The sequence below is a fragment of the Pseudochrobactrum sp. B5 genome (genome assembly GCF_001939785.1).
In the GTDB taxonomy this organism is placed as follows: domain Bacteria; phylum Pseudomonadota; class Alphaproteobacteria; order Rhizobiales; family Rhizobiaceae; genus Pseudochrobactrum; species Pseudochrobactrum saccharolyticum.
In genome coordinates, this window is sequence record NZ_MOYL01000005.1 from 173,014 (window position 1) to 230,684 (window position 57,671).

Here is a 57,671-nt window from a genome sequence, read left to right on the forward strand (position 1 = left end):
ACAGCCAGCAGACGATCAACTTCAGCCAGTGCAGTTTTGCACTGTTCAGTCACGCTCGCATTTTCTGTGCCAACCTGACCGGCCAGATAAACAGTGTTGCCATGGACAACCGCACCGCTCATACGCTTGCCGGATTCGAAACGCTTAACAGACATAGTTCTTCCTCTCATTGTAAATTCGATAAAGCCTTATAAGCATCAAAGCGCGCCAAGACTATTTGTCAGGGTCAAGAAAACGGAAAACAGCACATATTTTTTCGGAATAATGTGAGCAATCCTTATGCTGACTGAATATTCCGCTCCATTCTTGACTCAAAACCTGCCTGCATCTATAAGCCGCCCCACGTTCAGATATTTTTTGCAAGGTCGTTCATCGACCGCGTCTGAACCAGCTCCTGTTAAAAAACAGATTTAAGAAGGGCCGCACACCGCGGTATTAAACAAATGAAGCGCACATATCAGCCATCTAAACTCGTCCGCAAGCGTCGTCACGGTTTCCGTTCGCGCATGGCTACTCCAGGCGGTCGTAAAGTTATTGCAGCCCGCCGCGCACGCGGTCGCGGCAAGCTTTCTGCATAATTGTTGCTCCGCGTAGAGCGGTGACACAACAAGCAAATAAGCAGACCAAAACACTCCGCCTTCGCAAGAGAGCGGAGTTTTTGGCTGTTCGTAGCGGGGAAAAGCGTCGCGGCAAATATTTCCTTCTGGAAGTAAAACAGCGCGATGAAGCAACCAGCAAACAGGCAAAAACCGGTGAAAACCCGCGTGTCGGCTTCACCGTTACCAAGAAAAACGGCAATGCGGTTATCCGCAACAGAATCCGCCGCCGCCTGAAAGCCGCCGCTGCACTCAATGAGGCCGCAATGGCTCCGCAAACTGATTATGTTATTGTTGCACGCAGGGAAGCGTTAAACGCCCCCTTCAGCGCACTGACCAGAGAGCTCTCAAAGCGGTTTAAATGACCGTTTCTCAAAATAGGCCTGAATTATATTGTCTCAGCGTTCGCTTTTCTGAATGGCTCGTATTATAAGGCAGGCACTTAACTCTGACAGGTATGGGGCATATTCTGCACAGCGCTCTGTCAGCCAGCATATTATACGCTAGGACAGCGCAGCGATTTTGCGCACTTAGCTGTAATGAACTGACAGGAACCAGGACCCGTCAATGGAAAAAAATCGTAACTTCTTTCTCACCATTGGCCTGTCGATTCTGATTCTCACGCTCTGGCAGGTATTCTATCTGGGGCCAAAGACTGAGGCTCAGAGAGAACAGGCACGGATTGAAGCGCAGAATACTCAGAATGCGCAGGCAACATCCGCCAATGGTGCAACATCTGCCAATATCCCGCAGGGCAATGCGCCTCAGGCTGGTATTCCGGGTCAGACAGCAGAGGCTCAGGGAGCAAAACCTGTTACCCGTGAAGCCGCGCTGACTCAGAGCAAGCGTATCAGCATTGATACACCGCGCGTCAGCGGCTCGATCAATACTGTCGGCGCCCGTCTCGATGATCTTTTCCTGAAGGATTATCGCGAAACCGTTGATCCGAAATCCCCTGAAATTGAACTGCTTGCACCATCAGGCGTGAAAAAGGGCTATTTCGCTGAACTCGGCTTCTCCGGCAATGATGCAATCGGCACCGTTCCGGGTCCTGCAACCGAGTGGAATATTGAAGGCAATGACAAGCTCACCCCTTCAACACCGGTAACCCTGACCTATGCCAATGAAAAAGGCATCCAGTTCAAGCGCGTGATCTCCGTGGACGAGAACTATATGTTCGCCGTTGAGGATACGATCACCAACCCGACTGATGCTGCCGTTTCGCTCAGCTCCTATGGCCGCGTAACCCGTTTTGAAAAGCCTGAACATGCCAGCGGTACTTATGTATTGCATGAAGGTCTGATCGGCGTTGTCGGCGATCAGGGTCTGCAGGAAATTTCCTATTCCAAGATCGAAGACAACAAGAACATGCCGCTTGCCAAAGCAACAGGCGGCTGGCTTGGCATTACCGACAAATATTGGGCTGCGACACTGATTCCGCCGCAGAACGAAAGCTTTGAAGCACGCTTCTCTTACTTCACTGACGGCACACCGCGTTATCAGGCTGACTTCCTCAGCGCGCCTGTAACCATTGCCGCCGGTCAGAACGCTGTCATCAAGAACCATGTTTTTGCCGGTGCAAAAGAAGTTGCCAAGATCAAAGAATATGAAGAAAAGCTCGGCATCAAGCAGTTCGAACTGCTGATCGACTGGGGCTGGTTCTACTTCATCACCAAGCCGATGTTCTACCTCATCGACTGGATCTATAAATTCTCCGGCAATTTCGGTGTTGCTATTCTGGTGGTTACCGTTCTGCTGAAAGCCCTGTTCTTCCCGCTGGCCAACAAGTCCTACAAGTCGATGGCCCGCATGAAGATGATGCAGCCTGCGATGCTGGAAATCCGTGAGAAATATGCGGATGACAAAGTTAAGCAGCAGCAGGAAATGATGCAGCTTTACAAGCGCGAGAAGATCAACCCGCTGGCCGGGTGCTGGCCGGTGCTGGTGCAGATTCCTGTATTCTTTGCGCTCTATAAGGTTCTCTATGTCACCATCGAAATGCGTCATGCGCCGTTCTTTGGCTGGATTCATGACCTTGCTGCGCCGGATCCGACATCGCTGTTCAACCTGTTTGGCCTGCTGCCTTGGGATGTTCCTGCATTCCTGATGATCGGTGTATGGCCGCTGATTATGGGTGTCACCATGTTCCTGCAGATGCGCATGAACCCGACCCCGCCGGATCCGACACAGGCTGCAATCTTCACATGGATGCCGATTATCTTCACATTCATGCTGGCTGCATTCCCTGCAGGTCTGGTTATCTACTGGGCATGGAACAACACATTGTCCATTCTCCAGCAGGGCATGATCATGAAACGTCAGGGTGCCAAGATCGAACTTTTTGACAACCTGAAAGGCATGTTCAAAAAGAAAGAACCTGCGGCACCGGCGAAAACCGATAAGCCTGCCAAGAAATAAAACAAACAGAAAAGCCCCCTTTACGGGGGCTTTTTTATATCTGAAGCGCATTGACGGTTGACAAAAGCCACTGAAAGCTCAATGCCATAAAGAACAGTGTTATGTTGCAATGACACGGATATAAGCCACAGGAAGAATTGAGTGACCGAAGCAGAACTGGCCGTCGCAAAAGAAGCAGAGAAATATGCAGCACTTGTTGCCGAGGGTAAGGCTCTCTTCAACAAGCGATGGATTTTTATCCGCGGCGTGCCGTCAATGAAATTTCTGCCGCCGGAAGGCCCTGTTGAAATCGCTTTCGCCGGTCGCTCCAATGTCGGCAAATCCTCGCTGATTAATGCGATTGTCGGCCAGAATGGCTTGGCACGCACATCCAACACGCCGGGTCGTACGCAAGAGCTCAACTATTTCGTGCCGGATGGTTATTCCGGTGAAAATGGTGACTTGCCGCCATTGGCACTCGTTGATATGCCGGGCTATGGTTTTGCTGAAGCGCCGAAATCCATGGTCGATGCATGGACACGACTGGTTTTTGATTATCTGCGCGGCCGCACCACACTGAAGCGTGTTTATGTGCTGATTGATGCCCGTCACGGCATTAAAAAGAATGATGCGGATGTGCTGGATCTATTGGATAAAGCCGCTGTCTCCTATCAGATCATTCTCACAAAAATCGACAAGATCAAGGAAGCAGGCGTCCCGCGCCTGATGGCGGAAACACAGAAAGCGATTGCGCGCCGTCCGGCCGCTTTCCCGCAGATTCTCGCCACATCCTCCGAAAAAGCCATCGGCTTTGATGCAGTGCGCGCTGCGATTGCCCTGCTGACCAAGGAATAGGAACCACGCAAGGTGGTTTCTTTATCACTCACATAACCCTTCATGCCGTGGAGTGCTCCATGACCGCGACAAGCCCTGAAATCCAAGCACAACTCCTCTCAGCCGCCCTGCCCTTCATGCAGCGCTATGAGAATAAAACTGTCGTCGTCAAATATGGCGGTCATGCCATGGGCGATGCGGCATTGGGCAAGGCCTTTGCCCGCGATATTGCGCTGCTCAAACAATCCGGCATCAACCCGATTGTTGTTCATGGCGGCGGTCCGCAGATTGCTGCAATGCTTGGCAAGCTTGGCATTGAATCCCGCTTTGAAGGCGGTTTGCGCGTTACCGATGAAAAGACGGTTGAAGTGGTTGAGATGGTTCTCGCCGGTTCAATCAACAAAGAAATCGTGGCGATGATTAATGCCGAAGGCGAATGGGCAATCGGCCTGTGCGGCAAAGACGGCAATATGGTTTTTGCTGAAAAAGCGCACAAGACCTATCGTGATCCGGATTCCAATATTGAGCGCGTGCTGGATCTGGGCTTTGTCGGCGAGCCGGTTGAGGTTGATCGCACCCTGCTCGATCTGCTTGCACGCTCCGCCGTTATTCCGGTAATTGCGCCGGTTGCACCGGGTCGTGACGGCAATACCTATAATATCAATGCAGACACCTTTGCCGGTGCGATTGCGGGTGCGCTGAGCGCAACACGTCTGCTGTTCCTCACCGATGTGCCGGGCGTTCTGGATAAGAACAAAAACCTGATCAAGGAATTGTCGGCTGCAGATGCACTGGCACTGATTGAAGACGGCACCATTTCCGGCGGCATGATCCCGAAAGTGGAAACCTGTATTGATGCAATCCGCCGTGGTGTGGAAGGTGTGGTTATCCTCAATGGCAAAACCCCGCATTCCGTATTGCTGGAATTGTTTACGGAGCACGGTGCCGGCACACTTATTGTGCCGTAACTAACAATGCACACTTATTGTGCCATGAACTAAAGAGCACGCTTATCGTGTCGTAAACTAAAAGACCTTATAAAAAAATCCCGCAAATTGCGGGATTTTTCTTTGATCATTTCCAGCAAAAGTGGGAACCGGTTTTGCGTAGGATAATGCGTGAAAAAAATGTCTTATTGCCATAATAATAAGAACAGAATGCCGGTAACAATCAGGATACATCCGGCCACTTCCATACGGTTGATCCGTTCTTTGAAAATGAACACTGCCGAGATGAAGGTAAAAACCAGCTCAATCTGCCCAAGCGCACGCACATAAGCCACCTGCTGCAAGGCCATGGCTGTAAACCAGCCCATAGATCCCAGCACGCTGGACAGGCCAACCAGCGATGATGAGCGCCATGATTTCAGCACCAGAACAATTTCATTCTTGTCCTTAATCAGCATCCAGACCAGCATGAAAGCTGTCTGGAATGTCGTCACACAGGCCAAAGTTACCGCTGCCTGCATAATCGGGTTCGGGCCATCCAGCGAAAGCGCTGCGGAGCGATAAGCCACGGCGGAAATACCGAACACACCACCCGAAGCAATACCGATCAAAGCTGTACGGCTGACCAGAGCTTTAAACAAATTGCCCCAGCTCAGCGGCATACGTGCGACTGAAATCAGCATTACGCCCAGCACACCGACAATAATTGCCAGAACGGCACCAGTTGTCAGGCGTTCTCCCAGCAGGATCAGACCAAAGATTGCCGCCTGCACGGGCTCGGTTTTGGAATAGGCCGTGCCCACTGCAAAGTTGCGCAGGGTAAACAAATAAACCAGCATGATAGTGGCGAAGATCTGTGCCAGCCCGCCGACAACACTCCAGAACAGGAATGCGCCGTTAAGTTGCGGCAAAGCAAAGCCCGCAAAGAAATGCAGTCCCAGCACATAAAGAATGGCAACAGGAAAACCATAACCAAAACGCACAAAACTGGCGCCTCTGGTGCCGAGCTTGCCTTGCAGTTTCTTTTGCAGTGTCGTGCGCACATTCTGCATAAAGGCAGCGGCAATTGTAATCGGTATCCAGAGTTCCATGATTATGCAGTGCTTTTCTGTTTTGTAGAAATATATCAGGCTCTGTTTGCCCTGCCCCGCCGCTAATTACAAGCCACCCGCTTTATACCAAGGCGATAAGATGCTGGCGCATCACGCCTTGAAAAAGTTCAATCGCCACTCGGGCTTAACCCAAACCCCATGAGTGATACTCATGGGGTTTGGGTATTAGCGCTTAAGTGCCACAATAAATAAAGGCTGATCTTTACAAAACTTCGTGGCATAACACCTGCATGACCAATTTACCTGAACCGCGCCACTTCGCCCATGTCACTGACTGGGTGTTTGATATGGATAATACGCTCTATCCGCACGACACTAATCTGTTCTCGCAGATTGATGTGCGGATGACATCTTATGTCTCGGAACTGTTGCAGCTGCCACGCGATGAGGCGCGCAAGGTTCAGAAGCGGTTCTATCAGGAATATGGCACCACCCTGAAAGGGCTGATGGAATGTCACAAAATTGACCCTGACGACTTTCTCGCCAAAGTGCATGATATTGATTACACGTGGTTGAAACCCGACCCGCTTCTGGGTGAAGCCATTGCCCGCCTGCCCGGCCGCAAATTCATCTATACCAATGGCGATCGCAAACATGCAGAAAATGCGGCAGCACAGCTTGGTATTCTCGACCGTTTCGATGATATTTTCGACATTGTTGCCGCACAGCTGGTGCCCAAGCCGGAGCGTGCACCTTATGAGCTGTTTTACAAACAATGCGGAATTAATCCGCAAAAAGCAGCAATGTTTGAAGATCTGGCACGCAATCTCACAGTGCCAAAATCCACCGGCATGCGCACAGTTCTGATTGTGCCAAATAATTTTGAACCGGATTTCAGTGAGATTTGGGAAAGCGACCCCGCCTTTACTGACAGCGTGGATTTTGTCACGGATAATCTGACAGAGTTTCTGACTGCGCTGCACCCGTAAATGCATCAACCCGTGCACAGCAAACGCCGTTTCACTTCACTGGAAGCTGTGATCGATGCAGCCGCGCACCGGCTGCTCGATCAGTTACCACAACATGGTCTCTCCGGTGCACTGGTTGAGTTTCTGGTTTTCGGGCTGAAACAGGCATGGGCATGCCTGTTCGGCGGCGTCATGCTCGGGCTGATCATTCTCAGCAAATATCTCTGGGCAGACGGCTCTGCCCTGCCGCAACTGATCACACGCTATGATTTCCTGTTTCTGTCAGCCATCACCATTCAGTTGCTGATGCTGCTGTGCCGCTTGGAAACCTTACGTGAAGCCAAGGTCATCCTGATTTTCCATATTGTCGGTACGGCAATGGAAATCTTCAAAACCCATATGGGGTCGTGGATTTATCCGGAAGAAAATCTGTTCCGTATCGGCGGCGTGCCGCTGTTTTCCGGCTTTATGTATGCGGCAGTAGGCTCCTATATGGCACGGATCAACCGGATTTTTGACATCAGACTGGCAAACTATCCGCCATCACCACTGACTTTTGCACTCGCCACCGGCATTTATATCAATTTCTTCAGCCATCATTATTTACCAGATATGCGCTGGCTGCTTTTCGCAGTCACAGGGCTGATGTTTTGGCGTACCAGCATGCATTACCGCGTGTTCCGTTTTCGCCATCGTATGCCGTTGCTGCTGGCGTTCTTCCTGACTTCCCTGTTCATCTGGATTGCCGAAAATATTGGCACATGGTCACGCGTCTGGCTCTATCCCGGTCAGCATGACCAATGGGTGCCGGTCTCCCTGTCCAAGCTCGGTGCATGGTATCTGCTGATGATTATCTCTGTTGTGCTGGTGACAATTATTCATCCGCCGAAACAGCCGGACGACAGGCAATAAAAAACGCCGGTGCGTTTGCACACCGGCGTTTTAAATTCTCGCGATCAGCACTTACAGATCATAGTGATCTTTCACCACATTCCATGCCTCATCGGCCGTATCCACATAATGGAACAGCTCCAGATCTTCCGGCGAAATTGTGCCCTGTTCGGAGAGATACGGAATATTGATCGCTTTCGTCCAGAACTCTTTGCCGAACAGCACCAGCGGCACACGTTCCATCCGGCCGGTCTGCATCAATGTGAGTGTCTCAAACAGCTCATCCATGGTACCAAAACCACCTGGGAAAACGGCAAAAGCCTTGGCACGGAACAGGAAGTGCATCTTGCGCAATGCGAAATAGTGGAAGTTGAAGCACAATTCCGGCGTGACATAGGCATTCGGCGCCTGCTCATGCGGGAGCACAATGTTCAAACCGATAGACGGCGCACCAATATCAGCGGCACCACGGTTCCCCGCTTCCATCACACCCGGCCCGCCACCGGTGACAACAACGAATTCACGGTAATAGGTTGAAGCCGAATATTCCGAGCAGCGGCGGGCAAATTCACGCGCTTCTTCGTAATAGACGGAATTAGCTTCGAGATTCTTTTTCTGAACTTCGTTTTTCGCAGCCCATGCCTCGCCGCCCGGCTCCGGAATACGCGCGCCGCCGAACAGCACGACAGTCGACTTGATACCGCGCTCTTCCATAATCATTTCCGGCTTCAGCAGCTCAAGCTGCAGGCGGATCGGGCGCAGTTCCCGCTTGGTCATAAATTCCGCATCACTGAATGCCAGCTTATAGGCAGGCGCGCGGGTTTGCGGTGTATCCGGCACCGCAGCGACGCGCTTAACAGTTTCACCGGAATTGCTGAAAGGTGTCCAGCCATCTTTCTCAAGCGGATTCATGCAATATCATCCTGTTGTGGCAGCGACATCAATTATAAAAAAGCAAGCCACTGTTCGTGTTTCCATATTAAGTGTCTGAATCAAAAATCGTCAGGCCGAGACGAAAAGGGTGATTTCGAGAACCGGAACGGAGCGTACCTATTGTACCTGAGTACCGGAAGCCCAGAAATTGCCCTTTGCAGGCCGGCATGGCGACTTTTAGATCAGATACTGAGGCATATAGTGCAAAAGCGGCAATGCCAAGATTGACCATGCTTTGAGCATAGCCTAATCATTTGCCGAAAATATTCCGTAATCTGTATATTTCGTCAGGCATTTCGTCTGAATGACGAAATAAATGCGATTTAATTCCGTTTCAACACCTCAGGAGCAGTAATATGTCCCAGCCTGATCTGTCAGCTCTCGAAAAAATTATCACAAAAGCTTTTGATGAGCGTGACACAGTCTCGGTATCTACCACCGGAGAAATCCGTGATGCCGTCGCACAATCCCTCTTGCTGCTCGATCAGGGTAAAGTACGTGTTGCCGAAAAACAGGCAGACGGTAACTGGACAGTCAATCAGTGGCTGAAAAAAGCAGTTCTGCTTTCCTTCCGTCTTAACCCGATGGAAATCATCAAAGGCGGCCCGGGTGAATCCGTCTGGTGGGACAAAGTCGCTTCCAAGTTTGACGGCTGGGGTGCAGATGAGTTTACACAGGCCGGTTTCCGCGCTGTGCCAAACTGCGTCGTGCGTCACTCCGCTTATATTGCACCAAATGCCATTCTGATGCCGTCTTTTGTCAACCTCGGCGCTTATGTCGGTGAAGGCACGATGGTTGATACATGGGCAACTGTCGGCTCCTGCGCTCAGATCGGCAAGAATGTCCATCTGTCCGGCGGCGTCGGCATCGGTGGTGTGCTTGAGCCGCTGCAGGCTGAACCAACCATCATCGAAGACAATTGCTTTATCGGCGCCCGTTCGGAAGTTGTGGAAGGCTGCATCATCCGCGAAGGTTCGGTGCTAGGTATGGGTGTCTATATCGGCAAATCCACCAAAATCGTCGACCGCGCTACCGGCGAAATCTTCTACGGCGAAGTACCGCCTTACTCAGTTGTTGTTGCAGGTACTATGCCGGGCAAACCGCTGCCAAATGGGGAAGCAGGCCCGAGCCTTTATTGCGCGGTTATCGTCAAACGCGTTGATGAAAAGACCCGTTCTAAAACATCAATCAATGATCTGCTGCGCGATTAAAAGCAGCTTTTCAAAAACAACAAAAAGCGGCGGGCCTCAAGCCCGCCGCTTTTTGTTTGTTATACCGTCAATTAACGACGGGTGCTTGCAGGAGAATGATCGTCAAAGCCGTTAGCAGAACCGTCACTATAGGTTTCAGTCTGTGTGCTGGTTACAGTCGCATTCGCAGTTACGAATGTCTGGTCGGCACCATACAGATTATCTGGAATACCGGCATTTGGATTTTCAGCAAAAGCAGCACCGGCAGTCAGAGTAAGAGCGGCAACAGTCAAAGCAATCTTTTTCATTTTCATATTCCTTCTAAGGCCGGCCATTTTCAACGGATCAGTTGGGAGGTCTGTTCGTCAGACGTTGAAATCCGGCTGTCATTCATAATGTTAATGTTATGCGGAGGAGGTGCCGGCTAAATTAGCCGTTATAGCTGGATGGTGAATTATCACCGAAACCGTGAGCCGAACCGTCTGTAAAGGTTTCAGCCTGCGTGCTTTTCACGGTTGAAGTGGTAATCACAGGTGTCTTGTCATTGCTGTACAGATCATCAGGAATACCGGCATTTGGATTTTCAGCAAAAGCAGCACCGGCAGTCAGAGCAAGAGCGGCAACAGTCAAAGCAATCTTTTTCATTTTCATATTCCTTTTATAGGCCGGTTATTTTCAACGGATCAGTTGGGAGGTCTGTTCATCAGACGTTGAAATCCGGCTGTCATTCATAGTGTAGATGTTATGCGAAGGAGGTACTGGCTAAATTAGCCGTTATAGCTGGATGGTGCATTATCACCGAAACCGTGTGCGGAACCGTCTGTAAAGGTTTCAGCCTGCGTGCTTTTCACAGTTGAAGTGGTAATCACAGGTGTCTTGTCATTGCTGTACAGATCATCAGGAATACCCGCATTTGGGTTTTCAGCAAAAGCTGCTCCGGCAGAAAGAGCAAGTGCAGCAACAGTCAAAGCAATCTTTTTCATTTTCATATTCCTTGTTCAATTTATGTGAACGTGCTTGGGAGAAGCGCCGTTCCGATGACCCTGAGATAGGAGCCATTGTTTAGGATTTCAACTCACATAAATTTTACGAATAAATAAAAATTCTGACACAATCTTTCCTTGAAAAAACAACGAACACATATCAATATAATAAAATCAATAACTTAGCAGTTTAAAAATTCGGCAGATATTTCAATATTCGCTGTATCGTTCTCTAAATAGAGACATTCCGTTCGTTGTATCGTTCCTAATTGATGAACAATAACAGTTTTATCACAATATTATTACCGGCTGTTACAGTGCTGTTTTTGGAATTAGATACCGGCAAATCACAGTGTGACTCATCAAAGATAGATTCCAGATGCGCCAGCTTGCGGCATCTGCTAAGCCTTGTGCATGATGACCACATTTGATCCCGCTGAAAATCTCGCTGCTCTTATCCGCTGCCCGTCAGTTACACCGGCAGAAGGCGGAGCTCTCACAACGCTGCAGGCAATGCTGGAACCGCTCGGCTTCAAAATCGAGCGTCCTGTCTTCACCGAAGAAGGCACGCCGGACATAGAAAATCTCTATGCACGCCTCAAAGGCACAGGCCCGCATCTGATGTTTGCTGGCCATACCGATGTCGTGCCGACCGGTGATCTCTCGCTCTGGAAGCACCCGCCTTTTGCAGCCGTTATTGAGAATGGTGAACTCTATGGTCGTGGCGCAGTCGATATGAAGGGTGGCATTGCCTGTTTTGTTGCCGCAACCGCCCGCTATCTGAAAAAATTTCCGGATCGCAAGCCGAATATTTCTTTCCTGATTACCGGCGACGAAGAAGGCCCTGCAATCAACGGCACAGATAAATTACTGCATTGGGCAAAAGCTAAAGGCGAAAGCTGGGATGCTTCATTGGTTGGCGAGCCAACCAATCCTGACCGCTTGGGTGAAACAATTAAAATCGGCCGCCGTGGCTCTGTCACCGGCACGGTAACAGTGCATGGTACGCAGGGGCACGTGGCTTATCCGCATAATGCGGATAATCCGGTGCGCGGTATTATGGCTCTGCTGAACAGCCTGCTGATACCGGCCTATGATCAGGGTACAGAGAATTTTCAGGCCACAAATCTGGAAATCACTTCGATTGATGTCGGCAATCCGGCAACTAATGTCATTCCGGCAAAAGCAATCGCCTCATTCAATATCCGCTTCAATGACACATGGACAGCCGATACTCTGCAAGACGAAGTTACACGTCGTCTGAGCGATGCTGCACAGGACAATCCGTTCCGGCAGGATAAATCGGTGCCACTTCACTATGAGTTACAGTGGAGCGAACGCCCGAGCCATGTATTTCTGACCCGCAATGACAAGCTGATTGACTCTCTGAACGATGCGATCAAAGCAGTGACCGGCAAACAGGCCACACTTTCCACATCCGGTGGCACATCTGATGCCCGTTTCATTAAAGATTATTGTCCTGTGGTGGAATTCGGTCTTGTCGGCCAGACCATGCATATGGCCAATGAGCGGACGTCACTGCAAGACCTTGAAAATCTCACCGCAATTTACGAAAAATTCCTTGAGGGCTTTTTCGCCTGAGTCATTTTACTTCGGGTGCCTGTCGTGAAAACACAGGCACCTCTTTCGTCGTCACTTATACAGGTTGCCCATGCCCAGTTTTGAAGAGATTCAGTATTATTTCTCCGCAGTCTGGCGCACCATGACCGGCCATCCGGAAGCATTGAATGATCTGAATACGGATGCAGACGGTTTCTGGCGGTCTTTTTATGCAATCCTGATTTCTCTGCCGCCAATGCTGATCGGTTGGGTCGAAATCGCAGCCCGCCTTACAGAAGGAACAGAAGGCAGCGACGCTACAGCATTGCGCCTTATCAATACGGTCAAGCTCGGCGCTATTGATATGATTGTCTGGCTGTTACCGCTGCTGATTATCGGCTTTCTCAGCCGCAGCCTTGGCCTTGAACGCCGTTTTTCTACCTATGTAGTCGCTACCAACTGGACCACCGCGTTATTTGCGTGGATTTATGCCCCGCTTTCATTCCTCAATCTGCTGCTGCCGGATTTGTCTCCGGTCTTCGCAGGCATCGGTTTCGGGCTGTTTCTGGCGACATTGGTGCTGAGCTACAGGCTCACCCGTGCAGCATTGCAACGGCCACATAGTTTCGCCGCGCCATTTTTCATTTCTGTAGTGTTGGGCAGTATTATGCTGACAATCATACTGCAAAATCTGGCAGGTTTTATGCCTGCTCTATAAAATCAGCGGATAATCCGCACCGATCATATAGAGGCCATGGGCAGGTGCCACGACACCGCAGGCTTTACGGTCACGCGCTTCCAGTGCCGCCACCAGATCATCATTGGTCCAGCGGCCTGTCCCCACTTCAGAAATACTGCCAACCAGAGACCGCACCTGATTATGCAGGAAAGACCGCGCAGATGCCCGCACCTCAATCAACTCGCCATGGCGCTGAACATCCAGAAGATCAAGCGTTTTAACAGGGCTTTTGGACTGGCATTGTGTAGAGCGGAATGTCGTAAAATCATGCAGGCCGACAAGCAATTGTGCGGCCTTGTGCATGGCATCCGTATCCAGCTTTTTCGCTACCCACCAGGCACGGCTGGCTTCCAACGCCAAAGGTGTGCGACGATTGATAATGCGGTAAATATAATGCCGTCCCAGCGCACTGAAACGCGCATCAAAATGATCCGGCACTTTCTCGACATTAATCAGAAAGACGCTCTCTTTATCCAGTGCCAGATAGGCATTGACGGCATCGCGCACTTTGGATGCGCCCCAATCTTTGGTCAGATCAACATGGGCTGTCTGTTGAAAAGCATGAACGCCGGCATCGGTACGCCCTGCAGCCCCGATTGAATTGCTGTCACCGCAGAATTTGAAAATCGCGGCTTCAATAGCCCCCTGCACCGTCGGCGCATTATCCTGCCGCTGCCATCCGGCATAGGGTGAACCATCATATTCAACTGTCAGGCGATAACGCGGCACTCAATTTTCTCCGAATGCAGAAGCATAAATCAGTTTACCTTGCAAAGGCGCAAGAGTGGCTGTGTTCGTGAGGTGCTTTGCCTGCAAATATTGAGCCGGATAAACACTCTCAAGTCCGGCAGCATCGGCAACGCTGTAACCGAAGCGCCCGTAATAGGCCGGATCGCCTAAGACAATGCTCAGAACCTCACCTTGCTGAACCAGCAGCTTGTGCGCAGCTTCAACCAGTGTACTGCCCAGCCCCGTCCGCTGCATTTCCGGTGACACAGCAAGCGGTGCCAAAGCAACAGCAGCCAGACGATTGCCGGACTGTTCGACCCATAATCTGGAAAACAGAATATGTCCGGCAATTTGACCGGCAATTTCCGCAACCAGCTCCAGCACAATGTCACCATCAGCGGCCAGCTTGCGCACCAGTGCTACCTCATCAGTCCCGTCAAAAGCAGCGGCAATCACACCATCAATCGTTGAGCGATCTCGCTCTCTGACAGGGCGGATATCCGGCTGCTTGACGGGAGAATGACTCATGGCAGAATTGTACCGGTTGCGAGCTTAACGCCATTGCAGAATTCTGCAGCGCTGACAGCCTTGCCACCCGCTTTTTGCACCAGCGTCAGCGCAATTGCACCCTCACCACAGGCAATCACCAGCTGACCTTCCAGCACCTCACCGGCTTTGCCAGCGCCATCAGCGATCACCGAGCGCAGCACTTTCACGCGTTCAAGCTGACCATTGATTTCCATCTCGCACCATGCCCCCGGAAACGGGCTCAGGCCACGGATACGGTTATGCACGGCCTGTGCAGGTTGCGACCAGTCGATACGCGCTTCGGATTTTTCAATCTTGGAGGCATAGGTCACGCCATCTTCTGACTGCGGGTTGAGCTTCAGGCTGTCACGCTCCAGTGCAGCCATAGCACGCACCATCAGATCGGCACCGGTAATGCTCAAACGATCATGCAATTCACCGCAGGTCATATTCGGAGTGATGGTAATTTTCTCGACCATGGCGACAGGACCGGTATCCAGCCCCTCATCCATTTTCATAATCATCATACCGGTCTCGGCATCGCCTGCCATAATCGCGCGCTGGATCGGCGCAGCACCACGCCAGCGCGGTAGCAGCGAAGCGTGACCATTATAGCAGCCAAGTGCAGGCGCTTCGAGAATAGCCTTTGGCAGCAACATGCCATAGGCAACAACCACAGCGACATCCGCATTCAGATCACGGAAAATCTGCTGCTCTTCTTCGCTTTTCAGGCTTTTCGGGGTGAAAACAGGAATACCGAATTCTTCCGCTTTTTCATGCACCGGCGATTTTGTCAGTTCCAGACCACGACGACCGGCCGGACGCGGCGGCTGGCTATAAACAGCCACAATTTCATAGCCCTGTCCGATCAGCGCTGTCATCACCGGAACAGAAAATTCCGGCGTGCCCATAAACACAATACGTAACGACATAGACTATCCTACCTACACTCTCTGACCTGACCGTAATTCAGCTTGTATTTCAGATTTTTTTACCTGAAGCCGGCACATGGGTCTTGGCCAGTTTTTTGAATTTCTTGATCACCATATCCCGCTTGAGCTTGGAAATATGGTCGATAAAAAGCACGCCATCCAGATGGTCAATCTCATGCTGCAGACAGGTAGCCATCAGGCCCTCTGCTTTGATTTCCTGCGGTTTACCGTCCAGATCCTGATAGGTCACGCGCACACTCGCAGGGCGTTCCACTTCCGCATAATAATCAGGGATCGAGAGGCAACCCTCTTCATAGCTGCTCGGCTCATCCGAGCGCTCAACAATCACCGGATTGATAAAAACATGCGGCGCAGGGGCGTCGCCCTCTTTTGCCAAATCAATCACCACCATACGGATCGGCTCAGCCACCTGAATTGCAGCCAGACCAATACCCGGCGCATCATACATCGTGGCAAACATATCATCAGAAAATTTACGCAAATCCGCATCGAAACGCTCAACGGGTTTGGAAACCTGACGCAAGACCGGATCAGGAATAAAAATAATCGGCTTAATGGTCATCACAGTGATCCGGTGTTGCAAATGATTGAAAATATCTGACACCCGCGCAGGCAGGCACAATCGGAATGATGTCCGATCTAATCTCTCAGCACTCCGCCGTCAATAAATTACATGAGATGAATAAAAATTTGTTCACGTTTTATTCTTATATTTGCCGCGAATCGTGTAATCTTTATCTATGGAAACATTATCTGCTTCAGAAATACCGGCATCCTTTGCAGGTGCTCTCGGCCTCAGCCCCGCTCAGCTTTTGCTGGCGGCGGGCGGTTTTGTACTGCTCATCATCCTCCTGCTGTTCTGGCTGTCCGGCCGTAACAGCAGAACGATGTTGCATGCACAATTCCAGTCGGAAGAGCGGGCGCGCGAGGCAGAAATGCAAATGCAGTCGATCCTGAAAAGTCAGGCAGAGATGCAGGGCCGGATGCAGACAATGGCTGAACTTTTCGGCGCCAGACAGGCAGAACTCAACAAATCCATCCGCGACCGGCTCGACGGCATGACCAGTCATCTTGGCCGCAGCATCAATGAACAGACCCGTTCAACTCATGAAAACTTAAGCAAGTTGCAGGAGCGGCTGGCGGTGATCGACACCGCCCAGAACAATATCCAGTCTCTCGCCGGTCAGGTAGTGCAGTTGCAGGCCATCCTCGCCAATAAACAAACACGCGGCGCTTTCGGCCAGTCGCGGATGGAAGCAATCATTGCCGACGGTCTGCCAATGGGTGCCTATGAATTTCAGGCTACACTCTCCAATGGCATGCGCCCTGATTGTCTGGTGCGGATGCCCAACGGCACAGCCTCACTGGTGGTCGATGCCAAATTCCCGCTGGAAAGCTGGAATGCATTGAAGGCCTCTGAGACACCGGAAGCCAAACGTCATTATGAGCAGCTTTTTCGCCGTGATATAGAAGTTCATATCCGCGATATTGCCGCCAAATATTTCATCAGCGGAGAAACACAGGATACGGCTTTTCTGTTTGTGCCGTCAGAATCGATCTTTGCGGAAATTCACGAAAATTTTGAGGTGATTATTCAGCGGGCACATCGTTCCCGCGTCGTTATCGTCTCGCCTTCCCTGCTGATGCTCTCCATTCAGGTCATCCAGTCTGTGCTCAAAGATGCGCGGATGCGGGAACAGGCGCATCTCATTCAGGGAGAAGTTGTGCGGCTGATGGATGATGTATCGCGCCTTGATGAGCGTGTGCGCAAATTACAAACGCATTTTTCTCAGGCCAGCCGCGACATTGACGATATTCTGATTTCATCTTCCAAAGTCACCCGCCGCGGCGCGAAGATTGAGGCATTGGAACTGGGCGATAATCCGGATAATCACGAGCAGAAAAAAGCGCCTCAGCAACAGTCTTTACCGCAGAACGGTGCCCCTTCTGCACCACGCTTTTTATAGGGGGCAATCTCGCGGAATCTATCTCTGAAAACGGGATTATAAACCTTTGCAAAACAGATCATAACACCAGTTCACCGCCTGCTAAAACCTTATTTTATGCAATAAAATTAACTATTTAAGCTATCTGCGCCATAATAAATAAAGACGAAACCGGCAATCCGCGCCTGTTCAGTTCACATATATCCGCCTCGAAACCGGAAAGCCGCAGCGGAATCTCTGCCTCACATTATGCCCGCAACACTTTGCCCGCCAAATAAAAAAGCCGGACGCACGCGGCATCCGGCTTTCATTTTTACGATAAAAATCAAATATTTACATCTTTATTTCTTACTATAAAGGCCAGAGCCTGATCAACCCTTCATTGTCTCACGAATACGGGCAACCAGCGCATCACTTTCCGGAAAGCCGTTTTCGCTCTTGCGATCCCAGACCACCTTATCATTCAGGCGAATGATGTAATTGCCGTCGCCACCCGGAATAAGTGCGATCTCACCGACTTCATCACCGAATGCCTGCAACAATTCCTGAGCCGCCCATGCAGCACGGAGCATCCAGTTACACTGGATACAATATTCAATGGTAATACGTGGTTTAGCAGTCATATCGAAATATCCTATATTAAGTAGAGCTTTCCCGTTCATATTGAATCGTTAGAACCACTCTACTCTTTTGTTTTACGCATTTTCCTACGCAAAACCGGTTCCCACTTTTGCTGGAAATGCTCTAAAACAAACCCGCCTGAAGGCGGGTCTGCTCGAAATCTCTGAAGTGATTATTCATCACCCATTTTAAGCGCCTGAATAAAGGCTTCCTGCGGAATTTCCACCTTACCGAACTGACGCATGCGCTTTTTACCTTCCTTCTGCTTTTCCAGAAGTTTGCGCTTACGCGAAACGTCACCACCGTAACATTTCGCCGTCACGTCCTTGCGCAGAGCCGAGATCGTCTCACGCGCAACAATACGTCCGCCAATTGCCGCCTGAATCGGAATTTTGAACATATGCTGCGGGATCAGGTCTTTCAGCTTCTCACACAGCACGCGGCCACGTTTTTCAGCGGCAGAACGGTGTACCAGCATGGAGAGCGCATCAACCGGCTCGTCATTGACGAGGATCGACATCTTCACCAGATCACCTTCTTTATATTCCGACAGATTATAATCGAAAGATGCATAACCTTTGGAAATCGACTTCAGGCGATCGTAGAAATCGAACACCACTTCGTTGAGCGGCAGTTCATAGGTCACCATCGCACGCGGGCCGACATAAGACAGATCGACCTGAATACCGCGGCGTTCCTGACAGAGTTTCAGGATCGAACCGAGATAATCATCCGGCGTCAGAATCGTCGCTTTAATCCACGGCTCTTCAATGGACGTGATTTTCACCACATCCGGCATATCCGCCGGATTGTGCAGCTCCTTCACCGAACCATCGAGCATATTCATGCGATAGACAACGGAAGGTGCGGTAGCGATCAGATCAAGATCAAATTCGCGGGAAAGACGTTCCTGAATGATTTCAAGATGCAACAGCCCGAGGAAACCGCAACGGAAACCAAAGCCCAGAGCAGCCGATGTTTCCATTTCAAAGGAGAAGCTCGCATCATTGAGACGCAGCTTACCCATGGCAGCACGCAAATCTTCAAAATCAGCCGCATCTACAGGGAACAGACCGCAGAAAACCACCGGCTGCGCAGGTTTGAAACCCGGCAGCATGGTTGTTGTCGGACGCTTATCCTCGGTGATCGTATCACCGACGCGGGTATCTGCCACTTCCTTGATCGAAGCAGTGATAAAGCCAAGCTCACCCGGCCCCAGATCTTCAACAGCCACCATTTTCGGTGTGAATACGCCAACGCGTTCCACCGGATATTTGGCACCTGTGCCCATCATGCGGATGGTCTGGCCTTTTTTCAGCACACCGTCGATGATGCGAACCAGCACGATCACGCCTAGATAGGTGTCATACCAGCTATCCACCAGCATGGCTTTGAGCGGTGCATCACGGTCGCCTTCTTTTGGCGGCGGCAGGCGCTCAACAATCGCTTCCAGCACATCCGGAATACCCAGACCGCTTTTCGCGGAGATTTCCACAGCATCCGATGCATCGATACCGATCACATCTTCAACCTGTTCTTTCACGCGCTCAGGATCAGCCGCAGGCAGATCAATCTTGTTCAGCACAACAACCAGATCATGATTATTGTCGATCGCCTGATAAACATTGGCCAGCGTCTGCGCTTCCACGCCCTGAGAAGCATCTACCACCAGCAGCGAACCTTCACAGGCCGCCAGCGAGCGGGAAACTTCATAGGCAAAGTCAACGTGCCCCGGGGTGTCGATCAGGTTGAGAACATAGTCCTCACCGTTTTTCGCACGATAATTCAGGCGAACGGTCTGCGCCTTGATCGTGATGCCGCGCTCGCGCTCGATATCCATCGAGTCGAGCACCTGCTCTTTCATTTCACGATTATCAAGGCCGCCGGTTGCTTGAATCAAACGGTCGGCAAGTGTCGACTTCCCATGATCAATATGGGCGACGATGGAAAAATTCCGGATATGGTCAAGTGGTGTGCTCATGCGCGCGATTTAGCAGCAGATTTGCGCAAAGGCAAAGGGGATTCATGCAAATCGGGGCAAAACAAAGCTTAAAGTGTAATCTTTCGGGGTATGGTGCATTATGTCCCCTTTGCGAAACGGCAAAAAACCAGTAAAGCGTGACCCCAAAGCTGGCAGAACGCGCAAGACATCGCGGGGCAGCACTGGAAAGTTCACTGCATAGAGATGGACACATCGCTAGCAGTTATCATGCCGCAATAGGACCGGCGCAGGAGACAGGTCATGGACACGCAAACGCTTAATCACCGCACAACACCAAAGCTGGTTACAGTTTTCGGTGGTTCAGGTTTTGTAGGGCGTCATGTTGTTGATGCACTGGCACGGCGCGGTTACCGTGTGCGCGTTGCCGTGCGCAAACCGGAAGTTGCTTGTTACATGCAGCCGCTTGGCAATATCGGTCAGATCCAGCTGGTTCAGGCCAATATCCGCCATCGCTGGTCAATTGAACGTGCCGTCAAAGGCGCGGATTATGTTGTTAATCTGGTTGGTATTCTGGCTGAAGGCGGCAAACAGCGTTTCAACACTGTTCATGCCATCGGTGCAAAACATGTGGCTGAGGTTGCTGCCGCTGCCGGTCTGCCACTGCTGCATATGTCGGCACTCGGAGCAGATCTGAAAAGTGCATCCGAATATGCCCGCACCAAAGCCGAAGCAGAACGTCAGGTACTGAGCGTAAAGCCGGATGCAGTTATTCTGCGCCCGAGCGTGATTTTCGGCCCTGAAGACCAGTTCTTCAACAAATTCGCCAGCATGTCCCGTTTCTCTCCGTTCATGCCTCTGATCGGCGGCGGCAAGACCCAGTTCCAGCCGGTTTATGTCGGCGACGTGGCAGAAGTCATTGCCCGTGCAGTTGAAGGCAAATTGCAGGCAGGCAAAGCCTATGAGCTGGGTGGTGCGGAAGTGCTGACCCTGCGTCGTTGTATGGAAATTTCGCTGGAAGTGATCGGCCGCAAGCGCGCTTTCATCAACCTGCCTTGGTGGGTTGCCAGTCTGCAGGGCAAAATTCTCGGCCTGCTGCCAAACCCGCCGCTGACCAGCGACCATGTTAAATTGCTGAAGAGCAATAATGTGGTTTCACAGGAAGCTGCAGATGCCGATCTGACACTGGAAGGTCTGGGCATCAAGCCGCAGGCAATTGATGCAATCCTGCCATCCTATCTCTGGCGCTACCGTGTGCTGGGTCAGTATGACAAGGCAAGCCTTGCCCGCTAAGCCATTCATAAATTGAATAAAATAAAGGCCCCTCGCGGGGCCTTTTCTGTTTCTGATATTTGAAGTTTAACCCCAGACCATCAACGCGGCCAAACCGGCAGAGCCGACGATCAGTCGCCACCAGGCAAATAATGCAAAACCGTGACGGGATACATAATCCAGCAAATAACGCACAACAATCACACCGGAGATGAAAGCCGCAACAAAGCCGATACCAATCTGCGCCATATCATTAGTCGAAAGCAGCGCATGATTTTTATAAAGATCATAGGCAAAGGCACCGGCCATTGTCGGCATTGCCAGAAAGAAAGAAAATTCCGCTGCGGAACGCTTATCCGAGCCCATCAACAAAGCACCGACAATGGTCGAACCGGAGCGGGACACCCCCGGAATCATTGCCAGACACTGCACAAGACCGATCATGAAGCACATTTTCAGCGGATATTGCGTCACATCATTATAGCGCGGACGCAGCGGCAGACGATCCACCCACAGAAGAACAAACCCGCCGACAATCAGCATCGAACAGACCAGCACCGGCGTTTCAAACAAAACCTGCTTGATATAGCTATGTGCCATTGCGCCGATCACGGCCGCCGGTAAAAAGGCCAATATGATTCCGGTTGCGAAGCGCCTTGCACCCGCATCCCGAGGCAGATCAGTCAGCAGCTTCCACAAACGTCCGAAATACACACTTAAGATTGCGAGAATAGCTCCAAGCTGAATCAGCACCTCAAAAGTGCGGCCGGTTGATTCAAAGCCAAGAAAATGTCCTGCCAGCAAAAGATGGCCTGTAGACGAAACCGGCAGAAACTCGGTCAGACCTTCCAGAAGACCGAGAATCGCAGCCTCGAATATTGCCCATGCGTCCATAATGCTGAATACCTTTGTCTGCGTTATATAAAAATTGCTGCCGGTTCTGACAGGCTTTAAACATCTGATTTATGCAGACATCCTGTCAGCAAGCTGAACATGAGCAGAAAAACAATCGCCCTGCCTTAAATTCAGCCTGTTGAAATGTTTTTACTCAAAATGCAATGCATCTTTATGTAACTCACCCGTCCTAACCAATTATTTATAGGAAGCCTGTATAATTACGCAAAATGCTCTACAACCGCATTTTTATTGCGTCTGATGTTTTAATCTAACCCCTCATCTGCCGCTCAGGCTTAACCCTCTGCCGGACCGGAACCTTCTGTAAGGTCTGACTCTTTTGCAGATCGGCTACAAGCTGGCAGATTATTCAGTCCGATTACCGGCTCACCGGTGGCAATGTCCCAGACCATGCCGCTTCCAAGCCACACCTGAAAGTACTATCGAACCACATGCTCACGCTGTTTCACCATCCGATGTCTACAACCTCCCGTTATGTCCGTCTGATTCTCAATGAATATGGCGTGGAAGCGGAAATGATTGAGGAACGTCCGTGGTCACGCAGAAAAGAGTTTCTGGCACTCAATCCTGCCGGAACTTTGCCGGTTTTGCTGGCCGAAAATGACTGGCCGGTTGTCGGTGCCACAGTGATTGCCGAATATATGGATGAAACCCGAGGCGCACTGAAGCGCAATCGCCGTCTGCTGCCGGAAACCCCGATGGAGCGCGCTGAAGTGCGCCGTCTCGTCGACTGGTTTTTGATTAAATTTGAAAATGAAGTCACCCGTCATCTTGCCCGTGAACGCGTGTTCAAATTGCAGATGTCGCAGGAAATGGGCTCATCCGCGCCGGATTCCACAGCAATCCGTGCAGCCCGTGCCAATATCCGCCAGCATCTGCGCTATACAGACTGGCTGGCCGCGACCCGCAACTGGCTGGCCGGTGATACGCCAAGCTATGCCGATATGGCAGCGGCTGCCGGTATTTCCATTCTCGATTATCTGGGGGAGATTGAGTGGGCAGAACACCGCGCTACCCGCGAATGGTATGCGCGCATGAAATCCCGTCCTTCTTTCCGTCCGCTTCTCGCTGATCGTGTGCGCGGCATTTTTCCGGCATCCCATTATGGCGACCTCGACTTCTGATCGCGCACCAAAGAAACCTCTGCCGAAAAGCGATGAGCCTCCTGCTGTCCGTCTAAAGCGCTTCTTAATGGAAGAAGCCGCAGCGGTCGGTTTTGACGTTGTGGCGATTACGACGCCGGACGCCATTCCGCAGGCACCGCAGCGGTTGCGCTATTTTCTGGATCACGGCCGCCATGGTTCCATGGAATGGCTGGAAGAAACAGCTGACAGGCGTTCGAACCCGTCTGAGCTTTGGCATGAAGTACGCTCCATCGTCATGCTGGCGATGAATTACGGCCCTGACCACGACCCGCGCACTCTGCAAAGCAAAAAAGACTGCGGGGCGATCTCGGTCTATGCGCAGAACCGCGATTATCACGATATTATCAAAGGCAAACTCAAACATATGGCCAGCCGCTTTGCGGCACGAACCGGCCATGAGGTGAAAGTCTTTGTCGATACGGCTCCGGTGATGGAAAAGCCGCTGGCAGTTTCCGCAGGTATGGGCTGGCAGGGGAAACATACCAATATGGTGAGCCGCGAATATGGCTCATGGCTGTTTCTCGGCTCGATTTTTACCACTGCGGATCTGGAACCCGATACCGCAGGTAAAGACAGTTGCGGCAAATGCCGCGCCTGTCTTGATGCCTGCCCGACAGATGCCTTTCCTGCCCCCTATCAGATTGATGCGCGGCGCTGTATTTCCTATCTCACCATCGAGAATAAAGGCCCTATCCCGCACGAATTTCGCACCATGATGGGCAACCGTATCTATGGTTGTGATGACTGTCTGTCGGCCTGTCCGTGGAACAAATTCGCGCAGATCTCCAGAGAGGCCAAATTACAGGCACGGGAGGAGCTGAAAGAACCGGCTCTTGATACTCTGCTGCAACTCGATGATCCCGCCTTCCGCTCTCTCTTCAGCGGCTCGCCGGTCAAGCGGATCGGGCGTGACCGCTTTATCCGTAACGTGCTGATTGCAGTCGGAAATTCAGATAATCCGGCCTATCTCCCAATTGTTGAGCAATTACTGAGTGATCCCGCACCGGTAACCCGCGGGGCTGCTGTCTGGGCACTATCTCAACTGGCTGATGTGCAGCAATTTCTGCATCAGAAAAACCAGCATCTTCCCCTTGAACAAGACGCGGAAGTGATCGAAGAATGGCTGACTGCCGCAGTGCAAATTGAGAGAAACAAATAATGCATATTTTTCTGTTCGGCTCCGGCTATTCCGCTCATTATTTTATCGAAGCACTCAAGCAAAATCCGGCAGCAAAAATCAGCTCAATCACCGGAACTGTCCGCCGTCCGGAACAGGCAGAAATTTTACGCAAAAACGGTATCACACCTGTTTTCTTTGATGCGGAACAAGGCCTCAGCGCAGCATTGCGCGATGAATTGCAACAGGCAACCCATATCGTCTCGTCTGTCGCGCCATTAACCGGCAGCGCGGATGAAACAGACTCGATCCTGCGGCTGATGCCGGAAGGCCTGCCCTATCACGCGCCGAATGCGCGTTTCATCAGCTATCTGTCCACCATCGGTGTTTACGGCGATTATCAGGGCGCATGGGTGGATGAAACATCGGAGTTAAAACCGCTTTCTGCCCGCTCTGCCGCCCGTGTGACCGCCGAAAAGGAATGGCTGGCGCAGGTAGAAGGCACAGATATCGCCTGTGCCATATTACGGATTGCCGGAATTTACGGCCCGTCTTTTCAGGGGCAGGCACGCAATGCTCTGGCCAATATCAAACAAGGTCGCGCCCATCGCCTGATTAAAAAAGACCATGTTTTCAACCGTATTCATGTGGAAGACATTGGCGGTGCATTGGCACATCTGGCGCTGAACAATCAGGGTGGCATTTATAATCTTGCCGATGATGAACCGGCACCGGCACATGAAATCATCTCCTATGCCGCAGAATTATTGGGTGTCACCCCGCCTCCGGCCGTCGATTATGAAACGGCTGAGCTTTCTCCGATGGCGCGCTCTTTTTATCAGGAATGCAAACGGGCTTCCAATGCCGCATTGAAAGCAACCGGCTATCAGTTGCTTTATCCGGATTATCGGACAGGGTTGAAAAAACTTCTGCAAAGCGGCGAAGGGCTCTGAACCCGCCGCGACTGTGATATTTTTACGCTTGTCAGCCAAGGCAACTCAGTCGATGCTGTCCGCGAATTTATAAATGACCGGAACCTGTTCTGATGACGTTTCGCCCCCGTATATTATCCGCATTGTTTTTAAGAGTTGGACTGGCTGTTGCCATTTCAGGCAGTGCATTATTTTCCGCACAGGCTGATGCACCGGCCAAACAGGCTTTTGGCTCGGTTAAACTACCGTCAGTCACTGCACCGGAATCCTACGGTTTCTATTCCAAAGGCTGCATCAGCGGTGCGGTTGCATTGCCGGTTGACGGGCCAAACTGGCAGGTTATGCGTCTGTCCCGCAACCGCAACTGGGGTCATCCGAACCTGATTGCGCTTCTGGAGAAACTCTCCCGCGATAGTGCTAAAACCGGCTGGAACGGCTTGCTGGTCGGGGACATTTCCCAGCCACGCGGCGGCCCTATGCTCACCGGCCATGCTTCCCATCAGGTCGGTCTGGATGCCGATATCTGGCTGACGCCGATGCCAAACCGCCGCTTCACCAATCAGGAGCGTGAGGATGTGAGCGCGGTTTCCATGCTCAAAGCAAATTCGCTCTATGTGGATCAGAACAAATGGACGCCGTCACGCACGGCACTGCTCAAGCATGCGGCCGGCTATCCGGAAGTAGAGCGGCTTTTTGTGCATCCCGGCATTAAAAAACAACTCTGTGAAACCGTAACCGGTGACCGCAGCTGGCTGGCTAAAGTGCGCCCTTACTGGGGGCACCATTATCATTTTCATGTGCGCCTGCGCTGTCAGGCCGGATCACCGGATTGCAAACCGCAGGAACCAACCGGCAAAGATGACGGTTGCGGCAAATCCCTCGACTGGTGGTTTACTGACGAGCCGTGGAAACCGGCAAAACCTGCCAAACCCGGTGAGAAACCAAAACCGCCAAAGATCATGATGGTCTCGCAACTGCCGCAGGCCTGCGCATCCCTGTTGAATGCACCGGCTCCGGCTTCTGTACAAGACGTGACTTTTGGCCTGAAGAAAGGCGGCAATGCCAGTGCCTTTGCACCGGAACAGGCACCGGCATTTGTGCCATTGCCCGCGCAGAAACCGTAATCGCAAAATCTGTCACACTATTGCGCTTTTCTTCAACCGGCGCATCCGATATAGAATTAAAACGATTTAGAGGCAGAGCAGACAGCAATCATCGCTTGGCTCTTTCTCTGCAACAATAAAACAAACATTCAGAGTGAGAAGCAGTATTAACAATGCCTAATATCGATCCGAACTTTGTTTTTCCTGTCCTTATCGGTGATATCGGCGGCACCAATGCCCGCTTTGCTATTCTGGTTGATTCCTACGCTGAGCCAAAAGAATTTCCGGTTCTGCTGACCAAAGATTTCGCAACGCTGGAAGATGCAATCCAGACTGTCGTTCTGGATCACACATCCATCCAGCCGCGCTCGGCAGTGATTGCCATTGCCGGTCCTGTCGAAGGCGATGAAATTCCGCTCACCAATTGCCAGTGGGTTGTGAAGCCGCGCCAGATGATGGAGCGCTTCAACCTGCAGGACATCACTGTCCTCAATGATTTTGAAGCACAGGCACTGGCTGTTGTCTCCCTCGACGATCACCATCTGGAAAATATCGGCGGTGCAGCCGCTCATCCTAACGGCAAACGTGTGGTTCTGGGTCCCGGCACAGGACTTGGTGTTGCAGGTCTGATCCGCTCGCGCCAGACATGGGTTCCGGTTCCGGGTGAAGGCGGCCATGTGGATTTTGGCCCGCGCTCTGAGCGTGATCTGCAGATTTTTCCGTTTATTGAAAAGATTGACGGTCGTGTTTCTGCAGAGCAGCTGCTTTGCGGACGTGGCTTGCAGCATATTTACAAGGCAATCTGTCAGGCCGATGGTGTAAAGCCGTCCCTCGTTACACCGGCTGAAATTACCGATGCGGCGCTGGACAAAAGCAATGCACAGGCTGTTGAGACTTTAGAGCTTTTCGTGATCTATCTCGGCCGTCTCGCCGGTGATCTTGCCCTGATTTTCATGGCACATGGCGGCGTTTATCTATCAGGGGGCATTCCGCAGCGCATTATTTCCGCCTTGCGCACCGGCAGTTTCCGCGCAGCTTTTGAAGATAAAGCACCGCATCAGCTGATCCTCAAATCCATTCCTGTCTATGTCATCACCCATCCGCTGGCAGCTATTGCAGGGCTTTCTGCCTATGCACGCACCCCTGCCCGTTTTGACATTCACACAGATGGCCGCCGCTGGCGCTAATTTCCAGAGCGGTTTGTATTCAGATTAGATCACGGTGTTCGCTCTGGATTCTTTAGTGGCCGCATTAACACAGCCGCCCAATAATAAGTCATAAACCTTATTGACCATGCTTTCGCGCAAAGAGCATGGTCAAATGCTTTATACAGCTTTATAGAAAAGGAATGACGACAGGCGCAACAAACCCTGCCGATGCTTACAGATAACCAGCAGCAGGATTTTCCCTGACCGTGACTTTATTTAAAAAGAAAAAAAAGATTGATCCCGCAGAGACCACACAGATGATCCGTCGTGTGCTTTCTGAAAATTTTTCCGATCATAAATTATCCTATGCCAAAGCCATTGCCGGCTCCCTGATGATTTCCGGCGCTACCGTTTTTGTCGGCTATATTATGCGCGATGTCATTAATGACATTTTCTACAAGCAGCGCGCCGATCTGATCGCCTATATTGCCGGTTCTATCCTGCTCGCTTTTGTTTTGCGCGGATTGGGCAGCTATATTCAGGCGGTACAACTGGCCAAGATCGGTAACAATCTGGCCGCGATCTATCAGAAACGTGTCTTCGCGCATCTGATGAAGCTGGGGTTGAATTTCTATAATGATCACCGCTCCGGTCATCTGGCAGCGCAGATCAATCAGAATATCGGCGGTATGCGCGATCTGATGAATATGACAATCACATCGCTGGCGCGTGATGCGGTGATGCTGGTCGGCCTGATCTGTATCATGGTCTATCAGGAACCGTATTTATCGCTTTATTCGTTGCTGATCGCACCGCCGCTGATTCTGACCGTGACCTATGTGTCACGCCGCATCCGCACGGTCACGCGCGAGGTTGTGCATCTGAACTCCCATCTGCTCGGCGCCATGCAGGAAACCACACAGGGTATCGCCATTGTGAAAGCTTTCACGATGGAAGATCAGTTGCGCGGTAAAATCAACGGGCTGATCGAACTGGCTGAAACCCGTTCCAACAAAATTGCCAGCGTTTCCGAGCGTGTAACTCCGATTTCCGAGATTCTCGCCGGTATCGCTATCGCTTCCGTCATTGCTTATGCCGGTTACCGCGCCATCGCTGAGCAGCAGCCACCCGGCACAATGTTCGCCTTCATCACTTCGATGATGCTGGCCTATGACCCTGCGCGCCGCCTTGCGCGTCTGCAGGTCAGTCTGGAACGTGCGCTCGTCAATGCCCGTATGATCTATGAAATTCTTGATCTGCAACCGGCACAAAGCGATCGCCCCGATGCTGTTGAACTAAAAGTGCAGAACGGAACTGTCCGTTTTGAAGATGTCCAATTTGCCTATCATGCGCAGGGCACACCTGAGCATCAGCAGGTTCTCAAAGGCGTCAGCTTTATCGCAAAAGCCGGAGAAACAACGGCCATTGTCGGTGCGTCCGGAGCGGGTAAGTCCACATTGATTGCGCTGATCCAGCGTTTCTATGATGTCAATGACGGGCGTATTCTCATTGACGATCAGGATATTGCCGGTGTGACTGTCAATTCACTGCGCCATTCCATCGCCTATGTTTCGCAACAGCCATACCTGTTTGAAGGCACCATTGCTGATAATATCCGCTATGGCCGCCCCGATGCGACAGAAGAAGAAATCATTGAGGCGGCGAAACTCGCCAATGCCCATGAATTCATTATCCGTCAACCGCAGGGCTATGACAGTCCTGTCGGTGAAAACGGTGTGACACTTTCCGGCGGTCAGCGCCAGCGCCTTTCCATTGCCCGTGCAATCGTGCGCAATGCACCGATCCTGCTGCTCGATGAAGCCACATCCGCCCTCGACAATGATTCTGAAAAACGGGTGCAGCAGGCTCTGGAAACCATCATGAAGGACCGCACCACGATTGTGATTGCCCATCGGCTTTCCACTGTGGTCAGTGCGGATAAAATCATCGTTATGGAAGCGGGTAATATTGTTGAAGAAGGCCGCCATACCGATCTCATCTCCATTGAGAACGGGATTTACGCCCGCTTCTACCAGCTGCAATCCGCACCTGAGAATGAAACCCTGATCGGATAAGTCATGACCTCAACTGTTTCAGCCATGCAGACTTCTTCGTCCCCGATGCGCCTTGTTGTCACCGGCGCAGGCGGGCGTATGGGAAAAGCACTCATTCGTGCCATTGCGGAAAATCCGGAGACTGTTCTTTCAGGCGCGATTGTGCGTGAAGGCTCGCCGCTGATCGGACAGGATGCCGGTGAAATAGCAGGCTGCGGTAAAAACGGTGTCCTCATCTCTGCCGATCCGCTGCCGGTTTTTGCAGAGGCGCAAGGCGTGCTGGATTTCACCACACCCGCTTCGACGCTGACCTATGCAGCACTTGCCGCGCAGGCACGCATTGTCCATGTGATCGGCACCACAGGCTGCTCAGAGGATGATGAAGAAAAGATCCGCGCCGCCGCCCGTCATGCGACAATCATCAAATCCGGCAATATGAGCCTCGGCGTCAATCTCCTGTCTGCTTTGGTGGAACAGGCCGCACGTGCGCTCAGCCCTTCCGCTTTCGATATTGAAATCTTCGAAATGCATCACAAGCATAAAGTCGATGCCCCTTCCGGCACTGCCCTGCTCCTTGGTGAAGCGGCAGCAGATGGCCGCGGCATTACACTGAAAGATCACAGTGTTCGTGTGCGCGACGGCCATACCGGCGCACGCGAAGACGGCACAATCGGTTTCGCTTCTTTGCGCGGCGGTTCTGTTGTCGGGGATCATTCTGTGATTTTTGCCGGTCTTTCAGAACGCATCACTTTATCCCATCAGGCACAGGACCGCTCCGTTTTCGCACAAGGTGCGGTAGCAGCGGCATTATGGGGGCACGGCAAAAAACCGGGTCTTTATTCAATGCGTGACGTTCTCGGCCTCTGACCCAGTTTTTATTTGTCTATCTAACCGGAGATAAACTTATGTCCCGCACCCTTGTTCTTGTCCGCCACGGCCAAAGCGAATGGAATCTGAAAAACCTGTTTACTGGCTGGCGCGATCCGTCCCTGACCGAACAGGGTCATGCAGAAGCCAAAGCCGCAGGCCAGCGCCTGAAAGATGCCGGTCTGAAATTTGATATTGCTTACACATCCGATCTGTCCCGTGCACAGATCACCTGCCAGCATATTCTCGACCAGCTTGGTCAGTCTGATTTGCAGACCATCCGCAATGTTGCGCTGAACGAGCGCGACTATGGTGATCTTTCCGGCCTCAACAAGGATGATGCCCGCGCCAAATGGGGTGAAGAACAGGTTCACGTCTGGCGCCGTTCCTATGATGTGCCGCCTCCGGGCGGTGAAAGCCTGCGCGATACCGGCGCACGCGTCTGGCCTTATTATCTGCACACAATCCAGCCGCATGTATTGCGCGGTGAAAAAGTGCTGGTTGCCGCTCACGGCAATTCCCTGCGTGCTCTGATTATGGCTCTGGAAGGCCTGACCAGCGATGAAATCATTGCGCAGGAGCTGAATACCGGCGTACCGATCATTTATGAACTGAATGCAGACAGCACGATCGCTTCCAAGAAAGTGCTGAGCGCATAATCAGAGCCATTCGCTCAGAGTGATTCAAAGCCGGATACATCCATGTGTCCGGCTTTTTTCTTTGCATAATGTGGAAAACAACACACGTCTAAGGTGTTGAAATGATTTTATTTTCCATCCTGAGACGAAAAAACAAAAAAACTTCAAAAAAATACAAATTTTCTGCAATTTTCGATGAAATGCCGTTGACATGAATCACTCTGCCCTTTAAACGGTCACTCAACGCCCAGATGGCGGAATTGGTAGACGCACCAGCTTCAGGTGCTGGCGCTCGCAAGGGCGTGGAGGTTCGAGTCCTCTTCTGGGCACCATATAAAGACTACTACCAAGGTCTTTAACAAAAACACCCGCGCAAGCGGGTTTTTTTGTATCTGCATTTCATCCGCACAATATCCCCCTCTCCTCAGCAGGAAACACGTATGGAAACTGTCGCAATTGACAATCGCAGCGAATTTGCTTTCTGGGCTATTCAGCGCGCGCAGGAAATCGTTACACAGCAAGGTGCCGCACTGGCAATGGCAGCACGCGATATGAATGAAGAAGAACTGGCCAGAACTGCAGCCGATCTCGGCTCAGCAATTTCCGACGCCTTGATTGATGTTTTCGACGGATTAATGGTTCAGGAATAATTCGGATATTTTTTATCAGATTATCCCGTTTCCTTTTTTGTAAGAGCGCACTAATATTATTGTAACATCTGCTGGCGAAACGAAAAAACACCAAACACGACCAGCAGCACTGCCGTTTATACGACCCGTCTTCGCATGCCACCTTTCTTATAAAACAGAAATCTGGAACATATCTTGATCAGTCAGAATGCTACCCGGCCATTTGAAATCCCTGCGAATGAAGCTGAACGTCTTGTATCTGTTCGCAGCCTGCTTCCTTCTCAGTTCACAATTACAGATGAGCTGAACATTCTCACAACGCTTGTCAAAAATATTTTCCACGCAGCATCATGCGCCGTGACGATTATTGATGAAGACTGGCAACGCATCGCCTCAACGGCAGGTATCAAGGCGGAAGATTGTCCGCGCGAGCAATCTGCATGTACCTATGTCGTCAAATCCGGCCGTCAGTTTATTGTGCAGGATATGACGCGCGATCCCGCTTTCAACAGCAAAAACTATGTTACCGGCGATCCGTCCTTCCGCTTTTATGCAGGGTTTCCGCTGGAGATTGATGCAGGGCTGACATTGGGTGCCTTGTGCATCATTGATACAAAGCCACGTACACTGAGCGATGATGATTGTGAGGAGATGCGCCGCTTTGCCCTTCTCGCCAGCGCCCTGCTCCGGCTGCAACGCAAGAATGTTGTTTTGCAAAATGACAAAACCAATTTATGGAAAAATTCTCTGACTGATCCGCTGACGCAGCTCTACAATCGCCGCGCATTGAAGGAATATGTCTCGCCGTTTCTCCGTCAGCATTTTGATGCAAAACGTTCTGCCGGCATCCTGCTGCTGGATATGGATAATTTCAAAACTATCAATGATACGCACGGACATCCGGCCGGTGACAGATTGTTGCGGCAGGCAGCAGAAAGAATCCGTTCCGTTCTGGGGTCTGATGATATTCCCGTCCGTATCGGCGGCGATGAATTTTGTATCATTCTGCCGGAAACACAAAGCGATGATACGCTGAAAACGATTGCCGACTGTCTGGTTGATGCATTCCGCATCCCGTTCAAAATCAACGGGCATGATATTCATTCAGCCGTCAGTATCGGCACATTGCTGGTACCCGAGGACGGCCGCACCAGCGAGCAAATGTCCCGTCATGCAGATAAAGCACTTTATACAGCCAAAGCCCGTGGCCGAAATTGTGCCGTCCGTTTTGACAAGTCGATGCTTTAGACCTGTTTAAACCGCATTCCTGGACTATAAATATACGAAAGTATCATCTGCGGGTTTGGCAAAAATCACGCATGATATTGCTCGGGGGTGCTCAGCACCCTATATACACGATCTCTGACTGCACTATTCCGGCACCTTAACAACATCCGGAGATGCTCTAGTGATCTGCAATGAGGAAACTGCGCTTGCGTAAGAAATTGCATGACAGGAAATTACCCCAGACGGTTCTGAGAGCAATACGCAACCGGCGCGGCTACCGGCCGCTGGCAGATAATAATCCGAGCGGCGATACAATCGTCGCCTCTTACAATGTCCATAAATGTATCGGCATTGACAAAAAATTCGACCCCGAACGCACGGCTCAGGTCATCTCCGAACTGAATGCCGATATCATCGCTATTCAGGAAGCCGATAAGCGTTTTGGTGAACGCCACGGCCTGCTCAATCTGCAACATCTGGAGAGAGACAGCGGCTTAGTGCCGGTGCCGATCCAGACTATGTCGCCCAATGGCCATGGCTGGCACGGCAATCTGCTGCTGTTCCGGCAGGGGCTTATCAGAGATATTCACCAGCTGAAACTACCGGGTGTGGAGCCGCGCGGTGCCGTGGTTGCAGATATTGATCTGGAAGAAGGCCCGCTGCGGATTATTGCCGCGCATTTCGGCCTGCTGAAACATTCCCGTTCCCGTCAGGCAGAAACCCTGCTCTCGATGATCCGTGAGGATAATGAGCGTCCGACCATCCTGATCGGCGATCTCAATGAATGGCGCGTCGGCAAAGGCTCCTCGCTGGCAACTTTGCAACCGGTGTTCAACCTCACAGCGGGTGCTGTTCCGAGCTTTCCATCAAGATTTCCGGTATTGGCGCTGGATCGTATCCTCAGCAGCCCGCAAAAGCTTGTTACCTCGGTCGAAGTACATAACACGCCGCTTGCCCGTATCGCATCAGATCATTTGCCCATCAAAGCCCATCTCGACCTCAGAGCACTGGACTTACCCAATCCGATGCAAGCGCGCTTTTCTGCTTAAAGATAAGGCGAGCCCAGCCAGACAATACGCTCCAGCAAACGGCGGGAGAATGGCCGCGCCTTGAGATCGGCCAGCTTGACACCTGTCCCCAGCGCGACATGCTGATCGATGCGTCTGGAAATGGATTTTGCCGTTCCGGCATCATAGACTTCAAGATCGATCTCAAAATTCAGACGCAGAGAACGCGGGTCAAGATTGCTGGAGCCGACATAAGCCCAGACATCATCGACGCTCATCAGCTTTGAATGATTGAACGCACCTTTAGCGCGCCAGATCCGGCAACCATCTTTCAGCAACTGGTCGAACTGCGCCGTCATCGCCATATCTACCAGCACCAGATTATTCTGCGCAGGCACAACAATATCAACAGTAACGCCACGCCGCGCAGCCGTTACCAGCGCACTGACCAGTTCACGATCCGGCAGCAGATAAGGCGTCATGATACGGATATGTTTTTCAGCGACGGAAAAAGCGCCCATCATGATTTTATGATTGGTTTCAAGACTTTTATCCGGCCCCGAAGGCACAGCACGCACCAGCAGTCCTTCACCGGGTGAAAAAGCCGGTGGCGTCACAGACCATGCAGCACCGCTCAGATGCTCATCAGTGGTAAAGCGCCAGTCCTCGGATGCCGTATTGAACAAATCTGTCACAACCGGCCCTGTGAGACGGAAATGTGTATCCTGTGCCGCATGATCGCGGGCAAACTCTGTCGTAAAGCCCGCACGGATATTCATGCCACCGGTAAAAGCAATTCCCCCGTCAATAATCAGAATTTTACGGTGCGTGCGCAGATTGGCATAAGGCAAACGCAGCCCCATAATCAGCTTGCCGTTAAACACCTCTGCCTGCACGGTCTTGGAGCGCAGCAAACCAACGATACTCGGCGTGGAATAACGGGCGCCGACAGCATCCACCAGCACGCGGACCTCCACACCGCGGATAACGGCCTTGCCAAGCGCCTCGGCAAATTGCTTGCCGATTTCATCATTATCAAAAATATAGGTTTCCAGCAGAATGCTGCGTTTTGCTCTGCTAATCGCTTCCAGCATGGCTGCATAAGCGATATCACCGCTCTGCAAAACTTCAATATTATTGCCCGATGTCAGATTACAGCGGCTGACAACATCGCCCAGCCGTTTCATCGCAATAAAATTATTGCCGCTGGCATCGCGCACTTCATCCGGCGAGGCATCATAATGCGACAAGTGATAAAGCTCGATATCGGTCATACCCGCACGCTGCATACTCAGCGAGGTTCGTCTGATACGGTTCACACCGGCAATGGCATAGACCACGGCACCGATAATCGGCGACAGCATGATAACGCCGACCCACCCGAGAGCGGAGCGGACCTCCTCTTTGGTCATCGTCGCATGAATGGCAGCAATCGCACCGATAATCAGCGAAAAACCAAGCACAATATGCGGCCAGTAAACCGGCCAATATGAAATCAACGCGTCAAACATGCAGGCAAATTATCAGCAATCACCGAGCTTTGGCAAAAGAATTTCGCGCCTGATTTATAATACACAGCTCTTAAAAGCCGTATACTCTCATAGCCGTCTTTGAGAATATATTCGCAACACATCCATCTGCCGCATTTGCAGCTATAACAACAAAAAATATCTCTCATCAAAACACCTCCCTTTGATCTTTTCAAACCAAAGGGAGGCAACATTGCAAATTATTGAAACAACTCCGAGCCTGATAACAAGCAATCAGCTCAGCAGCGAATTATATAATAAACCGGTCATCAAAATGATGCCTGTTTAACCTTTTGGAACTTCGCCGTTACATCTCCTGTCAGATTAAAATTATCGGGCTTGAGGAACATGACAGGGGCTCCTTTCGCCAGATTGAACTTGTTCAAATCCGCCCAAACAACGTTCAGACTGGTTGTCATTTCAAAATAGTAGCGTTTTTTTGCCAGGTTAGAGACCGTACGATACTCCGTATTATACTGTCCAGAATCCTTATACGGTGCACCAAACGGTACTGAAACATTTCGCGCAACGGACAACATGGTGGAAACCGCTTCATGATCGGTTTTAGGCTCCGGTATAGTACGGAGATAATAGGAGGCACGCTGGAACCGATCTGTCGGGCTTACATTTCCGGGAAGTGGCGTTTCTCTGCTCGCATTAGAAAAATCAAGCTTTTTTAACAATGCAAGCTGTTTATCGTAAGAAGGATCATTCGTCACCACCCGATAATCAGGATTGTGATAAACAACAGCCTTACCATTTATATATTCAACAATAGCAGAGTCACCGGCAGCATCCTCCAATGCCAGATGAACGGTCGCTTTAGTGCCCCCGTTCACCTCGACCATCACGGGCTGAATTTTATCAAGCAGCATAAGCGCCTCTGAAACCGTTGCTGCACTGTCAAGCGCGTATTGAGCCCAAAGCGCCGCCTGTAGTCCGGGCTTACTTGTGTCCCGCGTACCAAAATCAGTCGAAGTTAAATAGAGAAGATGCGCTCCCAGACCACGTTCATTGAAACCATCAACCGTTCCAACGCCAAACATCGTGGTGACCATGCTTCCATATTTGGATGTCCATTTCAGCGGATTTTTCGCAACAACAGTTTTATGATCGAGTTGCCCCCCATTACGAGATATACCCCGCGGGAAAACATTAATAACCGGCTCAGTCGTAACCGGCCAATCCGTCGTACGCCCTACTACGACACCAACTTTATTGTTCCAAAGGAGGCGGGTACAGGCCTCTGCATTGAACGCAGGAAATAAACTGAACGGGACAATAGCTGTAGCAATGGCAATACTGCTTGAGAGCACTTTGCAAAATGTTTTTTTCATCTAGTAAATCCAGTTATTAAAATTAAAACAAACATGACTTAAACTTAAAATTTTGTTGTTTAAGCTGTCAGGCATCCAGAACATGCAGAGCTGTTGCAGTCTGTGGGAGTCAAAGCGATCATAGTCTGCCTGTCTGGAGCACAGACAGGTATACCCCGTATCGATAAGGTTGAAATCTCCAACTTAATGCCAATTAAAAATTGAAACCCACCTGAAAAATGGAGGCAATTACAGCATATCCATTTTAAAAACACAGAGCAAAACCTGCATTTTCCAACCCGTTTTTCAGCCGCATTAAAGATCCTGATTTTAATATAGTGAAGCAGGATCACATTATAATCATTTGAATTTTGCAATAAATTTAATATGATCATCTTTTAATAAGAGTTGCGTTACTTCATCAACAGGATGACACTCATGTCTTTATCATCAGATATTAAAACTCCGGCGCAAGCCATCAGCTCCCTCACTCATAAATGGGGCTGGTTTATCGTTCTGGGCATTGTCATGCTGATGCTCGGTGGTATTGCTTTCGGTAATCTCGTTTTTGCGACCGTGGCATCGGTCTATTACGTAGGTATCACTATTCTGATTGCTGGTATTGTTGAAATCATCCATGCATTCAGTGTTCAGACATGGAAGAGCTTCTTCTTCTGGATGATCAGCGGTGCGCTTTATGCGGCAGCCGGTGTTCTGACCTTCCTCAACCCGCTGCTCGCATCCAGCATTTTCACAATCTTCATCGCCGCCGCACTGCTTGGTTCGGGCGTGTTCCGTATGTGGGTCGCGTTTCAGAGCCGCAGCGTTAAAGGCTGGGGCTGGATGCTCGCCGGTGGTCTCATCACTGCCCTCGCCGGTATCGTTATTGCAATCGGCTGGCCAGTCAACAGCCTGTGGATTCTCGGCATGTTCCTTGCCATCGATCTGGTCTTTCAGGGCTGGGCAATGATCGCACTGGGCTTTGGCCTCAAGACCATGCGCGGCTAACGCCATCCATAAGCAATAAGGGCGTTTTCTGCTTTCAACGGCAGAAAACGCCCTTTTGCATTTCAGGTCGACGAACTGCCGCGATGCTGCTAGAAGGCAGCACCTATTCAATCAAGATCATCCGAGCTCTTTATGCCTGAACAAACGACCCCCGCCTCGCATCGTCGCACATTCGCGATCATTGCGCATCCGGACGCCGGTAAAACCACGCTGACTGAAAAACTGCTGCTATTCGGCGGTGCTATTCAGCTTGCCGGCGAAGTTAAGGCAAAGAAAGACCGCATCCAGACCCGTTCCGACTGGATGAATATTGAGCGCGACCGCGGTATTTCCGTTGTCACCTCGGTGATGACCTTTGAATATAAAGACTGCATCTTCAACCTGCTCGATACACCGGGTCACGAAGACTTTGCCGATGATACCTATCGTACGCTTACAGCCGTTGACAGTGCTGTCATGGTGATCGATGCCGCAAAAGGTATCGAACCGCGTACGCTGAAACTGTTTGAAGTCTGCCGTATGCGTGACATTCCGATTGTCACTTTCATCAACAAGATGGACCGTGAAGCCCGCGACCCGTTTGAAATTCTCGACGAGATCGAAGAAAAACTGGCGCTGGATACCGCGCCCATCACATGGCCGATCGGTTCCGGTAAAAGCTTTGCCGGGACCTATGATCTGCACAATAACACCATCCGCCGTCAGGATACCGAAGAGCAGCCGACACCGGTCAGCGGCCCTGACGATGCGCTGGCCGCCGGTCTGCTGCCGGAAAATGAACGCGAAAACTTCATTGAAAGCGTGGAAATGGCGCGCGGCGTCTGCCGTGAGTTTGATCTGCAGTCGTTCCGTGAAGGTCATCTGACACCGGTTTATTTCGGCTCTGCGCTGAAGAAATTCGGTGTGCGCGATCTGATTGAAGCTTTCTGCGATTACGGCCCGAGCCCGCGCGCGCAGGATGCCGATACCCGCCGCGTTGAAGCCGATGAAGAAAAAATGACCGGCTTTGTCTTCAAAATTCAGGCGAATATGGATCCGAACCACCGCGACCGTATTGCCTTCCTGCGCGTCTGCTCCGGCAAATTGTCCCGTGGCATGAAAGCCAAGCTGGTGCGTACCGGCAAGCCGATGAGCCTTTCCGCTCCCCAGTTCTTCTTTGCCCGCTCGCGTCAGATTGCCGATGAAGCTTTTGCCGGTGACGTAGTTGGCATTCCGAACCACGGAACCCTGCGCATTGGTGACACGCTGACCGAGGGTGAAGACCTGCTGTTCCGTGGCGTACCAAACTTCGCGCCGGAAATTCTGCGTCGCGTGCGTCTTGATGATGCAATGAAGGCCAAGAAACTGCGCGAAGCTCTCCAGCAGATGGCTGAAGAAGGCGTGGTGCAGCTGTTCCTGCCGGATGACGGCTCTCCGGCGATTGTCGGTGTGGTCGGCGCCCTGCAGATCGATGTGCTGACTGAACGCCTCAAGATCGAATATTCATTGCCGGTCGGTTTTGAAATGTCGCGCTTCAGCCTGTGCCGCTGGATTTCTTCCGATGATCCGGCAGAGCTGAACCGTTTCATCGCTACCCATCGCGCTGATATTGCTCATGATCTGGATAATGATCCGGTCTATTTGACGCCAAATGCATTCTCGCTGAATTATGAAGCGGAACGCTGGAAGGCGATCAAATTTGCCGCGATCAAAGATTATCAGGTTCGCGACATTAAGAAGTAACCCCAAAAAAATTCGCGCAACCGGTTTCTGCTGTCATCTTCTGCGGATGGTCTGACAGAACCGGTTACGCGGCAGCCCCTCTGCGGCTGAACTTGTTTTTATGAATGCACAGTCTCGCCGTGCAGATTGATATCGAGACCTTCGATTTCCGTGGCCTTGGACACTCGCAGCCCCATGAATATTCTGATGACAAAAACAATCAGGGCAGTCATCAGCGCCGTATAAAGCATGGTCACCACCACACCATAAAGCTGCTTGAGAACCGTCGCGCCTTCCGAGAGCGGATTAATCGCCGCATCTGCAAACAGGCCGGTGAGAAGTGCGCCGATAATACCGCCGACACCATGCACACCAAAAGCATCCAGACTGTCGTCATAGCCAAGCCAGTGCTTGAGCTTGACTGCCGCGAAATAACAGCCTGCACCGGACGCCACGCCGATCATCAGCGCCCCTGCCGGATTAACAAAGCCTGCAGCCGGTGTAATCCCCACAAGACCAGCCACCGCGCCGGAAATAATACCCAGCACACTCGGCCGCTTTGTCGCCAGCCATTCCACAACCATCCAGCTCAGCGCAGCCGCAGCAGCGGCAACCTGCGTATTCACCATGGCTACTGCAGCAATACCATTCGCACCACCGGCAGAACCGGCATTGAAACCAAACCAGCCAACCCAGAGCAGCGATGCACCAATCAGCGAATAGACCAGATTATGCGGTGCCATATTCACCTGTCCGTAGCCGTCACGCTTGCCCAGCATCAGCGCCACAACCAGACCGGCAATACCCGAATTGATATGCACGACCGTGCCACCGGCAAAATCCAGCACGCCGTCACCACCGAGAAAACCGCCGCCCCACACCCAATGCGCCACCGGCACATAGACAATGAACAGCCACAAAATGGTGAAGATCAGCAGAGCAGAGAATTTCATCCGCTCGGCAAATGCACCGACAATCAGTGCAGGCGTGATAATCGCAAATGTCATCTGAAAGGTGATAAACACATATTCAGGAATTGTGCCGGTCAGGGATGCCGGTGTGACACCCGCAAAAAACGCTTTCGACAAACCGCCGATAAAAGCATTGGCGCTGCCGCCGTCACTGAAAGCCAGCGAGTAACCGGCCACCATCCACAATACGGAAGCCACACAGGCAATTGCAAAACTTTGCATAGTGGTTGCCAGTACATTCTTACCGCGCACCATGCCGCCATAAAACAGCGCCACACCCGGTATGGTCATCAGCAAAACCAGCACTGTGGAGGTCAGCATCCACGCGGTATCACCGGTGTCAGCCACAGCTGTCGCATCCTGCGCAAATGCCTGCGCATATGGAAAAACTATCAATACAGCCAAGGCACCGAATGCAGCTTTGAATGCATTGCGTGCTGATAATCTGGGCTCTCTGAAAATAAGCATCAAAATCTCCCGTATCTGCCGGAAGCCCCGCAACAGGCAGGCTTCTGTGGCTCAACAGAGACAAAGCAATTTTCATGCCAAACTGTGAAAAATCATTCATCAGGAGCAGGGTTAAAATAATAAGCTGCTGATTTTTATTTAAAAATATTTCCGCTTAAAAAATGGATTTTTTAACGACAAGTAATATTGATATTCGTTGAGCACAAAGAGCAGACACTCGTTAAAAGCAGGCTTGCCTAAAAATAAAGCAGCACATATATGCAAGCCTTATTTTTAGGCAATCAATTTAAGAATAATTATTCAGCTTAAAGAAGCAGCAATCTTTTCAGCCAGCCGCAATGCCACTTCATCCTTATCCAGCAATGGCCATTCATCCACACCGTCACGGCTGACTACCAGCACCTGATTATGATCGCCGCCCATCACGCTGGAACCATCCTCGGCAAAGCTCACATTGTTGGCAACAATCCAGTTTGCACCTTTTTTATCCAGTTTCTTGCGGGCATTTTCGACCACATTTTGCGTCTCAGCGGCAAAACCAACAACGAGACGCGGACGCTGTGCGTGATGGCCGATCGTCGCCAGAATGTCGGGGTTTTCCACCATCTGCAAAGACGGCGCCGCTTCACCTGCCTGTTTTTTAATCTTCTGATCCGCTGCATTGGCTGTGCGCCAGTCTGCAACAGCCGCAACCATCACCGCCGCATCAGCAGGCAATTGCGCCTCAACCGCATCGCGCATTTGCCGCGCAGTTTCCACATGGATGGTTTTAACACCTTGCGGATCAGAAATAGTCACCGGCCCTGCTACCAGCCGTACATCCGCACCAAGCCGCGCCAGAGCCGCAGCAATCGCATGCCCCTGCTTGCCCGACGAGCGATTGGCAATATAGCGCACCGGATCAATCGGCTCATGGGTCGGACCCGATGTGATGATAATCTTTTTGCCCTTTAATGGCAGATATTGAGGAGATAGCAGCAATTGTTCGATCTTCACCACGATCTGCAAAGGCTCGCTCATACGCCCTGTACCGGCCTCGCCCTTCTCAGCCATCTCACCGCGTTCAGGGCCGATAAAATGTACACCATCCTGATGCAGAATCTTCACATTGCGTTGCGTTGCCGGATTGCTCCACATCGCCGGATTCATTGCAGGCGCTATCAATACCGGCACTTTGCGCGCCAGCAGAATAGCCGCTGCCAGATCACCGCCCAGCCCTGCCACCATCTGCGCCATACGATCAGCCGTCGCAGGAGCCACCACAATCAGATCGGCATCACGCGCCAGCCTGATATGGCCGACATCCTGCTCATCCTCACGGGAAAACAAATCCGTATAAACATGGTCAGCAGCCAAAGCACCGACAGACAGCGGCGTAATAAAAGCCTGCGCGGCCTCTGTCATCACCGGCCGCACCTGCGCGCCACGCTCTTTCAAACGACGGATCAGATCCAGCACCTTATAGGCAGCAATCCCGCCGCCGATAATCAGCAATATCCGCTTGCCGATCAAGCTCTGGGCAACAGGGTCAGATGCCGGAGCCAAAGGCGCAGACACCTGCGTTTCACCCGACAACAGAACCCGCACTTCTTCTTCCATAGAGCGGCCATTGGCTGCCGCCTGACGGCGCAGAGCTTCTTTTACATCTTCATCAAGATTGCGGATTGTGATGCTGGCCATGATAGAGCATTCCTAAGTTATCTTAAATGTTAGGAAATGCTCTATCTATTTGTTTACGCATTTCCGGACGTATCGAAGCGGGATAAAAATCAATCCAGTGAATTGATTTTCCCGCGAAGGCGCTTCACACTTTTGCTGGAAATGCTTGTCTCCAACAAAAAAGCGATACTCCTTTCAGAATATCGCTTTTAAATTCAGATTTGCAATCATTTATGCAATCAATGCAATCAAAAGAGTAATTTTACCGTCAGGATCACCACGCAGACCGCTATCACAATCTGGGCAATCCGGCCTGAGCGCGTATGCCGTGCTTCTGCTTTGCCGAGAGCCGCAGCGGTCGCATCATCAAAACGCAGACCATTGGCAGCCATATTGTCCAGTTCACCGGAAAGCCGCTCCAGCCGTTTGGTCAGCTCCGGTGTCTGACGCATGAAATGCAGCAATGCCATGCCACTTTCTTTTACATCAGCCGCAATACCGACAGGCCCCAGATTTTTACGAATCCAGCCACCGACAACCGGCTCTGCCGACTTCCACATATTGAAATTCGGATCGAGCGTGCGCGACACACCCTCAACCACAACCATAGTCTTTTGCAGCATAATCAGTTCAGCACGGGTTTCCATGTCGAAAAGCTCTGTTACTTCAAACAGCAGAGTCAGCAGCTTCGCCATGGAAATGGTTTCTGCAGGCTGTCCATGGATCGGCTCGCCGATTGCGCGGATTGCCTGCGCAAAGCTCGCCACATCATGATGATGCGGCACATAGCCCGCTTCAAAATGCACCTCGGCCACACGGCGATAATCGCGCGTGATAAAACCATAGAGAATTTCCGCCAGAAAACGGCGCTGCTGCTTATTGAGACGGCCGGTAATGCCAAAATCCACTGCAACAATTGTGCCTTTTGCATCCACAAACAGGTTGCCCGGATGCATATCCGCATGAAAGAAACCATCGCGCAGCGTATGGCGCAGGAAGGACTGGATTAATGTGCGCGCCAGTTTCTGCAGATCAAAACCGGCAGCACGCAGGCCATCGACATCCGACATTTTGATGCCGTCAATCCATTCCATGGTCAGTACATCACGGCCGGTGCGCTCCCAATCCACGGCAGGCACACGAAAACCTTCGTCACCCTTGATATTTTCGGCAATTTCGGACAATGCCGCCGCTTCCAGCCGCAAATCCATCTCGATGCGCGTGGTTTGCGCAAGCGTTTCAGCCACCATGACTGGACGCAAACGGCGTGTCACCGGCACAAAGCGCTCCTGCAAGCGCGCAACCATGAAGAAGCCTTCGAGATCCTGCGCGAAACGCTGACGCACGCCCGGACGAATGACTTTAACGGCAACTTTGCGCGTACCGCCAACAAATGCCGGATGCACCTGCGCCATAGAGGCGGCAGCAATCGGCGCATCAAATTCCGTATAGAGATCATCAATTGTGCGGCCGAGCGAGCCCTCAACCGTGCGCTTTGCAGCCTCTTCGGGAAAAAAATCCATCCGGTCCTGCAAAAGCTGCAGATCATCCGCAACTTCTTTACCAACGAAATCCGGACGCGTCGCCAGAAACTGACCGAGCTTTACATAAGAAGGCCCCAGCCGGTTCATTGCCCGCGACATGCGTTCTGAGCGCGCTGTATCGCGCGAGCGTTTACGCGCCAGAGCCCCTGCAACACGGTGAGCAAAAGCAGGTAAACCGCTCAGGCCTTCTGCCGGCAATGCGCTGATTACACCTTCACGGGTCATCACCCAACCGGCATGGATCAGTCGGAAACTAGCAGCAATGCGGCCCATAACTCACTCACTTTACAGAGCGCATTCCGGAAATCCTGTAGTAATTTCCGGAATTAAAATGCGCGGGAAATAATAATCAGATTTTCCAGCCAGAATGCAGGCTGGCAATACCGCCGGTGAAATTACGCCATGTCACGCGGGAAAAACCAGCCGCTGTGATCATATTGGCAAAATCCTGCTGTTTCGGGAATTTGCGGATGGATTCAACCAGATATTTGTAGGATTCCGCATCACCGGTCACCATTTTACCAATGGCCGGAATGGCATGGAACGACCACTGGTCATAAATCTTATCCAGCAGCGGCATTTCTACTTCGGAGAATTCGAGGCAGAGGAAACGGCCACCCGGTTTCAGCACGCGGAAGGCTTCTTCCAGCGCCCAGTCAATATGCGGCACATTGCGGATACCGAAAGCAATCGTATAGGCATCAAAGGAATTATCGTCGAAAGGCAGTTTTTCGGCATTGGCCTCGACAAAATCCACATTATTCAGCAGGCCTTTTTTAGCCGCACGCTCCTGCCCGACAGCCAGCATGGAACCGTTAATATCCAGCACAGTTGTATGCGCCTGACGGTCTGATGCTTCAACAATACGGAAGGCAATATCACCGGTACCACCGGCCACATCGAGCGAACGCCAGTTCTGAATATGCGACGGGATTTTCGGTGGTGCCAGCCAGGCAACCATCGCATCTTTCCATGCACGGTGCAGACCGGCGGACATCAGATCATTCATCACATCATAGCGCTTGGCTACACTGTGAAAAACTTCATTCACCAGCCCCTGCTTGGATTCCTCATCGACTTTCTGAAAGCCGAAAGAATTCTCCATACCACCATGGGCACCGACACGGCTCTCATCTGCACCCTGATCCACGGTAGAATTTTCGTGTTGCTGGCTCATTTATTTATCCTGTCCTGCCCGCCCAACTTACCCGTCGGAACCAAAGCACTGCATAGAGACCCGAAACTGCAAATTTCAAGCTATGCCTGATGAAACATCTGCCCAGTAGCATATAAAGGCTGGGCGCGATGTTACAAGCAAATACGGCAAAGTTTGATATGACTTAACAAAATTTGCGCCGCAAAGCGCCGGTAACAATGATTCTTTTAGCGCATAAAACCCGTCACAGTTTCGTGTAGCTCTGCGCATTCATCCATAAAGCCTGCATTCTCTTTGAGAGAATTGTATAAAACGGGATAAATTTAAGCCCTGCTGCTTTTCCATACCCGTATTTTCGCTTATTGCGGTCTGGAAAATTCATCGGCTTCGGCTAATAATGCAAAAAATAAATTTTGAAAGCAGCGGGATATTATGAGCGTTACGGTAGTTAGTCATCCGCTTGTTCAGCACAAGCTCACCATTATGCGCATGAAAGAAACTTCAACCGCCAGCTTCCGGCGGTTGCTGAAAGAAATTTCCCTTCTGCTTTGCTATGAAGTGACCCGCGATCTCGATCTGACAACCACCATAATCGAAACGCCGATGCAGCCGATGGAATCGCCGATCCTCGACGGCAAAAAACTGGTTTTCGCATCCATCCTGCGTGCAGGTAATGGTCTGCTGGAAGGTATGCTTGATCTGGTGCCTGCGGCACGCGTTGCCCATATCGGTCTCTATCGCGATCACAAGACTTTGCAGCCGGTGGAATATTACTTCAAAGCACCGGAAGATATCGTCAACCGCCTGATTATTGTGGTTGATCCGATGCTGGCAACCGGCAATTCCGCCGTTGAAGCGATCACCAAGCTGAAAGAGCGTGGCGCAAGCAATATCCGCTTCCTCTGCCTGCTGGCAGCGCCGGAAGGCATCAAGCATTTTGCGGAAGTGCATCCGGATGTGCCGATCTACACAGCGGCCATTGATGAGAAGCTGAATGAAGACGGCTATATTGTTCCGGGTCTTGGTGATGCCGGTGACCGTATGTACGGCACCAAATAACTAAAAAGCGACCGTATGGTCGGCACCAAAGACAAAATAAAAACGGCGCTCAAAGCGCCGTTTTTTATGCGCTTACGGTTTCATAAATCACCGGATTGAGTACCGGTTTAGTATCACTCAGCATCATTGCCTGCTGTACCATCTGCACAGCCTGATCGGCTTTGTCTTCCGTCTGCGCATGAACCAGCGCCAGCACATCACCGGATTTGACTGCACTGCCCAGCGGCAAAATATTGGTCACACCGACAGAAGGGTCGATCTGATCCTGCGGGCGCATACGCCCGCCGCCCAATGCGACAACACTCATCCCGACTGCGCGTGTATCAAGAGCACTGATATAACCATCGCGCTCAGCACACACCGGCACCTGAAGAGGCGCAACCGGCAGATAATGCGCTGCTCTTTCAACGAAGTCTGCAGGCCCGCCAAGGCCTGAAACCATACGGCCGAATTTTTCTGCTGCACGGCCATTATCCAGAGCCGTTTGCGCTTTTGCCAAACCATCCGCAACAGTTTGAGCCAGCCCTGCCGTTACCAACATATGGGCGGCAAAATTCAGCACAACTTCCGCGAGACGCGACTGCCGTTTGGCACCGGTCAGAAAATCAACCGCATTGCGCACTTCCACCGCATTACCGGCGCAATCGGCTAATGGCTCATTCATATCAGTAATCAGCGCACTGGTCGGTAACCCCGCACCATTAGCCACCTGCACCAGACTTTGCGCCAAAGCCTGCGAAGCTTCAAATGTCGGCATGAAAGCACCGCTACCGGTTTTCACATCCAGCACCAGCCCGCCAATACCGGAAGCCAGTTTTTTCGAGAGAATAGAAGCGGTAATCAGCGGAATGGATTCCACCGTTGCCGTCACATCACGCACGGCATAAAACCGCTTATCCGCCGGAGCGAGGTCGCCGGTCGGGCCGATAATCGCACAACCGCAATCGCGCACAACTTTGTCGAACAAGGCTTTATCAGGATAGCTCTGATAACCGGGAATGGCATCCATCTTATCCAATGTGCCGCCCGTATGACCAAGGCCGCGACCGGAAATCATCGGCACATAGGCACCGCAGGCAGCAACAATGGGTGCCAGCATCAAAGACACATTATCACCCACACCGCCTGTCGAATGTTTATCCACCACAGGTCCGTCAAGATCGCGCCATTCCAGCACATCGCCGGAATATTGCATGGCCGTCGTCAATGCCACAGCCTCATCACGGGTCATACCATTGAAATAAACCGCCATGCCAAAGGCAGCAATCTGCCCTTCACTCACACTGCCATCGGTAATACCGCGCACAAATGCCTTGATTTGCTCCGCGCTCAAAATCTGTCTATCGCGTTTTGCCCTAATGATTTCCTGTGACAGCATAGCGGCACCTTTTTAACGATCAGCCGATTTCGCCAACCAGTATCTTGATAATTTTTTGCAGTTTCTGGCCGCCCAAAGGCGCCATAGTCTTGGTTTCATGGTGGGAGAGTTCATCCCCGCTCATGCCTGCACCATAATTGGTGATGACCGAACAGGCGGCAGCCCGCAGCCCCAGAAAACGCGCCAAAATCACTTCCGGCACAGTGGACATGCCCACAGCATCGGCACCCAGCACCCGTGCCATGCGGATTTCTGCCGGTGTCTCAAAAGACGGGCCGGAGAACCACATATAGACACCTTCATACAGCTTTTCACCCGCTGCACGTGCCGCATCGCGGAAAGCCTGCTTCAGCTCTGCATCATAGGCCGCTGTCATTCCGGTAAAACGCGCATCCGTATGTTCACCGATCAGCGGGTTCATACCGGAATAATTAATATGATCGTCAATCAGCATCACGCTGCCTGGTGCCACCTCCTGCACCACAGAACCGGCGGCATTGGTCAGGATCAGCGTTTCAATGCCAAGCGCTTTCAGTGTCTCCAGCACTGGGCGCATCGCCGCTGCGTCACCCTGCTCGTAATAATGCGCACGTCCTGCCAGCACCATTACCAGCCTGCCCATTAAACGACCGACAACCACTTCGCCCGCATGACCGCTGACGCCGCTTTTCGGAAAGCGAGGCAGATCGGAATAACGGATATGCACCGGATCATCGAGTTCGCTGACCAGTCCGCCAAGGCCGGAACCCAGCACAATAGCAACTTTCAGCGTTTCACCGGCGAAAGCTTCATTCAAACGAGCGCGTAAAATCAGAGCGGCTTCAGTCATGGCTTTACCCAATCACATCGGTCTGAAAACTGAATGGTAGCAATTCGCGCATCGTCACAGTCTGCACAACACCGGAACTGTCACACAAATGCAGTGGCACATCGGCACCCGCAAATTCTGCCAAGCGCTGACGGCAACCGCCGCAAGGTGAGCATTTTTCCAGTTTCTCAGCCATCACCAGAATTTCGGCAATCTCGCCGCCGCCATCCATCACATAATGCGACAGCATGGTGGTTTCAGCGCACCAGCCTTCAGGGAAAGAAATCACCTCAATATTGCAGCCGGAATAAATCCGCCCGTCTTTGGTGCGCAATGCGGCACCAACCGGAAATTTCGAGTAAGGGGCATGGCATTTCTGCATTGCAGCATAGGCTGCATCAAATAGATCCTGAGCCATATCAGCCCCTCCTCAATTTTAAATCTCAACGCTCTTTTACGTAAGGAATCCCACCCGCTTTCGGCGGAATGGCTTTGCCGATAAAGCCAGCCAGCAGAATAACGGTCAGAATATATGGCAGAGCCTGCATGAACTGCACCGGTACATCACCGATCAGCGGCAGCGACTGGCCTTGCAGACGAATGCCCAGCGCATCGAGAAAGCCGAACAGCAAACAAGCATACATCGCCTGCACCGGACGCCATTTGGCGAAGATCAGTGCGGCCAGAGCAATATAGCCTTTACCGGCAGTCATATCCTTCACAAAGCCTGCGCCCTGTGCTGTCGCCAGATAGGCACCGGCCATACCGCAGAGCAGACCGCAGATAATCACCGCACGGTAACGCAACCATGTCACCGAAATACCGGCTGTATCCACTGCCGCAGGATTTTCACCCACCGCACGCAGACGCAGACCAAAGCGGGTGCGATACAAAACCCACCATGTCAGCGGCACCATCAAGAAAGCCAGATAAACCAGAATGGAGTGGCCGGAAATCAGCTCCGCATAAAGATAGCCGACAACTGGCACGTCCTTAACGGCTTCCGCACCCGGAAAATTAATAGATGTAAAACGGGCGCTGTTTGGCAAAGACGGTGTACGCCCCCCCTGTCCGAACCATGCCTGACCGAGAATAATTGTTGTACCTGCAGCGATAAAGTTGATCGCCAGACCGGAAACAATCTGATTACCGCGATGGGTGATCGAGGCAAAACCGTGCACCAGCGACAACAGCATCGAAACCAGCAAAGCCGCACCAAGACCGACAAGGGCAGAACCGCTGATGGCAGCAACAGTACCGGCCGCAAAAGCACCGGCCAGCATTTTACCTTCAAGACCGATATCAACAATCCCTGCGCGCTCTGAATAGAGCCCCGCAAGACAGGCAAACAGCAAAGGCGCAGACAGGCGCAAAGTTGAATCAAGCAGCTGAATAATAGTTACATAGCTATCCATGGCGCTTACTCCCCTGCTTTCGTGGCTGCACCGGCAGCATTTCGCGATGCAAAACGCATGAAAAACCGCTGGAAAGCAGGACGGAACATATGCTCCATCGCACCGGCAAACAGGATCACCAGACCCTGAATAATCACAATCATGTCGCGGGAAATATTCGGCATATCAAAAGCGATTTCCGCACCGCCCTGATAAAGCATACCAAACAGGATCGCCGCCGGAATAATCCCCACCGGATGCGAGCGCCCCATCAGCGCCACAGCAATCCCCACAAAACCGGCACCGGCAACAAAGTCCAGTTGCAGGCGATATTGCGCGCCCATCACCGGATTAAGTGCCATCATACCGGCCAGCGCACCGGAAATCAGCATGGTGATAATAATCGTTCTCGACGGGTTGATACCGGCATATTCAGCGGCACGCGGGCTATGCCCCATCGTGCGGATTTCATAGCCGATTTTAGTACGCCAGATCAGCAGCCACACCAGATAACAGGCCAAAAGCGCCAGCAAAAAGCTGATATTCAGCGGTGCCGAACGGATTTCCATACCGAACAGGTTCATCAGCCAGTCGAGTTTCGGCAGTTGTCCACCTTCTGCAAAGCCACGGCTTTCCGGTGCCATCACACCAATCGGCTTGATGAAATTGATAATCAGATAGACCATCAGACTGGCGGCGATGAAGTTGAACATAATCGTGGTGATCACGATATGCGAACCGCGCTTAGCCAAAAGCCATGCCGGTATCAGCGCCCAGAGCGCACCGAAAATAGCACCGCCAAGCAATGCCGCAATCATGGTAATCCACCACGGCATGGATGCATCCAGCCAGAGACAGATCAGCGCCACGCCAAGACCACCGATATAAGCCTGCCCCTCACCGCCAATATTGAACAGCCCGCAATGAAAAGCGACGGCAACAGCCAGACCGGCAAAGATAAAATTCGTGGCATAAAACAGCGTATAGCCAATGCCTTCACCGGAACCGAAGGCACCTTTAACCATCAGCAGTGCCGCATCCAGCGGATTTTCTCCGACAAGCAGCACCACAAGTCCGGCAACCAGAAACGCAACCAGCAGGTTCAGTGTCGGGATCAGACCATAATCCACCCAGCGCGGTAATTTTGCAAAAGGCTGGCTCATGGCAACATTCCGATCACGGCGTCAGTGGTTTTTACCTGCGCATATTCGCCCTGCAATACTGCAAGTGTCAGCGCATGCACATCTTCCGCGCTCCAGAGACGGCCCTGCAGGTCGGTGCGGTCTGTACTGGCAACCGCGTTTTCCGGCACAATCACCTCAAAACCGAGATTAGCAGCCATGCGCACTGTTGCATCAACGGAATTTTCAAGCAGCACACCGCCGACAACCAATGTGCGGATTTGCAACTCATCCAGCACATCCATCAGGTCTGTACCGATAAAAGCGCTGTTGGTACGTTTATCCACGACCGGTTCACCGATCTGCGGCTCAACTTCTGCTTTGAATTCATTGCTTGCCGTTCCCGCGCGATAAGGCGACTGCGGATCGGTTGAATCATGGCGCACATGCACCACTGGCAGACGGCGTTCGCGCCATGCTTCCAGCAGGCGCTGTAAATTTGCCTCTGTCTGCGGCTGTCCGCGGCGACCCCATTTCGGATCATCAATAGCCTTTTGCATATCAATGATGAGCAATGCCGGTGTTGAGCTAATCATCAATGCAGGCCCTTTTCGGTTTTCTTATTATCTTCATTCTGAATACCCGCCATCAGCAGGCCGATTTCCCCCTCACCGGCTTCCGGCCCGCACTCGCCGACAACACGTCCGGCAAACATCACCAGAATACGGTCGGACAGCGAGCGGATTTCGTCCAGCTCAACAGAAATCAACAGCACGGCCTTACCGGCATCGCGCATTTCAATAATTCGTTTATGAATAAATTCGATCGCACCGACATCCACGCCGCGCGTAGGCTGCGCTACAATCAGCACATCCGGATTGCGTTCCATCTCACGCGCCAGCACGATCTTCTGCTGGTTACCACCGGAGAAATTCGCAGTTTTCAAACGCGGATCGGCAGGGCGGATATCATATTGCGCAATTTTGCCCTTAGCATCCTGCATGATCGCTTCAATATTCAGGAACGGGCCTTTGAGATAGCGCGGATCATCATGATAACCGAGAATGGAATTTTCATATTCCTCATAGGCCAGCACCAGACCCATATGGTGGCGGTCTTCCGGCACATGGGCGAGACCACGGCGGCGCAATTCTGCCGGATGCGCATTACCGGTCACATTGACCGGCAGGCTGTTCAGCATCACCACACCGCTCTCGGCACGGCGAATACCGGCAATGACTTCGATCAGTTCTGACTGGCCATTACCGGCAACACCGGCAATGCCGACAATCTCACCGGCGCGCACATCAAAAGACACCGTATCCACGACTGTGGTTTTCTGCGCATTACGAACAACAAGGTTCTTCACCTGTAATACAGGCTCACCGGGTATCGCAGCCTGCTTGTTCACGCGCAGCAAAACACGGCGGCCAACCATCAGTTCGGCCAGTTCTTCCACGCTTGCTTCAGCGGTTTTGCGGGTGGCAACCATCGTGCCCTGCCGCATCACCGAAACATTATCTGTCACTGCCATAATCTCGCGCAGCTTATGGGTAATCAGAACAATGGTTTTGCCCTGATCTTTCAGCTGCCGCAAAATGCGGAACAGATGGTCAGCCTCGGACGGTGTCAGCACACCGGTCGGTTCATCAAGGATCAGAATTTCCGCGCCGCGATACAGCGCTTTCAGAATTTCCACGCGCTGCTGTAGACCAACCGGCAGATCTTCGACCACCGCATCAGGATCAACATCCAGCGCATATTCTTTTTCGAGCGCTTTCAGCTGCTCGCGCGCTTTTGCAATGCCGGCGGATAATAAAGGCGCACCTTCCGCACCCAGCATCACATTTTCAAGCACTGTAAAATTATCAACCAGCATAAAGTGCTGATGCACCATACCGATGCCCGCAGCGATTGCCGCATCCGGATTGGATATATGCACCTGCCGGTCATTGACTTTGATTGTGCCTTTATCCGGCTGATAGAAACCGTAGATAATCGACATCAAAGTCGATTTTCCGGCGCCGTTTTCGCCGATAATCCCGTGGATGGTTCCCTTTTCGATCCGCAGATCAATAGCACGGTTTGCGTGCACAGCGCCGAAACGCTTATCAATTCCTGTCAGTTCAAGTGCAGGCTGCGCCATTATCCCATCCGTTAATCATCGACATCGCATTGCCGGAGCATTTTTATCAAATAACATATCGCGAACATCAAATGAAAACATCTGACATGTTCTGCTTTAACTGATTCCGCCACGCAGTTAACAATATATGCTATTGCATAAAGCTGTGTGTAAACCACCACAAAGCCGCATTTCACCCCTCATAATAGCGTGAAATATCACTTCCGTGCACTATATGAATACAAAACACCCTCTGATCTGTCAGGAAACCACCCATGTCTGAAAATCTGTCCGACCGGCTTACAGAGCTGGAAATTCGCAATGCGGAACAGGAAAAGACAATTGAAGACCTGTCCGGTGAGATTGCCGAGCAATGGAAGCTGATTACCGCGCTGAACAAAAAGCTCAGCGCGCTGACTGATCGCTTTCTTGAGCTGGAAGAACAAACAGCGCCGGAAGTCTCCGTGACCAAACCGCCCCACTGGTAAGACACAAAGAAATTTAAAATGGAAAAGGGCAGTGTCACCACTGCCCTTTTCTATGAATAGCCCTACCGGATTAGTAAGGGCACTTATTGTCTGTGGTGTAGTCATGCACCTTGATTTTACCGGAGATGATGTCGGCTTTTGCAGCTTCAACCGCAGCCTTCATTTCAGGTGTAATCAGCTTGGCGTTATTTTCGTCCATCGCATAGCTCACACCATCATCTTTCAGACCCATCTGAACGATACCGGCTGTGAATTTATCAGCGGCAACATCTTCAAAAGCCTTATAAACGGCAGTATCAACACCCTTGACCATCGAGGTCAGAACATGACCCGGATGCAGGCCGTTCTGGTTGGAGTCAACACCAATGCCGAGCTTGCCCGCATCAGCCGCAGCCTGCAACACGCCGATACCGGTACCACCGGCAGCATGATAAATCACGTCAGACCCCTGATCGATCTGGGCTTTGGTGATTTCGCTGCCTTTAGCCGGATCATTCCACGCGGCAGGTGTATCGCCGGTCCAGTTATTCAGAACTTTTGTGCCTTCTTTACCGGCTTTTGCGCCACCGGCATAACCGCAATAGAAACGACGGATCAGCGGTACATCCATACCACCGACAAAGCTTACAGTGCCGGTTTTAGAAGCCATCGCTGCCAGCATACCAACCAGATAGCCGCCTTCTTCTTCTTTAAAGACAACGGAGCGCACATTCGGTGCTTCCACGACAGCATCAATGATTACGAATTTCGTATCCGGAAATTCCTTTGCAACTTTCTCAATTGCGGAAACAGCCGAGAAACCGGCAATCACAACCGGTGAGTTGCCATCCTGTGCAAATTTACGCAGAGCCTGTTCACGCTGCGCATCGTTCTGAATTTCAAATTCACGATAATTAGTACCGTGATCTGCTTTATATTTGGCAGCGCCATTATAAGCGGCTTCATTGAAAGACTTGTCAAATTTTCCGCCAAAGTCATAAACAACAGCCGGCTTCAGTTCTGCCGAATAAGCTGCTGAAACACTCAGGGTCGCGGCCAACAGGCCCATAACGATACGCTTCATTACCACTCACCTCCGATAGCGCAGTAATTCTGCGCGAGAAAATATCCACCCGTGTTCGGTAAATTATGCTGTTTTTTACCGCCCGCTCAGATTTTAATAACCGGCAATCTGGCACGGTCCGGAACTTTTTTCATCTTAAATTTATGCGCTTACACATATTTCATTGCCGGAACACACCGCGCCGCCCTTAAATCACGCAGGAAACGCCTGTACCGCGCAAGCCGCAATAACCCTGAGGGTTTTTCGCCAGATATTGCTGATGATAACCTTCAGCATAATAAAAATCAGAAGCAGGCAGAATTTCCGTCGTAATTGCGCCAAGACCACGGGCGGTCAGCGCCTGCTGGTAAGCTGCTTTACTCGCTTCAGCAGTATTCAGATCTTCATCCGAATAGACATAAATGCCTGAGCGATATGTTGTGCCGATATCATTACCCTGCCGCATACCCTGCGTCGGATCATGCTCTTCCCAGAAAATCTGCAAAAGCTGTGCCAGCGTCACCTCAGCCGGATCATAGACCACCTGCACCACTTCATTATGCCCTGTCAGGCCCGTACAGGTTTCCTCATAGGTCGGGTTTGGCGTCAGACCGCCGCTATAACCGGCAGCGGTGACATAAACACCGGGCACCTGCCAGAACAAACGTTCCACGCCCCAGAAACAGCCCATACCGAACAGAATTTTCTTCATATTATGCGGCCATGGCCCGTGCAGAGGAAGTCCGGAAACAAAATGGTCTTCGGAAGTCGCAATCGCCTCAGTACGACCGGCAAGCGCCTCGTTACTGGTCGGCATACGCAACTTGTGTTCGGGATATTGTCTGAACATCATCATAGTCCCTGTCTGATGCATTTCCGGCTTAAACAGCAACAACGGAAATGCTGCATACTTGTTAGTTTTAACGGCAGGCAGCCGGAACAGGCTTACACAACTCTGTACTCTTAACGTGCATAAGATTTACGCCCGATCGTTCCGACAGCAAAACACACTATACTCAGCACTAAAAATAAGAACCATCCGGGCATATTCAACACCGAAACCATCCAGCTGTCCCAAAAGCCGTTCCAGAAGACCTGCCGTATAAAACCGGCAAAAGTAGCCAAATATTCAGGCAGATAATCCTGCAAACTCTGCAGAAACGGCGTCACAACCAAACGAAGCTGCGCAATTGATCGCGCAATATCAAAAACAGCAAATAACAAGCTGACACCCAACGACCAGAGCGCCAGAAAATTAAAAAATACACGCATAACAACCCATATCCGTCTTCTGAAATTCAGAACTCAAAAAACAACTCTGACTATCATTCTATCACAAGGAGCTTTCCTGACAGACAGGCTATTAAATTTTTCTAATATAAAATTATAATTCACGGAAAAGTCTGTAACTTCCCTCCGCCGTTGAGCAAAAACATTTGTCCTTTCGGACATAAGATTCGACCAGTTTCGTCACGAATTTCAGCCAGATCAGTCCAAAACACTCAAAACCAAGCTCTGGCGGCACGAAATTCGACGATATTTTCCACAGAGCTTCAAAAATATTAAAATCAATAAATTCAATATGTTAAATAAATAAAGCATCCGATTTTTCATATAATTTCACTGTTTTCTGCCTGTAAAATCAAATGAATTCAGTGAAACACGAAATAATGGTTGAACATCCGTCTTTTATAGCTATATTTCGCGCCGAAACGGTCGTTTAACAGCTGACCACTGTTTGAAGATACGCCGTTGTGATTGATATCACTTATAAATATCAGTCTTGAGTGGAGAGGTGGCCGAGTGGTTGAAGGCGCACGCCTGGAAAGTGTGTATACGGGGAACCGTATCGCGGGTTCGAATCCCGCTCTCTCCGCCATATTACCGTTCCAAGCCGTTGAAAACATTGATTTTCATCATCTTCCATAATATTATGGTACAAAAGGTGGTACAAAATCATTGAAAAAATACTCCCCTGACATTCCCCATTTGTACGTCCGACGAAAGACTTTCGTCTTTCGCCTTGTCATACCTGCACATCTGCGCAGCCTTGCAGGGAAATCAGAATTCAAAGCTTCACTGAAAACCAAAGACCTTTCAGTCGCCATGAAGCAATATGGCGAAGTCGAACCATATTATCAAAGCCTTATGGAAAAACTTCGCAATGGTGAAGACCTGACCAACTATTCAGAGCTAAGCTACGAAGAAGTTATGCGTATGGCACAAGTCACCGGACGAATTTACAAACCGCTTGATCAGCTTATCCAAAATCCAGCACAATTAATGCAGACCCACAGCGAATGGACAAAAGCAGGCAAACCGAAAGGGCGCGAATTTTCAAGCTACTTTGGCACAGCCGAAGCTACCATGAAGCTGTCCAATCTAGTCGCATTCTACGAAGATGATCAGGTGCATATGCTGAGTTCTTTAAACGACAGAGAAAGATCAAAAAAACTAACCCCATTGAAGAATGCCGTTACGCAGTTAACGTCCTTCTTAGGAAAAGATATCGATCTGTCCTCCTTAGATCGTCAGCAGGCACGAAATTTCCATAGACACTTAAAGCACAAGATTGCAACGCAAGAAATTAAAGCAAACACCGCTAGTAAATATATTACACACTTACGCGTCCTTATCAAAACCTACAAAATCGCACATGATGACGAAACAGAAACTGTCTTTGATGGACTAAACTTCCAAGCACAAGAGAATGCGCGACCTCCGTTTACAATCGACTTCTTAAACGAACGCTGGTTCAAAAAGGATGCATTCACACAATTAAACCCGTGTGCAAAGGCACTTCTTTTTGCTGTGATAGACACGGGTTGTTCATTTAAAGAACTCTGTGGCCTCGATCCAGAAAAAGATATCCGCCTCAACGTCGCTATTCCACACATTATCATTCAGGGAAATGAACATCGGCAGTTAAAGACTACACATCGCAAACGTACTATCCCGCTCACAGGGTATTCCTTGCAGGCCTTTAAGACTTTTCCAGCGGGTTTCACACAGTACGCGACAGACAATGGCCCATCAAATGCATC

At 51.2% G+C, this 57,671-nt stretch carries 57 protein-coding genes and 2 tRNA genes (2 of these 59 only partly in view); 30 read left to right on the top strand and 29 right to left on the bottom strand.

What is annotated here, in order from left to right; all coding sequences use genetic code 11:
• Window positions 1-155 carry the 5' end (the start) of a RidA family protein gene (locus tag BKD14_RS14985; protein WP_075657046.1) on the bottom strand. 193 nt of this gene lie to the left of the window's left edge, so the window shows 155 of its 348 coding nt (coding positions 1-155); the start codon lies at window positions 153-155; its stop codon lies off the left edge, out of view.
• Window positions 156-443: 288 nt separating this feature from the next.
• Here BKD14_RS14985 and rpmH point away from each other — a divergent pair, with 288 nt between their 5' ends.
• The 5 genes from rpmH to argB all read left to right on the top strand — a co-directional run bounded on the left by rpmH (window position 444) and on the right by argB (window position 4,795).
• Window positions 444-578, top strand: coding sequence for a 50S ribosomal protein L34 (gene rpmH / locus BKD14_RS14990; RefSeq protein ID WP_022712486.1), 135 nt, complete (start codon window positions 444-446; stop codon window positions 576-578).
• A gap of 80 nt (window positions 579-658) precedes the next feature.
• The gene (gene rnpA / locus BKD14_RS14995) at window positions 659-961 is read left to right on the top strand and encodes a ribonuclease P protein component (RefSeq protein WP_051139099.1); all 303 of its coding nucleotides are present in this window, start codon (window positions 659-661) and stop codon (window positions 959-961) included.
• A 202-nt stretch (window positions 962-1,163) separates the two neighbouring features.
• Entirely contained in the window at window positions 1,164-3,014 is a 1,851-nt protein-coding gene (gene yidC, locus BKD14_RS15000) for a membrane protein insertase YidC (RefSeq protein ID WP_075657047.1), read from the top strand.
• 231 nt (window positions 3,015-3,245) lie between these two features.
• Window positions 3,246-3,848 carry a ribosome biogenesis GTP-binding protein YihA/YsxC gene (gene yihA, locus BKD14_RS15005; RefSeq protein WP_225688545.1) on the top strand — a complete coding sequence of 201 codons (603 nt, stop codon included), beginning with the start codon at window positions 3,246-3,248 and terminating at the stop codon, window positions 3,846-3,848.
• A gap of 59 nt (window positions 3,849-3,907) precedes the next feature.
• A complete protein-coding gene (gene argB, locus BKD14_RS15010) occupies window positions 3,908-4,795 on the top strand; it encodes an acetylglutamate kinase (protein ID WP_075657048.1) in 888 nt (295 codons plus the stop codon).
• 164 nt (window positions 4,796-4,959) lie between these two features.
• On the opposite strand, the gene BKD14_RS15015 is transcribed toward argB, so the two are convergent.
• A complete protein-coding gene (locus tag BKD14_RS15015) occupies window positions 4,960-5,865 on the bottom strand; it encodes a DMT family transporter (RefSeq protein ID WP_075657049.1) in 906 nt (301 codons plus the stop codon).
• Window positions 5,866-6,116: 251 nt separating this feature from the next.
• On the opposite strand from BKD14_RS15015, the gene BKD14_RS15020 reads away from it, so the two are divergent.
• Together BKD14_RS15020 and BKD14_RS15025 are read left to right on the top strand one after the other, a co-directional pair.
• Window positions 6,117-6,815, top strand: a complete 699-nt coding sequence (locus tag BKD14_RS15020) for a pyrimidine 5'-nucleotidase (protein WP_022712481.1) — start codon at window positions 6,117-6,119, stop codon at window positions 6,813-6,815.
• A gap of 12 nt (window positions 6,816-6,827) precedes the next feature.
• Window positions 6,828-7,706, top strand: coding sequence for a DUF817 domain-containing protein (locus BKD14_RS15025; protein WP_139316443.1), 879 nt, complete (start codon window positions 6,828-6,830; stop codon window positions 7,704-7,706).
• 51 nt (window positions 7,707-7,757) lie between these two features.
• On the opposite strand, the gene BKD14_RS15030 is transcribed toward BKD14_RS15025, so the two are convergent.
• Window positions 7,758-8,597: an LOG family protein gene (locus BKD14_RS15030; RefSeq protein ID WP_022712479.1), complete on the bottom strand. Its 840-nt coding sequence runs from the start codon at window positions 8,595-8,597 to the stop codon at window positions 7,758-7,760.
• A gap of 377 nt (window positions 8,598-8,974) precedes the next feature.
• Here BKD14_RS15030 and dapD point away from each other — a divergent pair, with 377 nt between their 5' ends.
• A complete protein-coding gene (gene dapD, locus BKD14_RS15035) occupies window positions 8,975-9,829 on the top strand; it encodes a 2,3,4,5-tetrahydropyridine-2,6-dicarboxylate N-succinyltransferase (RefSeq protein ID WP_075657051.1) in 855 nt (284 codons plus the stop codon).
• Window positions 9,830-9,900: 71 nt separating this feature from the next.
• Here the strand turns inward: dapD and BKD14_RS15040 are convergent, their stop codons facing one another.
• From BKD14_RS15040 to BKD14_RS15050, 3 genes are all read right to left on the bottom strand, one after another.
• Window positions 9,901-10,116 (bottom strand): hypothetical protein, encoded by a 216-nt coding sequence (locus BKD14_RS15040; RefSeq protein WP_075657052.1) that lies wholly within the window; start codon window positions 10,114-10,116, stop codon window positions 9,901-9,903.
• Window positions 10,117-10,237: 121 nt separating this feature from the next.
• A complete protein-coding gene (locus tag BKD14_RS15045; RefSeq protein WP_075657053.1) occupies window positions 10,238-10,453 on the bottom strand; it encodes a hypothetical protein in 216 nt (71 codons plus the stop codon).
• 122 nt (window positions 10,454-10,575) lie between these two features.
• On the bottom strand, window positions 10,576-10,791 hold the full coding sequence (locus tag BKD14_RS15050) for a hypothetical protein (protein ID WP_022712475.1): 216 nt from the start codon (window positions 10,789-10,791) through the stop codon (window positions 10,576-10,578).
• 417 nt (window positions 10,792-11,208) lie between these two features.
• Between BKD14_RS15050 and dapE the strand changes: the two genes are divergently transcribed.
• Entirely contained in the window at window positions 11,209-12,393 is a 1,185-nt protein-coding gene (dapE, locus tag BKD14_RS15055) for a succinyl-diaminopimelate desuccinylase (RefSeq protein WP_175576123.1), read from the top strand.
• Between the two features lie 70 nt (window positions 12,394-12,463).
• A complete protein-coding gene (locus tag BKD14_RS15060; protein WP_075657055.1) occupies window positions 12,464-13,069 on the top strand; it encodes a hypothetical protein in 606 nt (201 codons plus the stop codon).
• Here the strand turns inward: BKD14_RS15060 and truA are convergent.
• From truA to def, 4 genes are read right to left on the bottom strand one after another with little or no spacing between them, the layout of a single operon-like run.
• Window positions 13,064-13,819 carry a tRNA pseudouridine(38-40) synthase TruA gene (gene truA, locus BKD14_RS15065; protein ID WP_075657056.1) on the bottom strand — a complete coding sequence of 252 codons (756 nt, stop codon included), beginning with the start codon at window positions 13,817-13,819 and terminating at the stop codon, window positions 13,064-13,066. The genes BKD14_RS15060 and truA overlap by 6 nt on opposite strands.
• Window positions 13,820-14,347: an N-acetyltransferase gene (locus BKD14_RS15070; protein ID WP_075657057.1), complete on the bottom strand. Its 528-nt coding sequence runs from the start codon at window positions 14,345-14,347 to the stop codon at window positions 13,820-13,822.
• Complete coding sequence (gene fmt / locus BKD14_RS15075) at window positions 14,344-15,279, bottom strand: methionyl-tRNA formyltransferase (RefSeq protein WP_075657058.1); 936 nt, start codon at window positions 15,277-15,279, stop codon at window positions 14,344-14,346. The genes BKD14_RS15070 and fmt overlap by 4 nt, the downstream gene beginning before the upstream one ends.
• A gap of 49 nt (window positions 15,280-15,328) precedes the next feature.
• Window positions 15,329-15,862: a peptide deformylase gene (gene def / locus BKD14_RS15080; RefSeq protein WP_075657059.1), complete on the bottom strand. Its 534-nt coding sequence runs from the start codon at window positions 15,860-15,862 to the stop codon at window positions 15,329-15,331.
• 178 nt (window positions 15,863-16,040) lie between these two features.
• Between def and rmuC the strand changes: the two genes are divergently transcribed.
• The gene (gene rmuC, locus BKD14_RS15085) at window positions 16,041-17,267 is read left to right on the top strand and encodes a DNA recombination protein RmuC (protein WP_083647191.1); all 1,227 of its coding nucleotides are present in this window, start codon (window positions 16,041-16,043) and stop codon (window positions 17,265-17,267) included.
• 350 nt (window positions 17,268-17,617) lie between these two features.
• Here rmuC and BKD14_RS15090 read toward each other — a convergent pair whose 3' ends face one another.
• Both BKD14_RS15090 and lepA read right to left on the bottom strand, forming a co-directional pair.
• Complete coding sequence (locus tag BKD14_RS15090) at window positions 17,618-17,869, bottom strand: SelT/SelW/SelH family protein (RefSeq protein ID WP_075657060.1); 252 nt, start codon at window positions 17,867-17,869, stop codon at window positions 17,618-17,620.
• A 170-nt stretch (window positions 17,870-18,039) separates the two neighbouring features.
• Window positions 18,040-19,848 (bottom strand): translation elongation factor 4, encoded by a 1,809-nt coding sequence (gene lepA / locus BKD14_RS15095; protein WP_022712466.1) that lies wholly within the window; start codon window positions 19,846-19,848, stop codon window positions 18,040-18,042.
• A 261-nt stretch (window positions 19,849-20,109) separates the two neighbouring features.
• Here lepA and BKD14_RS15100 point away from each other — a divergent pair, with 261 nt between their 5' ends.
• Entirely contained in the window at window positions 20,110-21,099 is a 990-nt protein-coding gene (locus BKD14_RS15100) for a complex I NDUFA9 subunit family protein (protein ID WP_075657061.1), read from the top strand.
• Window positions 21,100-21,165: 66 nt separating this feature from the next.
• Here BKD14_RS15100 and BKD14_RS15105 read toward each other — a convergent pair whose 3' ends face one another.
• Window positions 21,166-21,972 (bottom strand): undecaprenyl-diphosphate phosphatase, encoded by an 807-nt coding sequence (locus BKD14_RS15105; RefSeq protein WP_022712464.1) that lies wholly within the window; start codon window positions 21,970-21,972, stop codon window positions 21,166-21,168.
• A gap of 452 nt (window positions 21,973-22,424) precedes the next feature.
• Between BKD14_RS15105 and BKD14_RS15110 the strand changes: the two genes are divergently transcribed.
• From BKD14_RS15110 to BKD14_RS15165, 12 genes are all read left to right on the top strand, one after another.
• The gene (locus BKD14_RS15110) at window positions 22,425-23,117 is read left to right on the top strand and encodes a glutathione S-transferase family protein (RefSeq protein WP_075657062.1); all 693 of its coding nucleotides are present in this window, start codon (window positions 22,425-22,427) and stop codon (window positions 23,115-23,117) included.
• Complete coding sequence (gene queG, locus BKD14_RS15115; RefSeq protein WP_075657063.1) at window positions 23,098-24,297, top strand: tRNA epoxyqueuosine(34) reductase QueG; 1,200 nt, start codon at window positions 23,098-23,100, stop codon at window positions 24,295-24,297. The genes BKD14_RS15110 and queG overlap by 20 nt, the downstream gene beginning before the upstream one ends.
• The gene (locus BKD14_RS15120; RefSeq protein ID WP_075657064.1) at window positions 24,297-25,208 is read left to right on the top strand and encodes an NAD-dependent epimerase/dehydratase family protein; all 912 of its coding nucleotides are present in this window, start codon (window positions 24,297-24,299) and stop codon (window positions 25,206-25,208) included. The genes queG and BKD14_RS15120 overlap by 1 nt, the downstream gene beginning before the upstream one ends.
• 92 nt (window positions 25,209-25,300) lie before the next feature.
• Window positions 25,301-26,311 (top strand): penicillin-insensitive murein endopeptidase, encoded by a 1,011-nt coding sequence (gene mepA, locus BKD14_RS15125; protein ID WP_075657065.1) that lies wholly within the window; start codon window positions 25,301-25,303, stop codon window positions 26,309-26,311.
• Window positions 26,312-26,463: 152 nt separating this feature from the next.
• Window positions 26,464-27,477, top strand: coding sequence for a glucokinase (locus BKD14_RS15130; protein WP_022712457.1), 1,014 nt, complete (start codon window positions 26,464-26,466; stop codon window positions 27,475-27,477).
• Between the two features lie 227 nt (window positions 27,478-27,704).
• Window positions 27,705-29,513 carry an ABC transporter ATP-binding protein gene (locus BKD14_RS15135; RefSeq protein ID WP_075657066.1) on the top strand — a complete coding sequence of 603 codons (1,809 nt, stop codon included), beginning with the start codon at window positions 27,705-27,707 and terminating at the stop codon, window positions 29,511-29,513.
• 3 nt (window positions 29,514-29,516) lie between these two features.
• Window positions 29,517-30,359, top strand: a complete 843-nt coding sequence (dapB, locus tag BKD14_RS15140) for a 4-hydroxy-tetrahydrodipicolinate reductase (RefSeq protein ID WP_075657067.1) — start codon at window positions 29,517-29,519, stop codon at window positions 30,357-30,359.
• A 38-nt stretch (window positions 30,360-30,397) separates the two neighbouring features.
• Window positions 30,398-31,018 carry a 2,3-bisphosphoglycerate-dependent phosphoglycerate mutase gene (locus tag BKD14_RS15145; RefSeq protein ID WP_022712454.1) on the top strand — a complete coding sequence of 207 codons (621 nt, stop codon included), beginning with the start codon at window positions 30,398-30,400 and terminating at the stop codon, window positions 31,016-31,018.
• Between the two features lie 224 nt (window positions 31,019-31,242).
• Window positions 31,243-31,329 (top strand) — tRNA-Leu (locus tag BKD14_RS15150).
• A 108-nt stretch (window positions 31,330-31,437) separates the two neighbouring features.
• Window positions 31,438-31,647 carry a hypothetical protein gene (locus BKD14_RS15155; RefSeq protein ID WP_075657068.1) on the top strand — a complete coding sequence of 70 codons (210 nt, stop codon included), beginning with the start codon at window positions 31,438-31,440 and terminating at the stop codon, window positions 31,645-31,647.
• Between the two features lie 174 nt (window positions 31,648-31,821).
• Window positions 31,822-32,874, top strand: coding sequence for a sensor domain-containing diguanylate cyclase (locus BKD14_RS15160; RefSeq protein ID WP_083647194.1), 1,053 nt, complete (start codon window positions 31,822-31,824; stop codon window positions 32,872-32,874).
• A gap of 185 nt (window positions 32,875-33,059) precedes the next feature.
• Window positions 33,060-33,902 (top strand): endonuclease/exonuclease/phosphatase family protein, encoded by an 843-nt coding sequence (locus BKD14_RS15165; protein ID WP_175576120.1) that lies wholly within the window; start codon window positions 33,060-33,062, stop codon window positions 33,900-33,902.
• Here the strand turns inward: BKD14_RS15165 and cls are convergent.
• Window positions 33,899-35,371: a cardiolipin synthase gene (cls, locus tag BKD14_RS15170; protein ID WP_075657070.1), complete on the bottom strand. Its 1,473-nt coding sequence runs from the start codon at window positions 35,369-35,371 to the stop codon at window positions 33,899-33,901. The genes BKD14_RS15165 and cls overlap by 4 nt on opposite strands.
• 287 nt (window positions 35,372-35,658) lie before the next feature.
• Window positions 35,659-36,726 carry a linear amide C-N hydrolase gene (locus BKD14_RS15175; RefSeq protein WP_075657071.1) on the bottom strand — a complete coding sequence of 356 codons (1,068 nt, stop codon included), beginning with the start codon at window positions 36,724-36,726 and terminating at the stop codon, window positions 35,659-35,661.
• 417 nt (window positions 36,727-37,143) lie between these two features.
• Here BKD14_RS15175 and BKD14_RS15180 point away from each other — a divergent pair, with 417 nt between their 5' ends.
• Entirely contained in the window at window positions 37,144-37,713 is a 570-nt protein-coding gene (locus BKD14_RS15180) for an HdeD family acid-resistance protein (RefSeq protein WP_022712447.1), read from the top strand.
• Between the two features lie 132 nt (window positions 37,714-37,845).
• Window positions 37,846-39,435, top strand: a complete 1,590-nt coding sequence (locus BKD14_RS15185) for a peptide chain release factor 3 (protein WP_022712446.1) — start codon at window positions 37,846-37,848, stop codon at window positions 39,433-39,435.
• 98 nt (window positions 39,436-39,533) lie between these two features.
• On the opposite strand, the gene BKD14_RS15190 is transcribed toward BKD14_RS15185, so the two are convergent.
• From BKD14_RS15190 to ubiE, 4 genes are all read right to left on the bottom strand, one after another.
• Window positions 39,534-40,706, bottom strand: a complete 1,173-nt coding sequence (locus BKD14_RS15190; RefSeq protein ID WP_245257360.1) for an ammonium transporter — start codon at window positions 40,704-40,706, stop codon at window positions 39,534-39,536.
• A gap of 447 nt (window positions 40,707-41,153) precedes the next feature.
• Complete coding sequence (coaBC, locus tag BKD14_RS15195) at window positions 41,154-42,533, bottom strand: bifunctional phosphopantothenoylcysteine decarboxylase/phosphopantothenate--cysteine ligase CoaBC (RefSeq protein ID WP_083647198.1); 1,380 nt, start codon at window positions 42,531-42,533, stop codon at window positions 41,154-41,156.
• Between the two features lie 227 nt (window positions 42,534-42,760).
• The gene (ubiB, locus tag BKD14_RS15200; protein ID WP_075657072.1) at window positions 42,761-44,329 is read right to left on the bottom strand and encodes a 2-polyprenylphenol 6-hydroxylase; all 1,569 of its coding nucleotides are present in this window, start codon (window positions 44,327-44,329) and stop codon (window positions 42,761-42,763) included.
• 76 nt (window positions 44,330-44,405) lie between these two features.
• Window positions 44,406-45,233, bottom strand: a complete 828-nt coding sequence (gene ubiE, locus BKD14_RS15205; RefSeq protein ID WP_022712442.1) for a bifunctional demethylmenaquinone methyltransferase/2-methoxy-6-polyprenyl-1,4-benzoquinol methylase UbiE — start codon at window positions 45,231-45,233, stop codon at window positions 44,406-44,408.
• A 411-nt stretch (window positions 45,234-45,644) separates the two neighbouring features.
• Between ubiE and upp the strand changes: the two genes are divergently transcribed.
• Complete coding sequence (gene upp / locus BKD14_RS15210; RefSeq protein WP_075657073.1) at window positions 45,645-46,271, top strand: uracil phosphoribosyltransferase; 627 nt, start codon at window positions 45,645-45,647, stop codon at window positions 46,269-46,271.
• A 64-nt stretch (window positions 46,272-46,335) separates the two neighbouring features.
• On the opposite strand, the gene deoA is transcribed toward upp, so the two are convergent.
• The 7 genes from deoA to BKD14_RS15245 are packed head-to-tail and all read right to left on the bottom strand — an operon-like array spanning window position 46,336 to window position 53,118.
• The gene (gene deoA / locus BKD14_RS15215; RefSeq protein WP_075657074.1) at window positions 46,336-47,649 is read right to left on the bottom strand and encodes a thymidine phosphorylase; all 1,314 of its coding nucleotides are present in this window, start codon (window positions 47,647-47,649) and stop codon (window positions 46,336-46,338) included.
• Window positions 47,650-47,668: 19 nt separating this feature from the next.
• On the bottom strand, window positions 47,669-48,478 hold the full coding sequence (locus tag BKD14_RS15220; protein WP_075657169.1) for a purine-nucleoside phosphorylase: 810 nt from the start codon (window positions 48,476-48,478) through the stop codon (window positions 47,669-47,671).
• A 4-nt stretch (window positions 48,479-48,482) separates the two neighbouring features.
• The gene (locus tag BKD14_RS15225) at window positions 48,483-48,875 is read right to left on the bottom strand and encodes a cytidine deaminase (protein ID WP_022712438.1); all 393 of its coding nucleotides are present in this window, start codon (window positions 48,873-48,875) and stop codon (window positions 48,483-48,485) included.
• Window positions 48,876-48,900: 25 nt separating this feature from the next.
• Complete coding sequence (locus BKD14_RS15230) at window positions 48,901-49,872, bottom strand: ABC transporter permease (protein WP_075657075.1); 972 nt, start codon at window positions 49,870-49,872, stop codon at window positions 48,901-48,903.
• Between the two features lie 5 nt (window positions 49,873-49,877).
• A complete protein-coding gene (locus tag BKD14_RS15235; protein WP_022712436.1) occupies window positions 49,878-51,014 on the bottom strand; it encodes an ABC transporter permease in 1,137 nt (378 codons plus the stop codon).
• A complete protein-coding gene (locus BKD14_RS15240; RefSeq protein WP_075657076.1) occupies window positions 51,011-51,568 on the bottom strand; it encodes a cysteine hydrolase family protein in 558 nt (185 codons plus the stop codon). Before BKD14_RS15240 ends, BKD14_RS15235 begins: the two co-directional genes overlap by 4 nt.
• Window positions 51,568-53,118: an ABC transporter ATP-binding protein gene (locus tag BKD14_RS15245; protein WP_075657077.1), complete on the bottom strand. Its 1,551-nt coding sequence runs from the start codon at window positions 53,116-53,118 to the stop codon at window positions 51,568-51,570. Before BKD14_RS15245 ends, BKD14_RS15240 begins: the two co-directional genes overlap by 1 nt.
• A 254-nt stretch (window positions 53,119-53,372) precedes the next feature.
• Between BKD14_RS15245 and BKD14_RS15250 the strand changes: the two genes are divergently transcribed.
• Complete coding sequence (locus tag BKD14_RS15250; protein WP_022712433.1) at window positions 53,373-53,585, top strand: SlyX family protein; 213 nt, start codon at window positions 53,373-53,375, stop codon at window positions 53,583-53,585.
• Between the two features lie 70 nt (window positions 53,586-53,655).
• Here BKD14_RS15250 and BKD14_RS15255 read toward each other — a convergent pair whose 3' ends face one another.
• The 3 genes from BKD14_RS15255 to BKD14_RS15265 form a co-directional block, all read right to left on the bottom strand.
• On the bottom strand, window positions 53,656-54,648 hold the full coding sequence (locus tag BKD14_RS15255) for a BMP family ABC transporter substrate-binding protein (protein WP_075657078.1): 993 nt from the start codon (window positions 54,646-54,648) through the stop codon (window positions 53,656-53,658).
• A 187-nt stretch (window positions 54,649-54,835) separates the two neighbouring features.
• Complete coding sequence (gene msrA, locus BKD14_RS15260; protein ID WP_139316448.1) at window positions 54,836-55,477, bottom strand: peptide-methionine (S)-S-oxide reductase MsrA; 642 nt, start codon at window positions 55,475-55,477, stop codon at window positions 54,836-54,838.
• Between the two features lie 113 nt (window positions 55,478-55,590).
• Window positions 55,591-55,899 (bottom strand): hypothetical protein, encoded by a 309-nt coding sequence (locus BKD14_RS15265; protein WP_075657080.1) that lies wholly within the window; start codon window positions 55,897-55,899, stop codon window positions 55,591-55,593.
• A gap of 517 nt (window positions 55,900-56,416) precedes the next feature.
• Here BKD14_RS15265 and BKD14_RS15270 point away from each other — a divergent pair.
• Window positions 56,417-56,506, top strand: a tRNA-Ser gene (locus BKD14_RS15270).
• 80 nt (window positions 56,507-56,586) lie between these two features.
• On the top strand, window positions 56,587-57,671 hold the 5' portion of the coding sequence (locus tag BKD14_RS15275) for a DUF6538 domain-containing protein (protein ID WP_075657081.1). It continues 274 nt past the right edge of the window; only the first 1,085 of its 1,359 coding nucleotides appear in the window; the start codon lies at window positions 56,587-56,589; its stop codon lies off the right edge, out of view.

Excerpts from the sequence above, each read along its gene's own strand:
- queG (WP_075657063.1), top strand. The coding sequence starts at position 23,098 with ATGGCGACCTCGACTTCTGATCGCGCACCAAAGAAACCTCTGCCGAAA.
- BKD14_RS15190 (WP_245257360.1), bottom strand. The coding sequence starts at position 40,706 with ATGCTGACCTCCACAGTGCTGGTTTTGCTGATGACCATACCGGGTGTG.
- BKD14_RS15045 (WP_075657053.1), bottom strand. The coding sequence starts at position 10,453 with ATGAAAAAGATTGCTTTGACTGTTGCCGCTCTTGCTCTGACTGCCGGT.
- BKD14_RS15090 (WP_075657060.1), bottom strand. The coding sequence starts at position 17,869 with ATGACTGCTAAACCACGTATTACCATTGAATATTGTATCCAGTGTAAC.
- ubiE (WP_022712442.1), bottom strand. The coding sequence starts at position 45,233 with ATGAGCCAGCAACACGAAAATTCTACCGTGGATCAGGGTGCAGATGAG.
- BKD14_RS15050 (WP_022712475.1), bottom strand. The coding sequence starts at position 10,791 with ATGAAAAAGATTGCTTTGACTGTTGCTGCACTTGCTCTTTCTGCCGGA.
- BKD14_RS15030 (WP_022712479.1), bottom strand. The coding sequence starts at position 8,597 with ATGAATCCGCTTGAGAAAGATGGCTGGACACCTTTCAGCAATTCCGGT.
- BKD14_RS15235 (WP_022712436.1), bottom strand. The coding sequence starts at position 51,014 with ATGAGCCAGCCTTTTGCAAAATTACCGCGCTGGGTGGATTATGGTCTG.
- mepA (WP_075657065.1), top strand. The coding sequence starts at position 25,301 with ATGACGTTTCGCCCCCGTATATTATCCGCATTGTTTTTAAGAGTTGGA.
- dapB (WP_075657067.1), top strand. The coding sequence starts at position 29,517 with ATGACCTCAACTGTTTCAGCCATGCAGACTTCTTCGTCCCCGATGCGC.
- cls (WP_075657070.1), bottom strand. The coding sequence starts at position 35,371 with ATGTTTGACGCGTTGATTTCATATTGGCCGGTTTACTGGCCGCATATT.
- BKD14_RS15060 (WP_075657055.1), top strand. The coding sequence starts at position 12,464 with ATGCCCAGTTTTGAAGAGATTCAGTATTATTTCTCCGCAGTCTGGCGC.
- BKD14_RS15265 (WP_075657080.1), bottom strand. The coding sequence starts at position 55,899 with ATGCGTGTATTTTTTAATTTTCTGGCGCTCTGGTCGTTGGGTGTCAGC.
- def (WP_075657059.1), bottom strand. The coding sequence starts at position 15,862 with ATGACCATTAAGCCGATTATTTTTATTCCTGATCCGGTCTTGCGTCAG.
- lepA (WP_022712466.1), bottom strand. The coding sequence starts at position 19,848 with ATGAGCACACCACTTGACCATATCCGGAATTTTTCCATCGTCGCCCAT.
- BKD14_RS15130 (WP_022712457.1), top strand. The coding sequence starts at position 26,464 with ATGCCTAATATCGATCCGAACTTTGTTTTTCCTGTCCTTATCGGTGAT.
- dapE (WP_175576123.1), top strand. The coding sequence starts at position 11,209 with ATGACCACATTTGATCCCGCTGAAAATCTCGCTGCTCTTATCCGCTGC.
- BKD14_RS15155 (WP_075657068.1), top strand. The coding sequence starts at position 31,438 with ATGGAAACTGTCGCAATTGACAATCGCAGCGAATTTGCTTTCTGGGCT.
- deoA (WP_075657074.1), bottom strand. The coding sequence starts at position 47,649 with ATGCTGTCACAGGAAATCATTAGGGCAAAACGCGATAGACAGATTTTG.
- argB (WP_075657048.1), top strand. The coding sequence starts at position 3,908 with ATGACCGCGACAAGCCCTGAAATCCAAGCACAACTCCTCTCAGCCGCC.
- BKD14_RS15240 (WP_075657076.1), bottom strand. The coding sequence starts at position 51,568 with ATGATTAGCTCAACACCGGCATTGCTCATCATTGATATGCAAAAGGCT.
- BKD14_RS15020 (WP_022712481.1), top strand. The coding sequence starts at position 6,117 with ATGACCAATTTACCTGAACCGCGCCACTTCGCCCATGTCACTGACTGG.
- BKD14_RS15180 (WP_022712447.1), top strand. The coding sequence starts at position 37,144 with ATGTCTTTATCATCAGATATTAAAACTCCGGCGCAAGCCATCAGCTCC.
- BKD14_RS15120 (WP_075657064.1), top strand. The coding sequence starts at position 24,297 with ATGCATATTTTTCTGTTCGGCTCCGGCTATTCCGCTCATTATTTTATC.
- BKD14_RS15245 (WP_075657077.1), bottom strand. The coding sequence starts at position 53,118 with ATGGCGCAGCCTGCACTTGAACTGACAGGAATTGATAAGCGTTTCGGC.
- upp (WP_075657073.1), top strand. The coding sequence starts at position 45,645 with ATGAGCGTTACGGTAGTTAGTCATCCGCTTGTTCAGCACAAGCTCACC.
- BKD14_RS15230 (WP_075657075.1), bottom strand. The coding sequence starts at position 49,872 with ATGGATAGCTATGTAACTATTATTCAGCTGCTTGATTCAACTTTGCGC.
- dapD (WP_075657051.1), top strand. The coding sequence starts at position 8,975 with ATGTCCCAGCCTGATCTGTCAGCTCTCGAAAAAATTATCACAAAAGCT.
- BKD14_RS15255 (WP_075657078.1), bottom strand. The coding sequence starts at position 54,648 with ATGAAGCGTATCGTTATGGGCCTGTTGGCCGCGACCCTGAGTGTTTCA.
- BKD14_RS15250 (WP_022712433.1), top strand. The coding sequence starts at position 53,373 with ATGTCTGAAAATCTGTCCGACCGGCTTACAGAGCTGGAAATTCGCAAT.
- BKD14_RS15185 (WP_022712446.1), top strand. The coding sequence starts at position 37,846 with ATGCCTGAACAAACGACCCCCGCCTCGCATCGTCGCACATTCGCGATC.
- BKD14_RS15100 (WP_075657061.1), top strand. The coding sequence starts at position 20,110 with ATGGACACGCAAACGCTTAATCACCGCACAACACCAAAGCTGGTTACA.
- ubiB (WP_075657072.1), bottom strand. The coding sequence starts at position 44,329 with ATGGGCCGCATTGCTGCTAGTTTCCGACTGATCCATGCCGGTTGGGTG.
- msrA (WP_139316448.1), bottom strand. The coding sequence starts at position 55,477 with ATGTTCAGACAATATCCCGAACACAAGTTGCGTATGCCGACCAGTAAC.
- BKD14_RS15040 (WP_075657052.1), bottom strand. The coding sequence starts at position 10,116 with ATGAAAAAGATTGCTTTGACTGTTGCCGCTCTTACTCTGACTGCCGGT.
- rpmH (WP_022712486.1), top strand. The coding sequence starts at position 444 with ATGAAGCGCACATATCAGCCATCTAAACTCGTCCGCAAGCGTCGTCAC.
- yidC (WP_075657047.1), top strand. The coding sequence starts at position 1,164 with ATGGAAAAAAATCGTAACTTCTTTCTCACCATTGGCCTGTCGATTCTG.
- BKD14_RS15110 (WP_075657062.1), top strand. The coding sequence starts at position 22,425 with ATGCTCACGCTGTTTCACCATCCGATGTCTACAACCTCCCGTTATGTC.
- coaBC (WP_083647198.1), bottom strand. The coding sequence starts at position 42,533 with ATGGCCAGCATCACAATCCGCAATCTTGATGAAGATGTAAAAGAAGCT.
- BKD14_RS15145 (WP_022712454.1), top strand. The coding sequence starts at position 30,398 with ATGTCCCGCACCCTTGTTCTTGTCCGCCACGGCCAAAGCGAATGGAAT.
- rmuC (WP_083647191.1), top strand. The coding sequence starts at position 16,041 with ATGGAAACATTATCTGCTTCAGAAATACCGGCATCCTTTGCAGGTGCT.
- BKD14_RS15220 (WP_075657169.1), bottom strand. The coding sequence starts at position 48,478 with ATGACTGAAGCCGCTCTGATTTTACGCGCTCGTTTGAATGAAGCTTTC.
- fmt (WP_075657058.1), bottom strand. The coding sequence starts at position 15,279 with ATGTCGTTACGTATTGTGTTTATGGGCACGCCGGAATTTTCTGTTCCG.
- BKD14_RS15070 (WP_075657057.1), bottom strand. The coding sequence starts at position 14,347 with ATGAGTCATTCTCCCGTCAAGCAGCCGGATATCCGCCCTGTCAGAGAG.
- BKD14_RS15015 (WP_075657049.1), bottom strand. The coding sequence starts at position 5,865 with ATGGAACTCTGGATACCGATTACAATTGCCGCTGCCTTTATGCAGAAT.
- BKD14_RS15105 (WP_022712464.1), bottom strand. The coding sequence starts at position 21,972 with ATGGACGCATGGGCAATATTCGAGGCTGCGATTCTCGGTCTTCTGGAA.
- BKD14_RS15225 (WP_022712438.1), bottom strand. The coding sequence starts at position 48,875 with ATGGCTCAGGATCTATTTGATGCAGCCTATGCTGCAATGCAGAAATGC.
- BKD14_RS15175 (WP_075657071.1), bottom strand. The coding sequence starts at position 36,726 with ATGAAAAAAACATTTTGCAAAGTGCTCTCAAGCAGTATTGCCATTGCT.